Source organism: Streptomyces sp. NPDC055239 (assembly GCF_053606205.1).
Map to the genome: position 1 here is coordinate 363,588 of NZ_JBSGRD010000008.1, position 49,563 is coordinate 413,150.

A 49,563-nucleotide genomic window follows, 5' to 3' on the forward strand; every position below is an offset into this window, starting at 1 on the left:
GCCCCGGGGGGGCCGGGGGGGGGGCGGGGGGGGGGCCGGGGGGTGGTGCGGGGGGGGTGTGTAACCCAGGGGGGGGGGGGGTTTTTTGGGGCTCCGCGCACGCGGGGGGGGGGGGTTCACAACCCCCCCCGCCCGACGTCATACAGGAACCCCGCGGCTAGAACCCGTGCCGCGCCCCGCCGTCCACCGGCAGCATGACCCCCGTCAGATACGAAGCCGCAGGCGAGAGGAAGAACGCCGCCGTACGCCCGAACTCCTCCGGAGTCCCGTACCGCCGCAGCGGAATCCGCGACTCGTGCCCCGCCCGAGTCGCCTCGGGGTCCGCCGAAAGCCCGTCCAGCTGCCGCACCCGGTCCGTGTCGATCCGGGACGGCAGCAGCCCGACGACGCGGATGCCCCGGGGGCCGAGCTCGTCGGAGAGCGACTTCGCGAAGCCCGCGAGTCCGGGCCGCAGCCCGTTGGAGATGGTCAGACCCGGAATCGGCTCGTGCACGGAGGCGGAGAGTACGAAGCCGATGACGCCCCCCTCACCGAGCTCCGCCGCGGCGCCGCGGGCAAGGCGCACCGCCCCGAGGAAGACGGACTCGAAGGCCGACTCCCACTGCTCGTCCGTGTTGTCGGCGGCGAAACCCGGCGCGGGCCCGCCGACGCTGATCAGCACACCGTCGAAGCTCCCGAAGTGCTCACGCGCGGCGGCGATGAGGCGGCCCGCGACGGCCGGATCGGCGTTGTCCGCCGCGAGGCCGCGGGCGTTGTCGCCGAGCTCGGCCGCCGCATCGGCGACCGTCTTCTCGTCCCGGCCGGTGATCAGTACCTTCGCGCCGTCCGCGACCAGCGCACGCGCGGCGGCGTTGCCCAGGCCCCGGGTGGCGCCGGTGATGACGTAGACGCGGTCTTTCAGTCCAAGATCCATGGCCCTATCCTGCCGCCTCGCGGCAACCGAACGCGAGGGCGGTGGCCTACACCTCGGCGGGCGTGGCCTCCGGCGCCGGTGCCTCGGTGGCAGCCGCCTCGCGGCGGTCCTTGAGCTCCCTGCGCACCAGGACCACCCAGCCGATGGGTACGCCCGCGCAGAACAGCCACCACTGGACGGCGTACGCCATGTGCGGGCCGATGTCGCCGTGCTCGGGCTCGCCGATCAGCTGGGGGGAGTCCCCGACGGGCTCCGGCGAGGTCAGCTCGACATAGCCGCCGAGCACCTCCTTGCCGAGGCTGTGCGCCTGCTGCCCGCTGCTGATCAGCATGATCTGACGGTCCGGCAGCCCCTGGATGTTCTTGATGCCGCTCTGCGCGGACGTCTCGTCGGCCATCATGCGGCCGGTGACGGTGATCTCGCCCTTGGGCGGCGCGGGGACCTTCGGGAAGGCGGTCTGCGGTCCGTTCGCCGGGATCCAGCCGCGGTTGACGAGGAGGACCTTGCCGTCGTCGAGGACGAACGGGGTCAGGACGTGGAAGCCGATCTCCTCGTCGGAGTTCGTGCGACGCCGCACGACGACCTCGTCCTTCGTGTCGTACGTCCCGTGCGCGCTCACCCTGCGGTAGCGCTCGGAGTCCGCCACGGAGTGGCCGGGCGACGTCAGCTGCTCGGCCGGTACCGGCCTCGCGTCGAGCGCCTTGGAGATCTCCGCGTTCTGCGCGACGCGGTGCTCATGGCGGTGCAACTGCCAGAAGCCCAGCTCGATCATCGTGGGGATGAGAACGAGGCCGATGAGGGTAAGGATCACCCACTGCCGGGTCAACAGGAAGCGGTACACCCCACGACGGTACAACTCGGTCGTGGGGTGCATGGGAGTGGGGTACTCCGGGCAATGGTGAAGGCCCGTAGGAGCCCGTGAGGGAGAGGCCGGGTCACACCCTGTCGACGATGCCCACCTGCCCGTCCGCGCGCGAGCAGTGCGCACCGCAGTACCACTTCTCCTGCACCTCCACGCCCTGGCCGATGATCCGGCACCGGCAGTGCTCACAGATGGGCGCCATGCGGTGAATGGCGCAGGAGAAGCAGTCGAAGACGTGCACAGCGCCTTGCGCGTGCACCTCGAAGGACATGCCGTAGTCGTTTCCGCAGACCTCGCAACGTGCCATGCGCCACAGGGTGGGACGCGCGGCGCCCGCATGCGAGCAAGCAGGCGGGCGCCGGGCCGATAATCACCCGTCTGACGTCCGCGGGCGGCTCAGGCCCCCGTCGCGGGAGCCGCCGGAGCGACATCCTGGAGGAGCTGGCCGAACGCGGCCTCGTCGATGACGGGCGTGCCGAAGGACCGCGCCTTCACGGTCTTGGACGTGCCCGAATCGGGGTCGTTCGTGACGAGCAGGCTGGTCAGCCGTGACACGCTCGTCGCGATGTGCAGACCGGCCTCGACCGCGCGGTCCTCGAGCAGGTCGCGCTCGATGGAGGTGTCGCCGGAGAAAGCGACACGCATGCCTTGTTGGAGCGGTTTGCCCGTTTCGTACCGCCCCGGGTTGGGGTAGGGGCAGGCGGGCCGCTTGCGCGAGGGGCGCCAACTCCCCGGACCGAACGAGGAGTACGAGGACGATCCGGAGCCCGGTCCCGTCGGCTGGCGGACGATCCTGGGCGCCCCGTCGGACCACTCGGTGAGCGGACGGCACTCCAGGAGCGGCAGCCGCACCCCACCGCTCGCGGCGGCCTTGAGGCTGGGCCTGAACGCCTCGGCGAGCACGCGCGCGTCGTCGAGCGCGTTGTGCGCGTGGCGCTGTTCGACGCCGAAGTGCGCGGCGAGCGACTCCAGCTTGTGGTTGGGCAGCGGGAGCTGCAGCTCCTTGGAGAGGGCGATGGTGCACAGACGTTGGCGCACGGGGGCGGTGAGCTCCGCGCGTGCGTACTCCCTGGCGATCATCGACCAGTCGAAGACGGCGTTGTGCGCGACCAGGACGCGGTCGGCGAGGCGCGCGGCGAACTCCTCGGCGATGTCCTTGAAGAGGGGCGCGTCCGCGAGGAGGTCGCTGGTGAGGCCGTGGATCCAGACGGGTCCGGGGTCGCGCTGGGGGTTGACCAGCGTGTACCAGTGGTCCTCCACCTCGCCCTGGGCGTCCACCCGGTAGACGGCGGCCGACACTATGCGGTCGTCGCGGGCGAGACCTGTGGTCTCGACGTCGACGACCGCGTACCCCGTTGGGTACGCGGCCGGCCAGGTGGCTGCGGACGCTGCGGTCGTCTGGTCTTCGAGCATGGTCCCTGAGGATACGGGCCGCGACTGACAGTCAGGTCCCCGGTCCGGTACGCGGGTCCGTCGCGTGGCCGATTCCGTCGCCGGGAGGTGTGCTCGAGGCGGTCGCCCCGTCGAGAAGTCCGTACACCAGTGCCCTTGTCGACACGGTGAACAGCGCCTCGGGGTCGGCGGGCCTGGCGAGCGCGCGGGCGAGTGCCGGGTCGTGTTCGGCCGTCCGCGCGCCCCACAGTTCTTCCTCGCCGGGCCGCTGCACGGGCGCGCGTTCGCGGTTGCGCTCGACGAGGACGTGGCCGACGACGTGGACCTGGACGGCGCGTACGGCGTCGGCTGCGCGGGCGCCGCGCAGGCCCGCCGCGTGTACTTCGTGGACGAGGACCTGCTGGGCGGGCAGGAACATCCGCTCGGTGAGGCCGCGTTCGTGCACCATCGCGACGAGGTGCGGGTGGTCGCGCAGCTGGCGGCGCAGGGCACGCGCCACGGAGACGACGCGCCGTTCGGGGGTGCGTCCCGCGGGGTGGATCGCGCCGAGGTCGGCGAGGGTGCGCTCGACGAGGGCGTCCAGGAGCGACTCGCGGTTGCCGACGTGCCAGTAGATCGAGGTGACGGCGGTGCCGAGCTCGGCGGCGAGCTTGCGCATCGTCAGGGCCTCCGGGCCGTGCTGCTTCACGAGGGCCGTGGCGGCGGCGAGGACCTGTTCCCGGTCGAGACGGCCGCGTTCCCGGTCGGGATGGCCGCGTTCCGGGTCGGGATGGCCGCGTTCCTGGTCCGGATGTGCACGCGTCTCTTCACTCTTCACGCCTCCTGTTGTAACTGTGTTACAGAACCGCCCGCAAGACCTCTGGTAGTCCTGACGAAGGGTGGTACGACATGGCACGCGTACGTTATGGAGCGCGCACCGAGGCGGAGATCGCCGCTGCGCGCACCGCGAGTTCGAAGCTGCCCGACATCTGGTCCACCGGTGTGGTGGCCGTCTGGGAGAGCGATCCGGACGCGGTTGCGGCGGTCCTGCCGCCCCCGCTGAAGCCCACGCACCGGCCTCTGGTGCGGGCCAACATCAGCAAGGTCGACCTGCCCGGGTATCCGCTCGGCGCGGGCTCGGTGGCCGTCGCCGCCGAGCACGACGGGGTGCAGGGCTGGTATCCCCTTGTGATGCCGATGACCCACGAGCGGGCGCTGATCGGCGGGCGCGAGGTCTTCGGGGAGCCGAAGAAACTGGGCGAGGTCGAGGTGGAGCGCGACGGCCTGGTCGTCCGGGCCTCGCTGGCCCGGCACGGCATCGCCTTCGTGGAGGTGCGCGGCGCGGTCAGCGGCCCCCTGCCGCTTCCCGAGCCGGTCCGGAAGACGGACTTCTACTTCAAGTTCCTTCCCGCGGTGGACGGTTCGGGCTTCGACGCCGATCCGGTGCTCGTGCACTGCGTGCGCAACGAGAAGGTCCGCAAGCTGGAGGGCATCACCGGGGACGTCGTGCTGCGCGAGTCGATGTACGACCCGGTCGCGGACCTCCCCGTACGCGCGGTCGTCGAGATCACCATCGGCGAGAAGACCACCGACCAGAAGGGCCGGGTGGCCGAGCGGGTCAGCGCGCAGGCGCTCCTTCCCTACATCCACCAGCGCTACGACGACCCGCAGCAGATCCTCGACGGCCCGCCCGAGGGGAGTCTCTGAGATGGAGCTGCGGGAAGGGCAGGCCGCCGTCGTCACGGGCGCGGCGAGCGGCATCGGGCTCGCCATGGCGCGGCGGTTCGCGGCGCAAGGACTGAAGGTGGTCCTCGCGGACGTCGAGGAGGGAGCCCTGGAGAAGGCGGCGGCCGGTCTTCGCGAGGACGGGGCGAGCGTGCACGCGCGTGTGGTCGACGTCGGCTCGCGCGAGCAGGTCTTCGCCCTCGCCGAAGCGGCGTACGAGAAGTTCGGCGCCGTCCATGTGCTGTGCAACAACGCGGGTGTCGGCTCGGGCGCCGAGGGCCGCATGTGGGAGCACGAGCCGAACGACTGGAAGTGGGCCTTCGAGGTCAATGTGTGGGGTGTCTTCCACGGCATCCAGGCCTTCGTGCCCCGGATGATCGCGGGTGGCGAGCCGGGGCATGTCGTCAACACGTCCTCCGGTGACGGCGGCATCGCACCGCTGCCGACGGCGTCCGTGTACGCGGTCACCAAGGCCGCCGTCGTGACGATGACGGAGTCCCTGTACGCGCACCTGAAGGCGGAGCACGCGCGCGTGGGCGCCTCCGTGCTCTTCCCCGGGCCGCACATGCTGCGCACGGGGCTGTGGGAGTCGCACCGCAACCGGCCCGACCGGTATGCCAAGTCCCGCCCCCGCAAGACCCCTTACCGCAGCCTCGACCAGTGGGAGTCCGCGATGAAGGACGCGGGCCAGGAGGTGGAGTTCACGCCGGTCGAGCAGGTCGCGGACTTCGTGGCGCAGGGGATCGCGGCCGACCGTTTCTGGCTGCTCCCGGAGAGCGAGCACAGCGACCGGCAGATCAAGGCCAGGTCGCACTCGATGCTGGACCGCGCCAACCCGGCGTACCTGGAAAGCTTCATCCTCGACTGACTGAGGGACGTGTGATGACGGCTCAGCAGAGCGCTCAGCAGAACGACCCGTACCTGATCATCTCCTCCGACTGCCACGCCGGGCTTCCCACCGAGGAGTATCGGCCCTATCTCGACAGCCGCTTCCACCGGGACTTCGACCGGTTCCTGGGGGAACGCGACGCCCGCCGTGCGGAGGCGACCCGGCTCGGCATCCGCAACGACGCGTTCGCCGCCAAGTGGTTCCAGGACAACGAGGAGGGCCTGCGCGGCGGCTGGGAGACCGCGCAGCGCCTCAAGGAGCTCGACGGCGACGGGGTGGCCGCCGAGGTCGTCTTCCCCGACGCGGACGCCGTCGACAGCCAGACGGCCGCGCCCTTCGGGGTGGGCCTGGGCCTCTCGGGCGACCAGGACCCGGAGCTCGGCATGGCGGGCGCGCAGGCGCACAACCGCTGGCTCGCCGATTTCGTGTCCGAGCACCCCGAACGGCACTGCGGTGTGGCCCTGTTGCCCATCACCGGCGAGGTCGACCGTGTCGTCGCCGAGGTCCACCGGGCCAAGGAGTCCGGGCTCGGGGCGCTGATGATCCCCTCCATGTGGGTCGACAAGGCGCCTTACCACGACCGCCGTTACGACCCCGTGTGGGCGGCGGCGGCCGAGTGCGCGATGCCGGTGGTGACCCACTCCGGGGCGGCGCCCCGCCACGAGTACGGCGATCACCTGGGGATCTACGTCTCCGAAGTGACCTGGTGGCCCGCGAGGCCCCTGTGGTTCATGCTCTGGTCGGGCGTCTTCGAACGTCATCCGGGACTGAAGTTCGGCGTCGCGGAGTCCGGCTGCTGGTGGCTGCCGAACCTCCTGTGGTTCATGGACCGCCTCTACCTGGGCGCGCACGGCGGCAAGAAGCTCTCGCCTTTCGCGGAGCTCAAGCGGCCCCCGCACGAGTACCTGGACCGGCAGCTCTTCGTCTGCGCCACCAACACCAAGCGCCGTGAGCTCGCCCAGCGCTACGAGATCGGCGTCGACAACATCCTCTGGGGCAGCGATTTCCCGCACCCCGAAGGGACCTGGCCCGACACGCGCGCGTGGCTGAAGAAGACCTTCCACGACATCCCGGTGGGTGAGACCCGCCGGATGCTGGGTCTCGCGGCGGCGGAGGTGTTCGGCTTCGACACCGAGAAGCTGGCGCCGCTGGCCCGCAGGATCGGCCCGACACCCGCCGAGCTCGGACAGGACGCCGATCAGACTGCGGTGGAGGCGTCCTGGGCGCGCTCGCGCGACGTGGGGCGCCACTGGCTCACGGACCACGACTTCCCGGTACTGGGGGCCCAGACATGACCGAGGAGACGAGCGAAGCCATGAGTGAGAACACGGCCGGGAACACGACCGAAGAGCGCTACACCGTCATCTCGGCCGACTGCCACGCGGGCGCCGATCTCATGGACTACAAGCCCTACTTGGAGTCCCGCTTCCACGACGCGTTCGACGCCTGGGCGGCCACCTACGTCAATCCGTACGAGGACCTGCTCGCCGACACCGCCGACCGCAACTGGAACTCGGACCGCCGCCTCGCCGAGCTGGAGAAGGACGGCATCGTCGCCGAGGTCGTCTTCCCGAACACCATCCCGCCATTCTTCCCGACCGCGTCCCTGATGGCGCCGGCGCCCACGCGCGGGGAGTTCGAGCAGCGCTGGGCGGGCCTGCGCGCCCACAATCGCTGGCTCGCCGAATTCTGCGCGGCGGCGCCGGGCCGCAGGGCGGGCGTCTTCCAGATCCTCCTGAACGACGTGGACGAGGCCGTCAAGGAGATCCACCGCTCGGCCGACGCGGGCCTGACCGGCGGCCTGCTGCTGCCCGGCACACCGCCGGGCAGCGGACTCCCTGAGCTCTACTCGGCGACGTACGACCCGATCTGGACGGCCTGTGCCGAGCGCGGCGTGCCGGTCAACCACCACGCGGGATCGGCCTCGCCGCCGCTGGGCGACGAACCGGCCGCGCGGGCCGTCTTCATGGTGGAGACCACGTGGTTCTCGCACCGGGCGCTGTGGCACCTGGTGTTCGGCGGCGCCTTCCGCCGCCACCCCGAGCTGCGGCTCGTGCTCACCGAGCAGGGCTCGGGATGGATCCCGGGCGTGCTCGACATGCTGGACTACTACCACGGGCGCCTGGTCGCGGCGGCATCGAAGGCGGACACCGGGACCGCCGAGGCGAAGTTCGGTGCGGGGCTCGCCGATTCGATGGGCAAGGGGCCGTCCGAGGTCTGGCGCGAGAACTGCTTCGTCGGTGCGAGCTTCATGCGCCCGCACGAAGCGCTGATGAGGGACCGGATCGGCCTGGACAAGATCATGTGGGGCAGCGACTACCCGCACGACGAAGGCACGCACCCGTACTCGCGCGAAGGCCTCCGCATCGCCTACGCGGGCCTCCCGAAGGACGAGATAGCGGCCATGGTCGGCGGCAACGCGGCCGGTGTCTACGGCTTCGACCTGGAGCGGCTCGGGGCGGTCGCCGCGCGCGTGGGACCGACGGTCCAGGAACTGGACGAGCCCCTCAAGGAGACACCGGCAGGAGCGACGAGCCCGGTGTTCGCCAAGGGAGGGTCGGCGCGCGTCTGGTGACGGCGTGCCGCTGACGGATCCCGTGACGGCGTGCCCTTGCCGAACTCGCTCACCCGGGGGTGAGACCCTCCCCGGGTGAGCGATCAGGCAGCTGGACATGACGAACCGCACGGCGGCGCTCTCGCATCGCGCCTCAACTGGCTGCGTGCGGCGGTGCTCGGGGCCAACGACGGCATCGTCTCCACGGCGGGTCTCGTCGTCGGCGTGGCGGGCGCCACGGGCGAGCGCAGCACGCTGCTCACGGCCGGTCTCGCCGGGCTGCTCGCCGGGTCGATGTCGATGGCCGCGGGCGAGTACGTCTCCGTGTCCACCCAGCGCGACTCCGAGAAGGCAGCCCTCGCCAAGGAGAAGCGCGAGCTGCGGGAGCAGCCCGAGGCCGAACTGGTCGAGCTGACGGATCTCCTCGCGGACCGGGGGCTGAGCCGCGAGGTGGCCAGGGAGGCGGCCGAGCAGCTCACCGAGCGGGACGCGCTGCGGGCGCACGCGCGCGTGGAGCTCGGTATCGACCCCGACGAACTCACCAACCCCTGGCACGCTGCCTGGGCCAGCTTCGTGGCCTTCACCGTGGGCGCGCTCCTCCCGCTCCTCGCGATCGTCCTGCCGCCGGCCGACTGGCGTCTCTGGGTCACCGTCGTCTCGGTCCTCGGCGCGCTCGCCCTCACGGGCTGGAGCAGCGCGCGGCTCGGCTCGGCGAAGGTGCGGCCCGCCGTGGTGCGCAACATAGGGGGAGGGGCGCTCGCGATGGCGGTGACGTACGGGGCGGGGGTGCTGCTCGGGGCGGTGGGTGTCTGAGCGCCCCCGTTTATCCGAGCGCCCGCGTTTGTTTGAGCGTCCGCATTTGGTGGAGATCACCAACGTTCGCCGCCTTACCGCTGGTAATACTTGTCGGTAACTACGTCTAGCGGCGGCCGACAACGGGCCCTTACGGTGCACGCATGCCGCCGAACCTGCCCGATGTCGTGCTGTGGTCCATCCCCGCCTTCGTGCTGCTCACCGTGGTGGAGATCGTGAGCCACCGGATCCATCCCGACGAGGACGAAGCCGGGTACGAGACGAAGGACGCCGCCACCTCCATCACCATGGGGCTCGGCAGCCTCGCCTTCGACTTCTTGTGGAAGATCCCCATCGTCGCGATCTACACGGCGGTGTACGCGCTGACGCCGCTGCACATCCCCGTCCTGTGGTGGACGATCCCGCTGATGCTGCTCGGGCAGGACTTCTTCTACTACTGGTCGCACCGCGGACACCACGTCATCCGCATCCTGTGGGCCTGCCACGTAGTGCACCACTCGAGCCGCAAGTTCAACCTCACGACCGCGCTGCGCCAGCCCTGGACCAGCCTGACGGTCTGGCCGTTCTACATCCCGCTGATCGCCCTCGGCGTGCACCCGGCGGCGCTCGCGTTCTGCTCGTCGGCGAACCTCGTCTACCAGTTCTGGATCCACACCGAGCGCATCGGCAAGCTGCCCCGGCCCTTCGAGTTCGTCTTCAACACACCCTCCCACCACCGCGTCCACCACGCGTCGCAGGGCGGCTACCTGGACCGCAACTTCGGCGGCATCCTGATCATCTGGGACCGCGTGTTCGGCTCCTGGGTCGCGGAGACGGACCGACCGGTCTACGGCCTCACGAAGAACATCGCCACGCACAACCCGCTGCGGGTGGCCACGCACGAGTACGCGGCGATAGCCAAGGACCTGAGGAAGGCGACCAGCTGGCGCGAGCGGGGCGGACGGCTGTTCCGGGGCCCGGGCTGGCAACCACAGGCGCAGACGGCGCCACAGACGGCGCCAGAGCCTGTGGCGGAGGGTGCGGCATGAGCCCTGTCCCTGTTGTGGGCAGGCGTTCCGCAGGGCGGAACGGGTGGGCACAACCCACAACGCCGGGTGCCGAACCAGAGGCGTCCACTGGAGCACGGCTGCTCCTCGCGGCGTTCGGCCTCGCCGCAGTCGGCGACCTGGCGGCGCTGCTGGCAGGCTCAGACGCAGCCCACACTGTCTTCAAGCCGCTGCTGATGCCGCTCCTCGCGGGATACGTGGTCACGGTCAAAGGCCCGCGCCTACTGGCCGTCGCGCTCCTCTTCGGCTGGGGAGGCGACACCCTCCTCCTCTTCGACGCCGACCCCGCGTTCCTGGCAGGAATGGGCTCCTTCGCGGCGGGCCACGTCTGCTACCTCGTCCTCTTCAAGCGCCACGGGTTCAAGGGCGATGGCTTCAAGCGAGACGGCACGTCACGCGCGCGTGCCGCCTGGCTGGTGGCCGCGTACGCCACCGCCCTCATCGTCACGGTCGCCCTCCTCTGGCCGGACCTCCCCGCGGACATGCGCGGCCCGGTGGCGGGCTACAGCCTGCTGCTCACCGCGATGGCGTGCGCCGCCGCGAGGCTGGGTCTCACCGCGGCGGCGGGCGGCGCGCTGTTCCTCCTGTCGGACACCCTCATCGCGACCGGCGTCGCCGAGTGGCCACAGGCCCCGCGCCCCGACTTCTGGATCATGCTCACTTATATAGCCGCCCAGTTCCTGCTGGTCAGAGGCGTACAAGGGGCACGCCCCGCGCAGCTCACCAGCGAATCGGCAGCGGCAACGCGGTCAGCAGCGCCGACACCGCCACGACCAGACCGAGCGCGATGACCTCTCCGCGTGCGGGGGAGTACGCGGAGACCGGGTCGGTGGCCCTGCGCAGCCGTCGGCGCGCGAGCAGCGCGAGGGCGACCACGACCACCACGAGGAGCACCTTGGCGAGCAGCGTGCGCCCGTAGGCCGTGTCCGTGAGCTGGCCGACGACCGTGCTCGCCGGCATCCGGCGCAGGGTGCTGCACACCCCCGTCACCGTGATCGCGGCGAACAGAACGGCCGCCACGCGCGCGTAGAGCCCCAGTACCGCCGCGCCCGCCTCCGGGGCGAACGTCCGCCACAGCCGCAGCATGCGCATCACCTGCAACAGGCCGCCCGCCCACAGCACCCCGCACGTCAGATGCACCAGCGTCAGACCGGTGCCGATGAGCGGGGTGTCCTCCACCGGAGAGTGGGCCCGCAGCGCCTCCGCCACGATCACCGCGGCCAGCGGAAGCGCGGCGGTGGAAGGCCGCCGTGAGCGCGAGCACAGCAGCGCCACGATGAAGGCGTTGACCTCCAGGAGCGCCAGCCTGCCGTCCCGCGACGCGTAGAGGCCGCCGATGTCCATGTCGGAGAGCTGGTGAGGCACCAGGTTGCCGGTGGCCACCACTGAGGCGAGGCCGAGCGCGGCGACGATGCCCGCGCCCGCCGCGTACGCCGCCCAGCTCCGCGGCTCACGGTCGAGCGGCGCCCCCGGCACCCTGCGGGCCAGCCGGATCGCGTAGATCTCGCCCAACTGCACGCAGAGCGCGGCGAACATGACCGTCCGCAGGAACGTGATCCCGGCCGTGCCGGGCGCCTCGGCCTCCCCGGTGCCGTTCAGCGCCGCCGACGGGCCGAGCAGGGGGATGAGGGCGGCGACGAGCACCAGGACGAGCACGGCGACCGCACGGGCCGTGGAGGGGCGTCGGCGCGGCGCGCTGTGCGAGGCGTGGGGCGTGGCGGCGACCGCGTCCGCCGAGGCCTCGCCGCCGGAGTCGGCGGACGGCTGTATGGAGCTCACCACATGATCTTCACCAGGTGCACCCTTAACGGGCAAGTCCTGGCAAACAACTGGCGGAATCCCATTCCGCCCGACAGACCGCTTAGGCCGCCGTGCCCGTTTCTGCCTCGGCCCGCGTGGCCGCCGACCACCACAGCCTGACCGACTCCTGCGGATCCGACGGCCGCAGCTCCCACCCCTGGGCGGTCGCGGTCTCGACCACGTAATGGCCGCCCACACCGCGGTAGTTGCGCCACGTGATCTCGCACTCGACGGGCGGGGCCGACTTCTTCGGCTTCTTGGGGGCGGATGCCTGGGCCGTCCAACGGCCGACGACCTTGTCGACCCGCGCGCGGTAGTACGCCGTGTCTCCTTCGTGGCGCAGCTCCGGCCAGGTCACGCACCAGTCCGGCAGCCTGAGGGTCTCCACCATGCGGTCCGCCCGGGCCTCCAGCTTCCGCCCGCCGGAGTCGCTGACCGACTGGACGATCTCCGCCAGGAACAGGGTCACTATGAACCCGGCTATCACCAGCGCCGCGAGCGCGCACCACAACGGCACGTACGCGATCATGCCGACGAAGCCGAGCACCACTTCCCACCGGGGCCGCAGGCGCGCCGCCACCCAGTGTTCCGTGTCGGCGTGGACGAACCGGGAGTCCTTGTACTCATACATGGAACGAGATCCTCTCGCGAAGGGCCGGACGGCATACAGCCGCCCGGCCCCCGCTCGTCTCACGAACCCGCGGATTACCCCGGGTTCGCTACTTCCGCACGGCGTCGAGCGCGTCGATCATGCCCACGCCGTAGAAGCCGTTCTTGTTCTTGCCGCCCGCACAGACCGCGTCGACCTTGCCGTCACCGTCGATGTCGTACGGATCGGTGCACTTCATGGCGTCGGCCTCGCCGTAGAGCAGCGCCTTCACCTTCGCCGATGACGCGTGCGGGTGGGCCGACTTGATGAGTGCGGCGACGCCCGCGGCGTGCGGTGACGCCATCGACGTACCCGCCTTGTAGCCGAACTTGTTGCCAGGAAGCGTCGACAGGATGCGGCCGTCCGTGGCCGGCGCGTCCGGCGTCTGGAACTTCGTGGAGTCGCCGCCCGGGGCCGCGATGTCGACGACGCCCTTGCCGTAGTTCGAGTACGAGGACTTGATGCCCTTCGCGCCCGTGGCCGAGACGGTCACGACACCCGGAAGCTGCGACGGCAGGTCGAAGCAGTCCGCGGTCTTGATCGTCCGCTCCGTGGGCGTCGTGTCGTCCGGGCTCGAGTCGTCGACGATCTCGTCCTGCGCGAGGTCCGTCTCGGCGTTACCGGCCGCCGCGACGTTCACCGCGCCCTTGCGCTCCGCGTACCGGGTGGCCCGCCCGACGGCGTCGACCAGGGCCTTCTGGTCGTCGTCCGTCTTGCAGTTGAAGAGCCACGGGTCGGTGTAGTAGCTGGAGTTGGTGACGTCCACTCCGTGATCGGCCGCCCACATGAAGCCGCAGACCACGGCCTCCGTGTAGTACATGCCGGTCTCGGGCTCGGCCACCTTCAGGCTCGCCACCTTCACGCCCGGAGCGACACCGGTGACGCCGGTGCCGTTCTTCGCGGCGGCGATCGTGCCCGCCACGTGCATGCCGTGGTCGCTCTCGCCGGCCACCGGACGCCACGCGTCGCCCTTCTGCACGGGCACGCCGCCCAGGCAGCTCGCGGACGCCTTCGCGTCGAAGTTCGGCGCGATGTCCGGGTGCGTGTCGTCCACACCGGAGTCCAGGACGCCGACGGTGACCTTGGAGCTGCCCAGGGACTCCTTGTGGGCCTTGTCCGCCTTGATGGCGGGCAGGTCCCACTGGAGCGGCTCAAGATCGTCCTGACCCGGGGCCGCCTGCCCTGCCGCCTGCTTCGCCTCGGCGGCACTCAGCGGCCTGTCGGCCTCAAGGGCGTCGTCGGACTGCGCGGACAGCGGAGCCGTACGGGTGGCGCCCGCCGAAGCGACGCCCTTCGCCCCGCGGATCTTCTCGGCGAAGTCCGCGTCCGACGAGTGGACGACGATCACGCCGATCCTGTCGTACGCGATGACGACCTTGCCGCCCGCCTTGGCGATGGCCTTCTTCACGTACGCCGATGTCTTGCCGGACGGCGAACCGCCGTGCCCGGCGCGGACATTGACGACGTAGCTCATCGACGTGCCGTCCGCGAGCGAGGCGCCCAGGGCGGACGTGACGGACGACACCGGGCCGCCGGGGCGGGACGCGGCATCGGGCTGAGCCGACGCCGTGCCCGGCAGGAACGCGACGGCCGATGCCACCGCCATGCCGAGCGGGAGTGCGAGCACGCGCCGGGAGCGCGTGAGGGGGGTGGTCATGGTGTGCGAGCCCCTCACTTCTTCACGGCGTCGAGCGCGTCGACGATCCCGCTGCCGTAGAAGCCGTTCTTGTTCTTGCCGCCCTCGCAGACGGCGTCGACCTTGCCGTCACCGTCCGGGTCGTACGGCGTCGTCGGGCAGCCCGGGTTGTCGGCCTGCTTCTTAAGAAGCCGCTGGATCTCGGCGGGGCTCGCCTTGGGGTGCGTCGACTTCAGGAGCGCGGCCACGCCCGCTGCGTGCGGCGAGGCCATCGAGGTGCCCTGCAGCCAGCCGTACTGGTTGCCCGGCATCGTGGAGAGGATGCGGCCGTTCTTCGACGGGGTGTCGGCCGGGATCTGGCGGGCGTCGCCACCGGGCGCTGCGATGTCGATGACGCCCTTGCCGTACGTGGAGTAGTACGACTTGAGGTTCTGCACGCCCGTCGCGCTGACCGTGACCACGCCGGGAAGCTGCGTCGGGATGTCGAAGCACTCGGACGGGTCGATGGTGCGCGGCACCGGCGTCGAGTCGTCGGGGCTCGAGTCGTCAAGGATCTCGTCGGCGGCGAGGTCGTGGTTGGAGTTGCCCGCGGACGCGAGGTTGAGGGTGCCCTTCTTCTGGGCGTACAGCTGGGCCCGGTTGACCGCGTCGACGATGGCCCGCTGGTCCGGGTCGTCCATGCAGTTGTAGAGCCACGGGTCCACGTAGTAGCTGTTGTTCGTGACCTCGATGCCCTTGTCGGCGGCGAACACGAAGGCGCAGACGACGCTCTCCGGGTAGAACAGCTCGCTGACCGGGTCGGCCACCTTGATGCCGGCGACCTTGACGCCGGGCGCGACGCCCGCGACGCCCACGCCGTTGCGCGCGGCGGCTATCTCGCCGGCCACGTGCGTGCCGTGGTAGTGGTCCGGCTTCTCCGGGCGCCAGGCGCCGGGGGACGTGTCCGCCTTGCCGCCGACACAGCTCGCCGACTGCGAGGCCGAGAAGTTGGGCGCGAGGTCGGGGTGGGTGTCGTCGACTCCGGTGTCGATGACGCCGACGGTGACCTTCTTGCTGCCCGGGTTTATCTTCGCTGCCTTGTCGGCGCCTATCGCGCGCAGATCCCACTGGTCGGCCTCGAGCGGCTCGGCGCCCGCATCGGCCTTGGCCTTGAGCGACTTGGCCTCGGACTTCGACAGGAGGGTCGGTGCGCCCTCCTCCGTCGTGCCCGCCGCCGTCAGGGGCGAGGTGCGGGTCGCGCCCGCGGAGTGGACGCCCTTGACCTTGCGCAGCTGCTTGCCGAAGTCGGGGTTGGCCGAGTGCGCGACGATGACGCCGATCTTCGGGTACGCGACGACGACGGAACCGTCCGCCTTGGCTATCGCCCTTTTGACGTACGCGATCGTCTTGGAGTCCGTACGGGTGTTGACGACGTACGCGAGCTTCGGGGCCTCTGCCGTGGCCGACGCGGTGGCGGGGGCGTCGGGGGCCGCGGTCGCGATGCCCGGGGCGAAACCGACCGACGCGGCGAGCGCTATGCCGAGGGGCACGGTGAGCGCGATTCGGCGTCTGGAACGCAGATGAGCCATGGGGTCTCCACATCATCCGGATACGTGAACTGCCCGAACACATCCAGTGATCGGGCAGGTACATGACGGGGCGTGCAGGGTGAAGCTATCCCCAGAACTCCCAGGCCAGCAATGGATTCCGGAAGAAAGCAGCGCACCGTGCCGCGCCGGACGTGCCGTTATGACGTTGAACCGTTAACAGAAGCAACATCAACCCCCCTGTCGGATCACGCCCTGTGGCCTTAGCATCGCCATCCGTGGCTCACGTGATCCGCATCACTGCCGGACCAGAGAGAGCCAATGGATCAGCTGTCCGTCCCCACCGCACCCGCACCACGAGGAGACTCCGTGGCCCCCGAAGCATCCCCACCGTCCAAGGACGGAGAAGCCCCCGCTCCGTACGCGCCGACCACGGCAGAATTCCTCGAGGAGCAAGCCAGCCCCGAGTTCGGTGAACTCCGCAAGGCGCACCGCTCGTTCGCCTTCCCGCTCACCGTCGCCTTCATCGTCTGGTACCTGGCGTACGTGCTGCTCTCGAACTACGCGGGTGACTTCATGGGCACCAAGCTGTTCGGCAACATCAACGTCGCCCTGGTCCTCGGTCTCGCGCAGTTCCTGACCACGTTCCTCATCGCCTGGTTCTACTCGCGCCACGCGGCCACCAAGCTCGACCCCAAGGCCGAGGCGATCAAGTCCCGTATGGAGGGCGGCGCATGAGCCCCGCGCTGAACACCACTGTCCTGGCAGCGACGTCCGACGCCTCCGAGCACCGGGTGCTGATCATCAGCCTCTTCGCGGCCTTCGTCGTCGCGACCCTCGTCATCACCGTCTGGGCGGGACGCCAGACCAAGAGCGCCGCCGACTTCTACGCGGGCGGCCGCCAGTTCACCGGCTTCCAGAACGGCCTGGCGATTTCCGGCGACTACATGTCCGCCGCGTCCTTCCTCGGCATCGCGGGCGCCATCGCGCTCTTCGGGTACGACGGCTTCCTCTACTCCATCGGCTTCCTGGTCGCCTGGCTGGTGGCGCTCCTCCTGGTCGCCGAGCCGCTGCGCAACTCCGGCCGTTACACGATGGGCGACGTGCTGGCCTATCGCATGCGCCAGCGTCCGGTGCGCACCGCTGCGGGCACCTCCACGATCGTCGTCTCGATCTTCTACCTGCTTGCGCAGATGGCGGGCGCCGGCGTCCTGGTCTCGCTGCTGCTCGGCATCACCAGCGACGCGGGCAAGATCCTGATCGTCGCCCTCGTCGGCGTCCTGATGATCGTCTACGTCACCATCGGCGGCATGAAGGGCACCACCTGGGTGCAGATGGTCAAGGCCGTGCTGCTCATCGCGGGCACCATCCTGATCACCTTCCTGATCCTGCTGAAGTTCAACTTCAACGTCTCCGACCTGCTCGGCACCGCCGCCTCCAACAGCGGCAAGGGCTCGGCCTTCCTTGAGCCCGGTCTCAAGTACGGCGCGAGCGGCACATCGAAGCTTGACTTCCTCTCGCTCGGCATCGCCCTGGTGCTCGGCACGGCGGGACTGCCGCACATCCTGATCCGCTTCTACACGGTGCCGACCGCCAAGGCCGCGCGTAAGTCCGTGAACTGGGCGATCGGCATCATCGGCGCCTTCTACCTGATGACGATCGTCCTCGGCTTCGGCGCCGCCGCCCTGCTCAAGCCCGGCGACATCATCGCCTCGAACAAGGCGGGCAACACCGCTGCGCCGCTCGCAGCCCTGGAGATCGGCGGCGGTGGCGACTCCACCGGGGGCGCGCTCCTGCTCGCCGTGATCTCCGCGGTCGCCTTCGCCACGATCCTCGCGGTCGTCGCCGGTCTGACCCTCGCCTCGTCCTCGTCGTTCGCGCACGACATCTACGCCAACGTCATCAAGAAGGGCAAGGCCACCGAGAAGCAGGAGATGAAGGCCGCTCGCTGGTCGACCGTCTTCATCGGCATCGTCTCCATCGCCCTCGGCGCCCTGGCCCGCGACCTCAACGTGGCGGGCCTTGTCGCCCTCGCCTTCGCCGTCGCGGCCTCCGCGAACCTGCCGACGATCCTCTACAGCCTCTTCTGGAAGCGGTTCACCACGCAGGGCGCGCTCTGGTCCATCTACGGCGGACTCGTGGCCGCGGTCGGCCTTGTGCTGTTCTCGCCGGTCGTCTCGGGCAAGCCCACCTCGATGTTCCCCGACGCCAACTTCGACTTCTTCCCGCTGGAGAACCCGGGCCTGATCTCCATCCCGCTGGGCTTCCTGCTCGGCTGGCTCGGCACGCTCCTGTCGAAGGAGGAGCCCGACAAGGGCAAGTACGCGGAACTGGAGGTGCGGTCCCTCACGGGAACCGGAGCCCACTGAGCCCACTCGGTTCCTCTGAAACACGCACGTCAGCGGCCGCGTCGTAGATCATTGGTAGATCTCTACGACGCGGCCGTGCCGCTCCTCGTGGGATCGGGCCCGGGTCGGTGTCAGTCCCGTCACGTAGGCTCGTGGTATCTGAACCGAACTGCCTCGACCAGGATCAGGGAGGGGGCCCACGTGCTCATCGACACTTACGGCCGAGTGGCCACCGATCTGCGGGTTTCGCTGACCGACAAGTGCAATCTGCGGTGCACGTACTGCATGCCCGAAGAGGGCCTGCAGTGGCTGTCCAAGTCCGAACTCCTCAGCGATGACGAGATCGTCCGTCTGGTCCGGATCGCCGTGACGCAGCTCGGCATCACCGAGGTCCGCTTCACCGGCGGCGAGCCGCTCCTGCGCCCCGGCCTCGTCGGCATCGTCGAGCGCTGCGCCCAGCTGGAGCCGCGCCCCAAGATGTCCCTGACGACGAACGGCATCGGACTCAAGCGCACCGCCAAGGCCCTCAAGGCCGCGGGTCTCGACCGGGTGAACGTCTCCCTGGACACGCTGCGCCCGGACGTCTTCAAGACCCTCACCCGCCGCGACCGCCACAAGGACGTCCTGGAGGGCCTCGAGGCCGCCCGCGACGCCGGCCTGACCCCGGTCAAGGTCAATACGGTCCTGATGCCGGGCCTGAACGACGACGAGGCCCCGGACCTGCTCGCGTGGGCCGTCGAGAACGACTACGAACTGCGCTTCATCGAACAGATGCCCCTTGACGCCCAGCACGGCTGGAAGCGCGAGGGCATGATCACCGCCGGTGACATCCTGGAGTCGCTGCGTACGCGCTTCGCGCTCACGGAAGAGGGCTCCGGCGAGCGCGGCTCCGCCCCGGCCGAGCGCTGGATCGTGGACGGCGGCCCGCATCGCGTCGGCGTCATCGCCTCCGTGACCCGCCCGTTCTGCTCGGCCTGCGACCGCACCCGGCTCACAGCCGACGGCCAGGTCCGCACATGCCTGTTCGCCTCCGAGGAGACCGACCTGCGGGCGGCCCTGCGGGCGAACGAAGAGGACAGCGAGTCTGGTTCGGACGGGGCGATCGCGCGCATATGGAAGCTCGCGATGTGGGGCAAGAAGGCGGGCTCGGGCCTGGACGACCCGACGTTCCTGCAGCCCGAGCGCCCGATGTCGGCGATCGGCGGCTGACCTGCTCGGAGCAGGGGGCAATGACGCTTATGACTTAACCTCGAGGTGCCGCGCCCTGTACTATTTCCACCGTCGTGAACGGTCGTCTCCGGGCACGACGAAGGGCCCCAGCTCCTGCCAGAGCGAGGCCCTCCGCGCAGTAGTTCACGAGCCCGGTCGCCTAACACTCGACCGGGCTCGCTGCGTGTAGCAGCAGTGCCGGCCGCGACCGTCTCTCATGGGTGGGCGCCCTACTGGACGAACTGCCCCACACATCCGGTGATCGTGACGAGTAAGCCGAGCAGTCCGATCAAGACCTGCCACTTCTCAGGGCCGGTCCAGCGCTTGCGCGGCTTCCACTGACGATCATCCATTTTTCCACCCCCCTTCACCACGGAAATGGCCGCACGAGACCACACGCAGGGAAGGCCTGGTGTTGGTCCGTCGCTCCGACGGGGGACGCGGAGCGCGATCGAAGTATCCCATGGGGGGCCCGTCGACCGGCACTGGAACCTCACGATTGATCTGAGCTTTTCTTGAGCTTTCCAGATCAGGTAAGGCCCCCAACGGGCCCTGCGGGGTGCGTAGTTGCCCGGCCCGCTCAGTTCTCCGCAGGGCCTGCGTCGCGCGCTTCCCACTCGGCCAGCGGCACGACGTCCTTCAACATGCTGCGTACGCCCAGGAATTGAGAGAGGTGCTCGCGGTGTTCCTCACATGCGAGCCACGTCTTGCGGCGCTCCGGAGTGTGGATCTTCGGGTTGTTCCACGCGAGCACCCACACCGCGGCGGCGCGGCAGCCCTTGGCGGAACAGATCGGTGTCTCGTCGCTCACAGGTAACGTCCAAGTGCGTTCAAAACAAGGCGACGCCGAGCAGCCACGGGGGGAGCTGCCCGGCGTCGGTCTGTCGCTCCGACGGGGGATGCGGAGCGCGTACGAAGTATGTCATGGGGGACCCAGTGCCTGGCACCTGAACTACATGATTGATCTGAGGTTTTCTTGAGCTTGGCGCAACGTCGACGGTCAGTTCTGTTGACCTGACGGGGTGTTGGGCTCGCCCGGCGCGGGGCCGGTTCCGGCTTCCGGGACGGGTTCCGCGGACTCGTCGTGCGCCGTCGGCGGCGGGAGGCTCGGCCGGGACGGTGCCGGTACGAAGGTCGACGGCAGCGAAGGAATGTTCTCCCGGCCCGCGTTGGCGATCACGACGGAGATGTACGGGAGGAGGATGCCGAGCACCAGAGCGACGAGGGCGACATGCCGCTCGACGTTCCACAGCACCGCCGCGGCAATGACCGAAAGCGTACGGATCGACATCGAGATCACGTACCGGCGCTGTCTGCCGCGCACATCGTCCGCGAGTGACTGCCGGGCCCCTGTGATCCGGAAGACCTGGGCGCCGCTCTGCTTCCGCATCACATTCCACCGCCTGCTCACAAGAAGCCGGGCGCTCCCCGGCCCGGACCTGCTCCACGTTACGCCGGGGCTGCGCAGGCTTCGAGACCGGGGCAGGTCCCTTCTCGGTGTCCTGCCTGCGCCATGCCACGTATGGGCTCGCCCGACATGCGCCGTATGGAGGATCGGTCGACACTGACCGTAATGCTCATGTTGAGCCGGATGAGGAGGCAGCTATGAGCTGGTTGTGGGCCATCGTCGTCGGATTCGTGCTGGGGCTTATCGCCAAGGCGATCCTGCCCGGAAAGCAGCACAGTCCGCTCTGGCTGACCACGATCTTCGGCATCATCGGCGCGATCATCGGCAACTCGCTTGCCTCTGGGTTCGGCATCGATGACACCAGGGGCATCGACTGGGGCCGGCACGCCCTGCAGCTCGTGGCGGCTCTCGTCGTCGTGGGCGTCGGAGACATGCTGTACAAGATGATCAGAGGCAACAAGCAGCAGGCCTGACCTGCGGGTACGCGGCATGCGAAGGGGGTCGGCCCGCACGGGCCGACCCCCTTCGCACATGTACGGGACCGCGGGTCAGCCCGCGGTGACCTCAGTGACCTCGACAGCCGCCAGGTTCTTCTTGCCCCGGCGCAGCACGAGCCAGCGCCCGTGCAGAAGCTCCTCGCGGGAGGGCACAGCGTCCTCGGACGCGACCTTCGCGTTGTTCACGTAGGCCCCGCCCTCCTTGACCGTGCGCCGCGCCGCGGACTTGCTCGCCACCAGGCCGACCTCCGCGAGGAGGTCCACCACCGGGCCGAGCTCGCCGACCTGGACGCGCGGCAGCTCGGAGAGGGCCGCGCTCAGCGTCGCCTCGTCGAGGTCGCCGAGCTCACCCTGGCCGAACAGCGCCTTGGACGCGGCGATGACCGCGGCGCACTGATCGGCGCCGTGCACCAGCGTCGTCAGCTCTTCGGCGAGCGCGCGCTGGGCCGCACGGGCCTGCGGGCGCTCCTCGGTGAGCTTCTCGAGCTCTTCGAGCTCCTCGCGGGACTTGAAGCTGAGGATGCGCGAGTACGTCGAGACGTCGCGGTCGTCCACGTTCAGCCAGAACTGGTAGAACGCGTACGGCGTGGTCATCTCCGGGTCGAGCCAGACGGCGCCGTTCTCGGACTTGCCGAACTTGGTGCCGTCCGCCTTGACCATCAGGGGCGTCGCGATCGCGTGGACGGTCGCGTCCGGCTCCAGGCGGTGGATCAGGTCGATGCCCGCCGTGAGGTTGCCCCACTGGTCGGATCCGCCCTGCTGGAGCGTGCAGCCGTAGCGCCGGTAGAGCTCCAGGAAGTCCATGCCCTGGAGGAGCTGGTAGCTGAATTCCGTGTACGAGATGCCTTCCTGGGACTCCAGGCGGCGGGCCACGGAGTCCTTGGTCAGCATCTTGTTGACACGGAAGTGCTTGCCGATGTCCCGCAGGAACTCGATCGCGGACATCCCCGCGGTCCAGTCCAGGTTGTTGACCATCAGCGCGGCGTTCTCGCCCTCGAAGGACAGGAACGGCTCGATCTGCGAGCGCAGCCTGGCCACCCAGTTCTTGATCGTCTCCGGGTCGTTCAGGGTGCGCTCGGCGGTCGGCCGCGGGTCACCGATCTGACCCGTGGCGCCGCCCACCAGGGCGAGCGGCCGGTGCCCCGCGTGCTGGAGGCGGCGGACCGTGAGGACCTGCACCAGGTGCCCGACGTGCAGGCTGGCCGCGGTCGGGTCGAAGCCGCAATAGAACGTGACGGGACCGTCCGCGAGCGCCTTGCGCAGTGCATCTTCGTCAGTGGACAGGGAGAAGAGACCCCGCCACTTCAGCTCGTCGACGATGTCCGTCACGGTCTTGTGTCTCCTTGAAAGGTTTCCGGGAAAGGCTTCTGGCCGGTACCAACCGGTACCGGCCAGTCTATGGGCGTCACACGCCTTGGCTGACCGAGCTCATGTTGAAGTCGGGGATGCGCAGGGCGGGCATCGCGGCCCTGGTGAACCAGTCGCCCCACTCCCGGGGCAGCGTCTTTTCCGTGCGTCCGGCCTCGGCGGCCCGCGAGAGCAGGTCGACCGGCGACTCGTTGAAGCGGAAGTTGTTCACCTCGCCGACGACCTCGCCGTTCTCCACGAGGTAGACGCCGTCCCGGGTGAGCCCGGTGAGCAGCAGGGTGGCCGGGTCGACCTCTCGGATGTACCAGAGGCAGGTCAGGAGCAGCCCCCGCTCCGTGCTCGCGACCATCTCCTCAAGGGAGCGGTCGGTGCCGCCGTCCAGGATGAGGTTGTCGATGGCGGGGGCGACCGGAAGGCCGGTCAGGGACGCACTGTGCCGGGTGCTCGTCAGATGCGCGAGCTCACCCGCGCGCACCCAGTCGGTGGCGGCCAGCGGAAGCCCGTTGTCGAAGACGGACGAGTCGCCGCCCGAGGCGTGCGCGAGCACGAACGGCGCGGACTCCAAGCCGGGCTCGTTCGGATCGCTGCGCAGGTTCAGGGGCAGCTTCGCGAGCCGGTCGCCGACGCGGGTGCCGCCGCCCGGCTTGGAGAACACGGTCCGGCCCTCGGCCGCGTCCCGCGCGGAGGCCGACCACAGCTGGTAGATCAGCAGGTCGGCGACGGCGGTCGGCGGCAGGATCGTCTCGTACCGGCCCGCGGGCAGGTCGATGCGCCGCTGTGCCCACCCCAGACGCTTGGCGAGCTCCGCGTCGAGCGCCGCCGGGTCCACGTCTGTGAAGTCCCGGGTCGCGCGCCCCGCCCACGCCGACTTCGTGCGGTCGGGGGACTTGGCGTTGAGCTCGAGGGTGCCGTTGGGCTGGTCGTGCCGCAGGCGGAGCCCCGTGGACGTACCGAGGTAGCTCGATACGAGTTCGTGGTTCGCGAAGCCGTACAGCTCACGCCCGCCGGCGCGGGCCGTGGCGAACGCCTCGCCGAGCGCGGGGGCGAAGTCCGAGAAGACCGCCGATGACGTCTCGGCGGGCGCGGCCCTGAAGCCTGCGGACTCCTCGCCGCCGGTCACCAGCGGCTGTGCGTCCTCGGCGGGCCCCGCCCCGCGCGCCGCGTGCTCGGCGGCGCGGACCAGGGGCTCGAGATCGGCGGCGGTCACGGCCGAGCGCGAGATGACGCCGGACGCGGTGCCTTCCTTGCCGTCGACGGTCGCGATGACGGTGAGGGTGCGGCCGCGGGTCACGCCGTTCGTGGTCAGGGCATTGCCCGCCCAGCGCAGGTTCGCGGTCGAGTGCTCGTCGGCGATGACGACGCAGCCGTCGGCGGTGGAAAGGTCCAGGGCGCGCTCGACGATCTCGTGCGGCTTGTTCGTACCGGTCCTGCCGTTCGTACGAGAGGTCATCGCCCTGCCTCCTGCGTCGTGTTGAGGATGTTCACGCCTCGGAACAGGGCCGAGGGGCAGCCGTGCGAGACGGAGGCGACCTGGCCCGGCTGGGCCTTGCCGCAGTTGAAGGCCCCTCCCAGTACGTAGGTCTGAGGGCCGCCCACCTTCTCCATGGAGCCCCAGAACTCGGGGGTGATGCCCTGATAGGCGACGTTGCGGAGCTGACCGACAAGACGCCCGTCGCGGATCTCGTACGCCCTCTGCTGCGTGAACTGGAAGTTGTACCTCTGCATGTCGATCGACCAGGACCGGTCGCCCACCACGTAGATGCCGCGGTCGACGCCGCCGATCAGGTCCTCGGTCGAGAGGCCGCCGGGGTCCGGTTGGAGCGACACGTTCGCCATGCGCTGCACCGGCACATGGCCGGGGGAGTCCGCGTACGCGCAGCCGTTGGAGCGCTCGAAGCCGGTGAGTTTCGCGATGCGACGGTCCAGCTGGTAGCCGACCAGCGTGCCGTCCTTCACCAGGTCCCAGGACTGCGCGGCCACGCCCTCGTCGTCGTACCCGATGGTCGCGAGCCCGTGCTCGGCCGTCCTGTCACCCGTCACATTCATGATCGACGAGCCGTACGCGAGCTTGCCGAGCTGATCGAAGGTGGCGAACGACGTCCCCGCGTACGCCGCTTCGTAGCCCAGGGCGCGGTCGAGCTCGGTGGCGTGGCCGATGGACTCGTGGATGGTCAGCCAGAGGTTCGAAGGGTCGACGACCAGGTCGTACGAACCGGCCTCCACGCTCGGCGCCCGCATCTTCTCGGCGAGGTGCTCGGGGATGCGGTCCAGCTCGGCGTCCCAGTCCCAGCCGGTGCCTGTGAGGTACTCCCAGCCACGTCCGGCCGGCGGCGCGATGGTCCGCATCGACTCGAACTCGCCGCTCGCCTCGTCGACCGCGACGGCGGTGAGCTGCGGGTGCAGCCTGACCCGCTGCTGCGTGGTCACCGTCCCCGCCGTGTCCGCGTAGAACTTGTTCTCGTGCACGGTGAGCAGCGAGGCGTCGACGTGCGAGACGCCGTCGGCGGCCAGGAGGCGGGCGCTCCACTCGGCGAGCAGCCCGCTCTTCTCCTCGTCCGGCACGGAGAAGGGGTCGATCTCGTACGACGACACCCAGGTCTTCTCCGCGTGCACCGGCTCGTCGGCCAGCTCGACCCTCTCGTCGGACCCGGCCGACTTGATGACCTTCGCCGAGAGCTTCGCCATCGCCACGGCCTGGGACGCGATCTTCGCCGCCGCGTCCATCGTCAGATCGACGCCCGACGCGAACCCCCAGGTCCCGCCGTGCACGACACGGACCGCGTAGCCCAGGTCCGTGGTGTCCGACGTCCCGGACGGCTTGGCGTCCCGCAGCCGCCAGGACGCGCTGCGCACCCGCTCGAAGCGGAAGTCCGCGTGGTCCGCGCCCAGGGCACGCGCGCGGGCGAGCGCGGCGTCGGCGAGAGCCCGCAGCGGCAGCGCCGTGAAGGCTTCATCGATGGAATGAGGCACGGATGTCTCCCTGCTGTCGGCACCGGTCGGTCAGAATCATGTCGCGCACGGGGGCCCGGCGCCCAGAGTTTTCTGTAGGGACCCGACAGCGAGTCCGGTACGCCACTGTCGGTGGTCGATTCTCCGTATGGAGCACCGTACCGATAGGTTTTCGAGGAACCAGACCGCTATCGAAAGGGTGATCCGTTGAGCCGCTCGGTTCTCGTCACCGGAGGAAACCGGGGCATCGGCCTCGCCATCGCCCGCGTCTTCGCCGACGCCGGCGACAAGGTCGCGATCACCTACCGCTCGGGTGAACCGCCTCAGGCCCTCACGGAGCTCGGAGTCCTCGCCGTCAGGTGCGACATCACTGACACCGAGCAGGTGGAGCAGGCGTACAAGGAGATCGAGGAGAAGCACGGTCCGGTGGAGGTCCTGGTGGCGAACGCCGGGGTCACCAAGGACCAGCTCCTCATGCGGATGTCCGAGGAGGACTTCACGTCCGTCCTCGACACCAACCTCACCGGCACCTTCCGTGTCGTGAAGCGCGCCAACCGCGGCATGCTGCGCGCCAAGAAGGGCCGCGTCGTACTGATCTCCTCCGTCGTCGGCCTGATGGGCGGCCCGGGGCAGGCGAACTACGCCGCCTCCAAGGCCGGCCTGGTCGGCTTCGCGCGCTCGCTCGCCCGTGAGCTCGGGTCGCGCAACCTCACGTTCAACGTCGTCGCGCCCGGTTTTGTCGACACCGACATGACCAGGGCGCTCACGGACGAGCAGCGCACGAACATCGTGAAGCAGGTGCCGCTCGGCCGTTACGCGGAGCCCGAGGAGATCGCCGCCGCGGTGAAGTTCCTCGCCTCGGAGGACGCGTCGTACATCACTGGAGCCGTCATCCCCGTTGACGGCGGATTGGGCATGGGTCACTGATCACCATGAGCGGAATTCTCGAAGGCAAGAAGATCCTTGTCACAGGTGTGCTGACGGAGGCCTCTATCGCCTTCCACGCGGCCAAGGTCGCTCAGGAGCAGGGCGCCGAGGTCATCCTGACCGCTTTCCCGCGGCCCACGCTCACCGAGCGCATCGCCAAGAAGCTCCCGAAGCCTGCCAAGGTCATCGAGCTGGACGTCACCAACCAGGAGCACCTGGACCGCCTCGCGGGTGTGGTGAAGGACGAGCTCGGCGGCCTCGACGGCATCGTGCACTCCATCGGCTTCGCCCCGCAGGGCGCCTTCAACTTCCTCGAGGCGACCTTCGAGGACGTCGCGACGGCGATGCACGTCTCGGCGTTCTCCCTGAAGTCGCTCACCATGGCCTGCCGCCCGCTGTTCGAGGACGGCGCCTCGGTCGTCGGTCTCACCTTCGACGCGCAGTTCGCCTGGCCCAAGTACGACTGGATGGGCCCGGCCAAGGCCGCCCTGGAGGCCACGAGCCGCTACCTCGCCCGCGACCTGGGCAAGGAGGACATCCGCTGCAACCTCATCTCGGCGGGTCCGCTCGGCTCCATGGCCGCCAAGTCCATCCCGGGCTTCGGCGAGCTCGCGGACGTCTGGAACACCCGGTCGCCGCTGAACTGGGACATGGCCGACCCGGAGCCCGCGGGCCGCGGCATCGTCGCGCTGCTCTCGGACTTCTTCCCGAAGACCACCGGCGAGATCATCCACGTCGACGGCGGCGTGCACATGATGGGTGCCTGACCAGGCCTTCTGTACGTTCCTGACGCCCCGTCCCCCGCGCTGTGCGGGAGGCGGGGCGTCACCCGTTCGGCCCACCGGCCAGGCGCGGTCGGGGCAGAACCGCGCACCCTGAGGTGTGCGCCCGTCATCTCCCGCGGTGCTCGCCGCTCTCACCCTGCTGACCGCCCTGCCGTACGGCGCCGCTTCGCATGCCGTCACAGAGGCGAAGCCTCCACGCGCGCGCGTGGAGGCGGTCGAACCCCGGCCATTCGGTTCGGAGTGCCGCATCAGCGTCGCGGGCTCGGACGCGGTCGCGTCCTGCCACAACCCGTACCCCGAGACCGACCGGGTCCGGCTGCACGTGGAGTGCGAGCAGTGGTGGGACATCGACAGCGACGGCGTGCAGGTCGAGGCGGGGCCCGCCTCGACGGTGCGGCTCACCGGGCGGTGCTGGAAAGAGATCCGGTCCGTCTGGGTCAGCCACGCGAAGTGAACAGCTCCGGGCGGCACATGAACGGGTAGGCGGCAGCCTCCTTGGCCGCCGCCTCCTCGTCGTTCTCCCGGATCGCGTCGACGAGCCGGGCGTGGTCCATGTGGCTCTCGGGGGTCAGCTTCTCGCCGACGTCCTCACGCAGCCAGTCCCGCATGACCTCGCCGAGGTCCGCGTACATCGCCGTCATCACGTCGTTGTGGGACGCGGCCACGACGGCCAGGTGGAAGGTCGCGTCGGCCGTCACGAAGGCCTCGGCGTCGCCCGAAGCCCAGGCCTCCTCGCGGCGCTCAAGGAGGGCGTCGAGCTGTTTGAGGTCACGCTCCGTGCGGCGCTGCGCGGCCAGTTTCGCCGCGCTCGACTCCAGCGTGCTGCGCAGCTCGGCGATGTGCCGCGGCTCCGCGTCGGCGAACCTGCGCTGCATCACGCCGGCCAGTTCGCTGGTCGCGACCACATAGGTGCCGGAGCCCTGGCGGATGTCGAGCAGGCCGTTGTGCGCGAGGGCGCGGACCGCCTCTCGGACGGTGTTGCGTGCCACGCCCAGCTGCTCGACCAGCTCGGGCTCGGTGGGGATGCGGGAGCCGACCGGCCACTCTCCCGACGAGATCTGGTTACGCAGCTCGGCGATGACCTGCTCGGAGAGCGCAGAGCGGTGAGGGGTGGTCAGCGGCATGACGATCCTTCGTGCGCGGTGTGACGGAAACGGAGGCAGTGGAGTGACGGATGGAAAGACAACGGATTGGACAGCCAATCATCCCATGATTCTATGATGGCCCCATGGCTAGTGAGGAAACCAGGACGATGACACCGACACCCGCACCGACGACAACACCGACACGTACCGACGCGGCGGACGGGGCAGCGGAGAAACAGCCCGCCACGCGCGCGTGGGCCACGCGTCTCGTCATCGTCGGCATCGTCCTTGCCGCCCTCAACCTCCGTCCGGGCATCACCAGCCTCGGCTCCCTCCTCGAAGAGGTACGTGACGGGCTCGGCATGAGCGGCACGCTCGCCGGTCTCCTCACCTCCGTCCCGCCGCTCTGTTTCGCGGTCTTCGGAGTGATGGCCCCGCGGCTCGCCCGCCGATTCGGCCCCAGCGCCGTGGTCTGCGCGGGCATGGTCGCGATCGCCACGGGCCTGGCGATCCGCCCCTTCCTGGGCGGCACCGTCGGCTTCCTCGCCGCGAGCGCGCTCGCCCTCATGGGCATCGCGGTCAGCAACGTCCTGATGCCGGTGATCGTCAAGCGCTGGTTCCCCGACCGGGTCGGCTCGATGACCGGGCTCTACTCGATGGCGCTCGCGCTCGGCACGTCGCTGGCCGCGGCCATCACGGTGCCCATGACCGATGCGATGGGCGGCAGTTGGCAGACCGGCCTCGCGGTGTGGGCGTCGCTCGCCGTCGTCGCCGTCGTGCCGTGGCTGCCGCTCGTACGGGACCGCAGTGCCGCGTCGGCCGCCCCGGAGCACATCAGCTCCACCGTGCGCCAGGAGGACGCCGACCTGCGCATCACGCGCAGCCGTACGGCATGGGCCCTTGCCTGCTTCTTCGGGCTCCAGGCCACCGCCGCGTACATCACGATGGGCTGGATGCCGCAGATCTTCCGTGACGCGGGGGTCCCGGCGGGGCAGGCCGGTGTGCTCCTCGCCGTCATCATGGCGATGGGCGTGCCGCTGGCCTTCGTCATCCCCCGGGTCGCCACACGTCTGACGAACCAGGGCCCCGTGGTGGTCGTGCTCGGCGTCTGCGGTCTCGCCGGATACGCGGGCCTCTACCTCGCCCCCCAGGGCGGCGCCTGGGTGTGGGCCCTGCTGCTCGGCGTCTCCAACTGCGCCTTCCCGCTCGCCCTCACCATGGTCGGCATGCGGGCCAAGAGCAGTGTGGGCGTCGCCAAGCTCTCGGCCTTCGCGCAGAGCACGGGCTACCTGATCTCGATTCCCGGGCCGCTCCTGGTGGGCGTGCTCTACCAGCACAGCGGCGGCTGGGGGCTGCCGATCGCGCTGATGGCGGGCCTGATGGTGCCGCAGATCGTGGTGGGCATCCTGGCGGGCCGCAACCGCACGGTCGAGGACGAGGTCGCGGCGGCCTCGGCTTCCTGACCCCGGCTGCCCGACGGCGGCTTCCCGACCCCGGCGGAGCCGCCCCGGACAAAGGGTGCGAGACTCTCCCCATGCCAGTGCTCGACCCGAACCCCCAGAACGGCCAGAAGAAGCTGCTCCTCGTACTCGGAGCCATGCTGGCCATCACCGTGATCATCGGGATCATCGCCTCCATCGCCTCGCCGTGAACTGACCCCGGCGGGGCCGATGGTGGGGTTAGCACCACCATCCCCTAGGGGGTCAGTGTCAGGGTCAAGTGGGTGGATCACCGGATGTGCTGAGGGTCGCCGGATCCGTACCTTCGAGATGTGGCCGCGAAGACGCGGCACGAAGGACTCGAAGACCACGGAGGCGGCATGTCGGCCCGTTCGCACACACGGCGCGACCCGGGAGCCACCAGGGACTCCGCGAGCGTCGAGATCCAGCTTCCGTGGTGGGCGATCGCCCTCCCCGCCATCGCCTTCGCGGCCCTGCTCCTGCTGATGCTGAACCCCGCCGACGCACATGCGGCGGGCAGCGGACAGGTGGTCACGCACGTGCTCGAGCGTATACAGGAGACGGTCTTCCGTACGACCTCGTGACCTGCCCCGGGTGGACGCCGTCACCCGTGCCGGGGGAGCAGTCCAACTCCCTGCGCCCGCTGGCGGGTTTCATGCGAAGCTGGGACGCATGAGCGTCGCAGAACCCCGCAGGATTGTCCTTTTCCGGCATGCGAAGGCCGACTGGCCCCAGGTGTCCGACCACGAGCGGCCGCTCGCGGAGCGCGGACGCAAGGATGCCCCGGTCGCCGGGCGCAAGCTGGCCGACAGCGGCATCCCTTTCGACCTGGCCCTCTGCTCGACCGCCGCCAGGACCCGCGAGACATGGAAGCTCGCCGTCCATGAGCTGCCGGACCGGCCCAAGACCGTCTACGAGGATCGGCTGTACGAGGCCTCTCCCGGCGAGCTGATCGCCGTGCTCAACGAAACCCCGGACGATGTGCGGAACGTCGTGCTGATCGGCCACAACCCCGGAGTGCAGGGGCTCGCCGACGTCCTCGCCGGTGATTCCGAGGGCGACGCCCGCACGCGGATGGACCGCCGCGGCTTTCCCACATCCGCCTTCGCCGTCCTGACGTACTCCGGCTCGTGGAAGGCCCTGGAGCCCGGGGTCGGCACACTCGTCGACTACTGGGCACCTTCCGAGTAGGTCTTTGGCACAAGCAGACCCTTGACGCGAGCAGGTCCTTGACGCACGTACGCCGATGGGCCCCGGTACCACTGCGGTACCGGGGCCCATCGGCGTACGACCTGACGATGAAGCCGCTCGCCCGGCGTCAGTCGGCGTGCGTGTCCGCCGCCTCGACCTCTTCGCGGGTGACGCCGAGGAGGTAGAGGACGGTGTCGAGGAAGGGGACGTTCACCGCGGTGTGCGCGGCCTCGCGGACGACGGGCTTGGCGTTGAAGGCGACACCGAGACCGGCCGCGTTCAGCATGTCGAGGTCGTTGGCGCCGTCGCCGATCGCGACGGTCTGCTCGAGCGGGACCCCGGCTTCCTCGGCGAACCGGCGAAGGAGCCGCGCCTTGCCCGCGCGGTCCACGATCTCGCCGGTCACCTTCCCGGTGAGCTTGCCGTCGACGATCTCCAGGGTGTTGGCCTGGGCGAAGTCGAGGCCGAGACGTTCCTGCAGATCATCGGTGACCTGGGTGAACCCGCCCGAGACGACGCCCACTTGGTAGCCGAGGCGCTTGAGCGTGCGGATGAGGGTGCGGGCGCCGGGGGTGAGGCGGACCTCGGAGCGGACCTTGTCGACGACCGAGGCGTCGAGCCCGGCGAGGAGCTTCACGCGGGCGTGCAGCGACTGCTCGAAGTCCAGCTCGCCACGCATCGCGGCCGCGGTCACCTCGGCGACCTCGTCCTCGCATCCCGCGTGCGCCGCGAAGAGCTCGATCACCTCGTCCTGGATGAGGGTCGAGTCGACGTCCATCACGACGAGCCGCTGGGCACGGCGGTGCAGGCCCGCCGCGACGACGGCGACGTCCACGCCGAGCTTCGCCGCCTCAAGGGCGAGGGAGGTGCGCAGCGGCTCGGTCTCCGCGCCGGAGACGGCGAACTCCACTGCGGTGACGGGGTACTTGGCGAGCCGGAAGATACGGTCGATGTTGCCGCCGGTCACGGTGATGCTGGCGGCGATGGCAGCGGTCGACTCGGCGGTGAGGGGGTGGCCGAGCACGGTGACGTGGGAACGGCCGAGGCCGCGCGGGCGGTTGTCGCCGATACCCGAGATGATCTCGGCCTGCATCTTCAGGGACTCGGCCCAGCTGTGCACGGTGGACCGCAGGTCGCCCTCCAGACCGGCCGGGGGCTGGGTCACGAGCGCGCACAGCACTATGCGGCCACGGGTGACGACCTGCTCGATGTCCACGACATCGACGGAGTAGGCGGCGAGGGTGTCGAAGAGCCCCGCTGTGATTCCGGGGCGGTCCTTGCCGAAGATCTTGACGAGGAGCGTGGGGACGTCGGCGGGCTGCGGTGGCTGAGGAGCGCTCATGGTGAGGCCACCGTATCCGGGTGCCTTGCGCGGGCAGCGAAGTGGTCCGCGTGCCGGACACATCCGGGGCCGCGTCGCGTTCTTGCCCCGTTGCCCCGTTGCCCCGTTGCCCCGTTGCCCCGTTGCCCAGTAGCCCCGTCGCCGGTCTTTGGCTGCCGGCCAGTAGGGGGCGTTCCTGTCCCACCGCTTCGCGGCGGATTTCTCCCACCCGCCCACCCGTTTACCCGGCGATGCATCGCGTCGAGCCGTCGTGTCGCGGGGTGATCGGGTGGGTGGGAGGGAAAGATCCGCCGCGAAGCGGCGGCACGAAGACGGGGCGACGGGGCGACGACAAGCCGAACGCAAGCCGAGCACCGTACCTACCGGCCGCCCCCGCCCGGCGTAGGCGGCGGAGGCGGTGGGGGAGGAGGCGGCGGCCAGTCGCCGTTGCCCGAGGAACGGGGCCGCGGCTTCGGCTGCGGAGGTGGAGTGATCGGCCCCACCACCGTCGGCGCCCCGGAGACATCCCGGGGCGGCCGGAGGTAAGGATTGGTGTCGGGATTGGAGGGCCGGAAGGGCGCGCTGGGACTGTACGGACCAGCCTCCCCAGCCGCCCCCGCTGCCCCAGTCGCCCCAACCGCCCCGGCCCCCGCCTCAACCGGCGGCGCCACCTCAGGCGGTTCCCCGACACGGGCCAGCGCCGCCACCCGACCCCCCGCAGCCCCGCTCGCCACCGCCAGCAACGCCCCCACCGCACCCGCCCCCGCGCCCCACGCCGCGCCGAGCACGAACGCCATCCCAAGCCGCCCGTGCAGCTCGATGCCCGCCCCGAACGCGTCGAAGCTGAGCACCGAGAGGGAGGCGTCGGCGGACAACCCCGTCAGCCACACCATCAACGGAAGTCCGAGCGCCGTCACCGCACCGAGCCGCACCGCACACTGCCCCGCGAACCTCAGGGTGCCCGTCCTGCCACGTAAGTAGGGAGTGCGGACGGCGGTGAGCACCCCCGCGAACAGGATCATCAGCGCCGCCGCGACACCGAGGAGCCAGACCCGGCTGTCGAGCTCCGCGAGCCGCCCCAGTGTCACCGCCTCTTTCCCCGAGGAGCCCGACCCCGTCAGGAGGTCGTCCAGCGGATCCGGAAGCAGCTTCGCGAGCGCGCCCGTCGCCTCGCCGTCCCACGGCACGAAGAGCCCGATCGGCACCCCGAGCCACACCCCGTTCGGCGCCCCGAGCAGCGCGGCGCCCGCGATCCGCTTGGGATGGGCGTCGCCGATCATCGCGTACGCCGCCGCCGCGAGTCCGGCGAGCACCGCCACGAGCGCCACCGTGACAAGCGCGGACGAGGCGGGCCGCACCACGCGGTGCACGGCGTCCCACCCGCGCGGCAGCGGCGTACGACGTGACACGAGCAGCGCGATCAGCAGGACGACGAGCACCCACACCGCGCCCCCGAGCAGCGTCGGACCCGTGTCCACGGTGAAGCCGACCGACGCCTTCGCCTTGGTGAGATCGCCGAGCCGGTCGGGCAGCAGGCCGCCGATGTCACCGAGCCCGCCGGGCAGTTTGTCCTTGATGCCCCCCGGGAGCTGGTCGAGTCCTTTGTCGATGCCCTTGCCGATCCCCAGCTTGGAGCCGTCGATCGTGATGATGTCGTGACCCGCCCATGCGAGCCCTCCGAGCATCGCCAGAAAGAGGACGACCACGGCGCCCGCGCGCGCGGCGAGCTCGGCGGGTGCGATCACAACTCCCGCCCCACGCAGGGAGCGTAGGAAGAAATACGCAAGGAGCACCGCGCCCGCGAGCCCCACGCCCAAGGGCGCGACGTCGATCGCGGTGGCCGCCTCGGCCCCCTTGAGCCCGAACGCCGAGACGTCACCGGACGGGGTGACCGAGCCACCCGCACCGAGCGCCACCACAGCGGCGGTCATCGGCCCCAGTGACCCCACCGCGTCCGCGCCGAGCAGATGCAGGCCGAGCGCCGCCGTGCCGGCCATGCCGACAAGAGCCCAGCTCACGGCGGCGATCGCGGAGATCAGCACATCGCCCCACCGCACACCCCGGCCCTCGGCCCGTTTCCCGCCGGTCTTCATCAGGACCCCCCGACTCGCACCGCGTCGCCCTGTTCGTACGAGATATACGCAATGCGCATGATCCGTATGCACTCATGGGCGGTTACTACTCTCCGGGGCGTTTTCTGCCCCGTCAACGGGGCGGTCACGGAGGCCCGTACGCAGTCTTCACAAGGCCCGACTTTCGGTCAGAGGCCTCCGCCTGAAATAGTTCCTCCCGATGTTCGACATCCCTAGACTCCCCATATGGGGGCTAGCTCGGGGGACAACTCAGTGGGGCTGGAGTGCCGGAACTCGTACTGGAATTGAATGGAAGGACCTGGACGCTCGATCCGTCCAGGTCGTACACCCTCGGACGTGATCCGCAGGGGGATCTCGCGCTCGACGACGCCAGGGTGTCCTGGCGTCACGCCACGATCAGCTGGAGCGGCCGCAGTTGGGTCATCGAGGACCACGGCAGCACCAACGGCACCTTTGTGCAGGGCCAGCGGATCCACCAGATGGAAATCGGCCCCGGTTCGGCCGTGAACCTCGGCAACGCGACCGACGGTCCGCGCCTGAATGTGTCCGGCAATGCGTCGGGTGCCGCCGCCGTGTCCGCACCGCAGCAGGCCGCTCAGCAGGCACCGGCCCACCAGGCGCCGCAACACCAGGCACCGCAGCACCACGGGCAGCAGCAGGGCGGACCGGGCTGGGCTGCCCAGGCCCCCCAACAGCAGCAGGCACCTCAGCAGCAGCCGCAGTACCAGGCGCAGCAGCAGGCGCCCCAGCAGCAGGGCTGGCCGCAGCCCCAGCAGCAGGCTCATCACCAGCAGCCTCAGCAGCCTCAGCAGCCGCAGGTCCCGCAGCAGCAGGGTCCCGGTGCGGGTTCCGGCGGTGCCGCGGGGGCCCCGCCGGTCTACGGGGACCGCAGCCCGACGACGTTCCACCAGCTCTCGCTCGGCCGCAAGATGCGCATCGGCCGTGCCCTGGAGAACGAACTGGTCGTCTCCGACCTCCAGGTCTCGCGGCTGCACGCCGAGTTCACGGCCACTCCGGACGGCCGTTTCGAGATCCACGACCTCGGCTCGCACAACGGCACGTACATCAACGGCCAGCCGATCGCGAAGTCCGGCACGGCCCTCATCGGCCCGAACGACACCGTCAGCGTCGGTCACTCGACGTTCCGGCTCGTCGGCGACCGGCTCGAGGAGTTCGTCGACACCGGTGAGGTCTCCTTCTCCGCGCGCCACCTGACGGTGACGGTCGACGGCGGCAAGGACATCCTCAAGGACGTCTCCTTCGGCGTCCCGGAGAAGTCGCTCATCGCGGTCATCGGCCCCTCGGGCTCCGGAAAGTCCACCCTGCTCAAGGCGCTCACCGGCTACCGGCCCGCCAACCAGGGCGACGTCCTCTACGACAACCGGAACCTCTACAAGCAGTTCGCCGAGCTGCGCCAGCGCATCGGTCTGGTCCCGCAGGACGACATCCTGCACAAGGAACTGACCGTCAAGAAGGCCCTCAAGTACGCCGCCAAGCTGCGCTTCCCCTCGGACACCAGCGAGCAGGAGCGCCAGCAGCGCATCGACGAGGTCCTGCGCGAGCTCAAGCTGGACATCCACAAGGAGAAGAGGGTCACCTCCCTCTCCGGTGGCCAGCGCAAGCGAGTGTCGGTGGCCCTTGAGCTGCTCACCAAGCCGTCGCTGATCTTCCTGGACGAGCCGACCTCAGGCCTCGACCCGGGCATGGACCGCGACGTCATGCAGCTCCTGCGCGGCCTCGCGGACGACGGCCGTACGGTCCTTGTCGTCACGCACTCGGTCGCCGAGCTGGCGATCTGCGACAAGCTCCTCGTGATGGCGCCGGGCGGCTCGGTCGCGTACTTCGGTCCGCCGGAGGAAGCGCTCAACTTCTTCGGCTACTCGACGTGGGCGGACGTCTTCTCGGCGTTCGAGAACTACCGCGACTACGACTGGGCGGGCCGCTGGAAGGGCTCGCAGCACTACCAGATGTATGCCGCGGACATCGACGCCGTGGCCGCGCAGTCGGTCCACATGCCGCCGCCGCAGGCGATCAGGCCACCCAAGCCGCAGGGCTGGGGCTCGCAGCTGTGGACCCTGATCCGCCGCTACACCTCGGTGATCGCCTCCGACAAGGGCTTCCTCGGTCTGATGGTGATCCTGCCCGCGGTCCTCGGCATCGTCAGCGTCGTCATCCCGGCCGACTTCGGGCTCGGCCCGCCCAAGCCGCCGTCCAAGTTCAACGGCGACGCGGGCACGATCATGCTGATCCTCGCGGTCGGCATGTGCTTCTCCGGCGCGGCCAACTCCGTACGTGAGCTGATCAAGGAACGGGTCATCTACGAACGGGAACGGGCCACCGGCCTCTCCCGCTCGGCGTACCTGATGTCCAAGGTGATCGTCCTCGGCGTGATCACGGCCTTCCAGGGCGTCATCATCTGCGGCATCGGTTTCGCGACGCGAGACATGCCGGCGGAGGGCCTGATCATGCCTCCGGCCGTCGAGATCTGCCTGGTCATCATCGCCCTGGGCTTCACCTCGATGATGTTCGGTCTCGTCATCTCCTCGCTGGTGAAGACCTCCGAGAAGACCATGCCGCTCCTGGTGATGTTCGCGATCGTCCAGGTCGTCTTCACCGGCGTGCTCTTCCAGATCTACGGCTCGCCGGGCCTGGAGCAGTTCGCCTGGCTGATGCCGTCGCGCTGGGCCATCGCCGGTGCGGGCTCCACGCTGGACCTGGCGCACCTCATGCCGCCGTGGGACCCGAAGAAGCCGGGCGACCTCGACCCGCTGTGGGAGCACTCGGTCGGCCAGTGGGGTCTGAACATCACGGTCCTGCTCCTGCTCGGCGTCGCCTGCGGCTTCGCGGTCGCGCGACTGCTGCGCCGCCACGAGCCGGAGGTCATGCGCAAGTAAGCACGTCGGTCCGCCCACGGGCAGACGAGCTGTGGGCAGACGAGAAGGGCGGCACCCCTGTGGGGTGCCGCCCTTCGGCGTCTGCCGAGCCTCGGTGAAGAGGTCCGTCGATCCGGAGATCAGGCTCAGTAGGCGCTGTTCACGTTGTCCATCGAGCCGTACCGGTCGGCCGCGTAGTTGGCCGCGGCCGTGATGTTGGCGACCGGGTCGAGGATGTTCGTGGACGTGCCGTCGACGTGGTACGCGTCGAACGTCGGCTGGATGACCTGGAGCAGGCCGACGGACGGGGTGCCGTTGATGGCGTTGATGTCCCAGCCGTTCTTGGCGTTCGGGTCGCCCGCGGACTCGCGGATGATGTTGCGGTGCAGGCCGTCGTAGGAGCCGGGGATGCCCTTGGACTTCATGATGTCCAGGGACTGGCGGATCCAGCCGTCGAGGTTGTTGGCGTAGACCGGCTTGCGAGCGGCGGCACGGCTCGCGGCTTCCTCGGCCTTGCGCTCGTCCTCGGCCTTCTTCTTGGCCGCGGCCTCCTCGTCGGCCCGCTTCTTCGCGGCGGCGTCGGCCTCGGTCTTCGCCTTCGCGGCGGCTGCGTCCTTGGCGGCCTTGGCCTGCTTGTCGGCGGTGTTCTGCTGCTTGATGACACCGGCGTGGACGGCCTGCTGGGCGTCGACGTTCTGCTTGAAGGCCACCGGGGCGGCGGCGTCGAGGCTCTGCGTCTGGGTTCCGGCATCGGCGCTGCCCGGCACGAGGGAGAACGCGAGGGCGGCGGCACCGAGCGTGGCGACACCGGCGATCGAGAACTTCTGGGTCTTGGTCAGCGCGGGGCGACTATGACCAGGGGTGCTGTGCTGGGACATGCGGATGGACCTCTTCGAATAGCGGAGGTCGCTCCGGCCGGCGGGGACATTGCTTCTCCGGCACAAACGCCGCGGTGCGAGACCGCGGCGCCGAGCGACGGGAGCAATTCTTAGCGGCAGCAAAATTCCGTGGCAAAGGAGTGACATACGAAGCCGGGTAGTGGATCAGGGGGTGCGCCGTACGGTTTGACGGCATTGCACCCCCTGCGCATAAAGGGATTTCTTATCCACTAGGGGACTTCGTACGTGACGTGCGCCCTATGCGCGGGCTCACATCGAGCACGTAACAACCTCACCAACAGTTGCCGTCGCAATTCTCTGCGTGAGCAAACTCCTTCGGAAGGAGGAGATGTACGTCGCCGAACTCGTGCCAGAGGTAGAGACGGCGTACCGCCTGTGCGTAACCCCGGTCGACGGCGGCCCGGCCCGCGATCGCCTCCAGCATCAGCAGATGCGAGGCCTGCGGCTCGTGCAGCCCCGTGAGCAGCCCGTCCACCGCGCGCACGCCCCGCTCCGGCGTCACCACGAGCTCCGTACGGCCCGCTGCCGCCCGGACCACCCCGTCGGACCCCGCGGCGGACTCGACGGCGCGCACGGCCGTCGTACCGACCGCTATGACGCGCCCGCCGCCCGCCCTGGCGGCATTGATCAGCCGCGCCGACGTCCCGGGCACCTCGAAGAGCTCGGGATACGGCGGCTCGTGCGCCTCGGGTGACGCCACCCCCGTGTGCAGCGTGACCGGCGCGAACTGCACACCCCGGCTCACCAGGCGCGCCACGAGGCCCGCGGTGAACGGCCGGGCCGCGCTCGGCATCTCCGCGCTGCCCGTCCCGTCGGCAGACGGCAGGGCGAACACCGTCTGGTGGGCGGAGAGCGGCTGATCCCTCTCTGTATAGGAGTAACGGATGGGGCGCCCGTGCCTCCGCAGCAGGGAGGGCACGTCGGCCGACACCCGGGCCCACCACAACCGCCCGCTCCCCGGGGCCAGCGGCTCGTCGAGGACAAGGCGTACGTCTCCGGGGAGCCGCACGACTGAATCCGCGGGCCCGCCCGCGCGCGCCCGCGTGGTGCCCCGGCCATCCGGATCCCGCAACTCGACGGCCCACCGTCCGTCGTCCCCTCGCGTCGAGAAATGCACCACTACGCGCGCGTGCCCTGCGGTTTCAGGGGTTTCAGGGGTTCCAAGGGTTCCGACAGTTCCGTCGACTGCGGCGGCCAGCGTCGTCGAGGTGTTCACGATCAGCAGGTCCCCGGCCCGCAACAGCGCGGGCAGATCGGCGAACGCGTGGTGCGAGACGTCCGTCCCGCGCGAGACGAGCAGCCGCACCGCATCCCTGCCAAGACCCGGACCCCGCTGCTCGGCGGGCACACGGGCCGCCAGCTCCTCGGGCACCCGCACGGCGAGCGTCATCGGGCGTCCAGCAGAGAAGCGGCGGACAAAGAGCCGTCCAGCAGAGAAGGAGCGGAGTACCGCCCGCTCACGGGCCGCTCGTCGAGCAGCCGCAGGAAGGCGGGCACCACCGTCTCGGGCGACGGCCGCCCCGAGGCGTCGTCGTCCGGAACAGCCGCCTCGTAGAGATCGGTCCGCATGTCACCGGGGTCGACCGCCCACACCCTGATCCCCGGCTCCTCCACGGCGAGGACCGCCGACAGATGATCAAGAGCGGCCTTCGACGCTCCGTACCCTCCCCATGTCTCGTACGCCTCGACGGCCGCGTCGGAGCTGACATCGACCACGGCCCCCGTCCCGGAGGCCCGCAACAAGGGCAGCGCCTCCTGGATCAGCCCCAGAGCCGCCACCACATTGGTCTCAAGGGCCTGCCGCAGCCCGTCGTGCGTGAGGTGTTCAAGGCGCACGAGCGGCTCCGCGCCCAGCGCGCTCGCGTTGTTCACCAGCAGATCGAGACCGCCGAGATCGCGCGCCGCAGCCACCAGGTCCGCCCGGTGCCCGGCGTCCGTGACATCCCCGGCGACGGCCGCCACGCGCGCGCCGAGCCCCGTCAGATCCCGCGCGGACTCATCTAGCGCTGAGGCCGTCCTCGCGTCGAGCACCAGACCCCAGCCCCGCCCGGCGAGTGCCGCCGCCAGCGCACGCCCCAGTCCCTTCGAAGCCCCTGTGATGATCGCTACCGGCATGACATCCGTCCCCTCGGGTCGCCCTGGCATCCGCTTCTGCAGCGGATGACCCCACGCTACGAACGGACCCGCCCCCGGCGCCTCGTGCGCGGGCCGCAACAGCTCAGGGCCCTTGGGCCTACACCTGCGTGCCTACGTCCACGGCCCTAGGCGGTGGCCGCCACAGGTCCGATACGCACTGTCACACCCCGCCGGTACGGTGAGGCCATGAGTCAAGGTCACCGGTCCGGCCTGAACGCGGTGAGCTCCGCGCTTCTCGCCATGAGCAGGCAGCTCGAGGTGCGCGACGTCCTCAAGACGATCGTCGCCTCCGCCCGCGAACTGCTCGACGCGGAGTACGCGGCGCTCGGTGTCCCGGACGACCACGGCGGATTCGCCCAGTTCGTCGTCGACGGCGTCAGCGACGAGCAGTGGCGCGCCATCGGCCCGCTGCCCCGTCAGCACGGCATCCTCGCCGCGATGCTGCACAAGGCCGAGCCCGAGCGCCTCGCCGACGTGCGCGAGGACCCGCGCTTCGAGGGCTGGCCGTCCGCCCACCCGGACATGTCCGACTTCCTCGGCCTGCCGATCCGGTACGGGGACGAGACGCTCGGCGCGCTCTTCCTCGCCAACAAGAACTGCCCCAAGCCGGAAGGCGGTTGCGGCTTCACCGCCGACGACGAGGAGCTTCTCTCCATCCTCGCCCAGCACGCCGCGATCGCCCTCACGAACGCCCGGCTCTACGAACGCAGCCGCGAGCTGACCATCGCCGAGGAGCGCTCGCGCCTCGCCCACGAACTGCACGACGCCGTCAGCCAGAAGCTCTTCTCCCTGCGCCTGACGGCCCAGGCCGCGACCGCCCTGGTGGACCGCGATCCGGCGCGCGCCAAGGGTGAACTCCAGCAGGTGGCCGTGCTCGCGGCCGAGGCGGCGGACGAACTGCGCGCCGCCGTGGTGGAGTTGCGCCCCGCCGCCCTGGACGAGGACGGTCTGGTGGCCACCTTGCGCACGCACACGCAGGTCCTCGACCGCGCGCACTCCGCCGAAGTCACCTTCGAGAGCCACGCGGTGCGCGCCCTGCCCGCGGCCCAGGAGGAAGCGATGCTGCGCGTCGCCCAGGAAGCGCTGCACAATGCCTTGCGCCACTCCGGCGCGGAACGCGTCCGCGTCACCCTGGTGCGACGCGGAGCGGGAGCCGTGCTGCGCGTCACGGACGACGGCGGCGGCTTCGACCCCCGTGCGATCCGCCGCGCGGGGCGGCACTTGGGCCTGGTCTCGATGCGGGACCGGGCCGGCGGGGTCGGCGGACGGCTGACCGTGGAATCGGAGCCCGGAAAGGGCACGACGATCGAGATGGAGGTTCCCGGTGGCTGACGCTGTGTTCAATCCTAAGACGGGGATCCGGGTGCTGTTGGTCGACGACCACCAAGTGGTCCGCCGCGGTCTGCGTACGTTCCTCGAGGTGCAGGACGACATAGAGGTCGTGGGCGAGGCGTCGGACGGCGCCGAAGGGGTCGAGCAGGCCGAGAAGTTGAAACCGGACGTCGTCCTCATGGACGTCAAGATGCCGGGCATGGACGGGGTCGAGGCGCTGCGCAAGCTCCGCGAACTGGCCAACCCCGCGCGCGTGCTCATCGTCACCAGCTTCACCGAACAGCGCACGGTCGTCCCGGCCCTGCGCGCAGGCGCCGCCGGGTACGTCTACAAGGACGTCGACCCGGACGCCCTGGCGGGCGCCATCCGCTCCGTGCACGCGGGCCATGTGCTCCTTCAGCCCGAGGTGGCGGGGGCGCTGCTGTCCCAGGAGGAGAACAACAGCGGGCAGGGGAGGGGCGGTTCGCTCACCGAGCGGGAGCGCGAGGTCCTTGGGCTCATCGCCGACGGCCGCTCGAACCGCGAGATCGCTCGTGCCCTCGTGCTCTCCGAGAAGACCGTCAAGACCCACGTCTCGAACATCCTGATGAAGCTGGACCTCGCCGACCGCACCCAGGCCGCCCTGTGGGCCGTACGACACGGTGTGACCGGCTGATCAACGCTCCGGCGCACTCCGTCGACCGGCGGACCGGATGGTTGCGTTCCGGTCTGAGATTCATACCGTCGTGTCAATGTCCCTCGTTCGGCGCAACCTGTGAGCCGCCCGGCCGTTCTCCAGTGTGCTGCGGCGGCTGGCCGCAGCGATCGCTTAGGAGGACCCAAGAAGTGAAGAACCTGAAGAAGGCCGCTGCAGTCACGATGGTCGCGGGTGGCCTCATCGTCGCCGGTGCCGGTCTCGCCTCCGCCACGGACGGTGCGCACGCGGACGGCAAGGCCGTGAAGTCGCCGGGCGTCGGCTCGGGCAACCTCGTCCAGGCGCCGGTGCACATCCCCGTGAACGCCGTGGGCAACACCGTGTCCGTCATCGGCGCCCTCAACCCGGCCTTCGCGAACGCCGGCCTCAACGCCTGACCGACGCCCCAGGCGCAGCAGTGACCACCGGCCCCTCGGTCAACTCCCGAGGGGCCGGTCTTGTGTCCCACGGGGGCCCGGGGCCGTATCGATAGGCGGCTGCGCCGCGTGGGCGCGACAAGCCACGACGGCCCCGCCGGATGCCGCTCACGCGCCCCGAGGGCCTCAGCCCCGCTCCCGCTCCTCCACAAAGGCGTTGTACGCGGCCACCTGTGCCCGCCGAGCCGTCCGTTCCACCGGCCGGAGCGCCTCACCCCGTGCCGCCATCTCCGAGGCGCTCACAGCCCCGCCATGGCCGTTCTCGTACGCCACCGAGATCAGCAGGCCGACCCGCTGAGCCAGCTCCAACACCCGTACCGCACGTGGCGGATACCCCGGTGCGAGCGCCTCGCGCCCCCGCTCGGCCCGCGCCCGGTACGCGTCCACCGCCGCCTCGGCGACCGGCCCCGAGCCCGCGACGTCCAGCCGCGAGAGCACCTCCGTCGCATCCCGCAGCGCCTCGGCGAGCTCGCGCTCCGCCTCGCTCAGCGAGGGCACATCGGCGGGCGGCGCCTCCCGTACGGGCAGGCAGTGCCAGAGGACCTCCACATGCACGTCGCCGGCGGGCCCCGCCTCGGACACCTCGGGCACCAGGCCGTACGGCGCGCCGTAGGCGACGACCGCCTCCTGCGCATCGAGGGCCCGCGCGTTGAAAGCGGGCGGCCCGCTCAGACCGAGCGGGTGCCCCGGCGCGGGCAGCGCGACCCGAAGCCCGGTCACCCCGAGCGTGCGCAATCTTCCGAGGGCGAGCGTGAGACCGACGGGCCCCGCCTCGCCGGGAAGACCTTCGACCCGGTGCACGGCGTCGTCGCCGACCGTCGCGAGCACCGCGTCATCCGGTGAGACAAGTCCGGCAAGAAGGGCATTTCCCCATGCTGCCAAGCGTCCTGAGCGTGGTTCCGAGAGCATGCGTACAGCCTAAGGACCGGGCTAGGCACTGGAGCGCTCGACCGGTGGCGTAGGTTTTCTCCCAGGGGACTGCGTCCACAGACGCAAGCGACAGCCGAGACTGCAATGGGAGACAACGCGCTCATGAGCGATGTACTGGAGCTGGAGGACGTATCCGTTGTCCGCGAGGGCCGGGCTCTGGTGGACCAGGTCTCCTGGTCGGTCAAGGAGGGTGAGCGCTGGGTCATCCTCGGACCGAACGGCGCGGGCAAGACCACCCTCCTGAACCTCGCGTCAAGCTACCTCTACCCGAGCACCGGCACCGCCACCATCCTCGGCGAGACCCTCGGCAAGCCCGGCACGGACGTCTTCGAGCTGCGCCCGCGCATCGGTGTCGCCGGAATCGCGATGGCCGAGAAGCTGCCCAAGGGCCAGACCGTGCTCCAGACGGTGCTCACGGCCGCGTACGGCATGACCGCCGGCTGGCACGAGGACTACGAGGACATCGACGAGCAGCGCGCCCGCGCCTTCCTCGACCGCCTCGGCATGAGCGACTACCTGGACCGCAAGTTCGGCACTCTCTCCGAGGGAGAGCGCAAGCGCACCCTGATCGCGCGCGCCCTGATGACCGACCCCGAGCTGCTCCTCCTGGACGAGCCCGCCGCGGGCCTCGACCTCGGTGGCCGCGAAGACCTCGTACGCCGCCTCGGCCGCCTCGCCCGCGACCCGATCGCCCCCTCGATGATCATGGTCACGCACCACGTCGAGGAGATCGCCCCCGGCTTCACCCACGTCCTCATGATCCGGCAGGGCAAGATTCTGGCCGCGGGCCCGCTGGAGCTCGAACTGACCTCCCGCAACCTCTCCCTCTGCTTCGGACTGCCCCTGGTGGTCGAGGAGCGGGGCGAGCGCTGGAGCGCCCAGGGCCTCTCGCTCCGCTGACACCGGCGCGAACGGCCGGGCGCGCTCAGGCCGGGAGATCACGTGCCCTGTGCGGGAAGAGCTCGCCGTCCTACCATGACCATGTGGACATCGAAGCTTGGGTGTGGTGGCTGATCGGCGCCGCCGCGCTCGGAATCCCGCTCGTACTGACCGCCATGCCCGAGTTGGGCATGCTCTCCGTGGGCGCCGTCGCGGGCGCCGTGACCGCGGGCCTCGGTGGCGGCGCCGTGCTCCAAGTGGCTGTCTTCGCCGCGGTGTCGGTCGCGCTCATCGCGGTCGTACGCCCCATGGCGACGCGACAACGTTCCCAAGGACCCAGGCTGGCCACGGGAGTGGACGCGCTGAAGGGCAGGACGGCCGTTGTCCTTGAACGGGTCGACGGCTCCGGCGGCCGGATCAAGCTAGCCGGCGAGATCTGGTCGGCCCGCGCGCTCGACACCGACCAGGCCTTCGAGGCGGGACGCGAGGTCGATGTCGTCGAGATCGACGGAGCGACGGCGATCGTCATGTGATGCACCACGGTGAATGCACCACAGGGTGTGCGACGGTCTGACAGACTCGACCAGCAAGATCTTCGCCGGTCCACGTGCCGGCTCCGCGGATCTTTTGGGAACACCGAGCAAGAGGGGTACGGGGAACAACGATGCAACCAATCATCATCGTCCTGATCATTCTGGTGGTGCTGGTCTTCATCGCCCTGATCAAGACGATCCAGGTCATCCCGCAGGCCAGTGCGGCGATCGTCGAGCGATTCGGCCGCTACACACGGACCTTGAACGCGGGCCTGAACATCGTCGTCCCGTTCATCGACTCGATCCGCAACCGCATCGACCTCCGTGAACAGGTCGTGCCCTTCCCGCCCCAGCCGGTGATCACCCAGGACAACCTCGTGGTGAACATCGACACCGTCATCTACTACCAGGTGACCGACGCCCGCGCCGCGACGTACGAAGTCGCCAGCTACATCCAGGCGATCGAGCAGCTCACCGTCACCACACTGCGAAACATCATCGGTGGCATGGACCTCGAGCGGACCCTGACGTCCCGCGAGGAGATCAACGCGGCGCTGCGCGGCGTCCTCGACGAGGCCACCGGCAAGTGGGGCATCCGCGTCAACCGCGTCGAGCTCAAGGCGATCGAGCCGCCGACCTCCATCCAGGACTCGATGGAGAAGCAGATGCGCGCCGACCGCGACAAGCGCGCCGCGATCCTCCAGGCCGAAGGTGTACGGCAGTCGGAGATCCTGCGCGCCGAAGGTGAGAAGCAGTCCGCGATCCTGCGCGCCGAAGGTGAGGCCAAGGCCGCGGCCCTGCGCGCCGAGGGCGAGGCCCAAGCGATCCGTACGGTCTTCGAGTCCATCCACGCCGGCGACGCCGACCAGAAGCTCCTCGCGTACCAGTACCTCCAGATGCTTCCGAAGATCGCCGAAGGCGACGCGAACAAGCTCTGGATCGTTCCCAGCGAGATCGGCGACGCGCTCAAGGGGCTGAGTGGCGCCATGGGCAACTTCGGGCCGATGGGCGGCGGGGGCGGCGGGGGCGGCGAGCCCGCCAAGGAGCGCCGCGAACAGCCGCCGATCGACTGACGCGAGAAACCCGCTGACGCGAGAAGCCCGCGCCCCGAAAGGGGTGCGGGCTTTCTCGCGCACTCAGCACCGAGCAGCTACGCGGCAGGCGCCGCCAGCCAACCCGGAAGCGTCGCCAGTTCGTCCCTGCCGAGAGACAAGAGCATCGCACCCGCAGGCGTCGGCTCGAAGGGCTGCCGCAACAAGGGCATCCCCGCCTCCTCAGGCGTACGGTCCGCCTTGCGGTGATTGTCCATCGCGCACGAAGCGACCGTGTTCAGCCAGGTGTCCGCACCGCCCTGCGCCCGCGGCACCACGTGGTCCACGGTCGTCGCCCGCCTCCCGCAGTACGCGCACCTGTGCTGGTCCCGCACGAGAACACCGCGCCGCGACCACGGAGCCCGTCTTCGGAAAGGCACCCGTACGTACCTGCAGAGCCTGATCACCCGAGGCACCGGTATCTCGACCGCCGCGGCGCGCACACGGAGTCCGGGGTGGGCCTGCTCGACGACGGCCTTGTCGTTGAGGACCAGCACGACGGCACGGTTCAGCGTCACCGTCGACAGCGGCTCGAAGCTCGCGTTCAGCACCAGCGTGTCCCGCATTTCGCCCACCTCCCGTATGCACACCGACCCACCCCCTGGCGGGCTGGGATCAACTCTGGCCGGGCACGCCGAGATGGACAACGCAATAAAAAATGCCCGCCCCTGATCAATTCCATGACCAGGGGCGGGCAAACGTCCGGTGAACGCTGGACGCTGACTCTCAGCTGTCGGCGGGAGCCGCGTACTCGGCGAGCACCTGTGCGCGCCCGAGCGTGTGGAACCGGAGGTTGAAACCGATGGCGGCAGGCGAAGCGTCGGAGTCGGGTCCGAGCTTCTCCTGATCCACGGCGTACACGGTGAACACATAGCGGTGCGCCGGGTCACCGGGCGGCGGCGCCGCGCCACCGAATTCCTTCGTCCCGTAGTCGTTGCGCACCTGCACCGCGCCCTCGGGCAGCCCCTCGAACTTGCCGCTGCCCGCGCCGGTGGGCAGTTCCGTCACCGACACCGGGATGTCGATGACGGACCAGTGCCAGAACCCGCTGCCCGTGGGCGCGTCCGGGTCGAAGCACGTCACGGCGAAGCTCTTGGTCTCCGGCGGGAAGCCTTCCCACCGCAGGTGCGGCGAGGTGTTCCCGGCCGCATGGACCTGAGCGTCCTTAAGGACCGCCCCCGGCTCGAAGTCCTCGCTCACGACCGTGAACGACGGCACGGGCGGATGGAAGGCGTGGGGAAGCGGCGGCCTCTTGAGCTCGGTCACGTCGGCACCTCCTGGTTGGTTCTGCTGGTCGGTAGCTCTACTGCTCTTCCGTTACGAGCCTAGAACCCTTCGACCCTAGAACCCTTTGACCCTAGAACCAGTTGCGCTTGCTGCCGACCTGGGACAGCCATTCGTTGAGGTACGCCGCCCAGTCCGTCCCCTGGAAGTCGGCGAGACCGACCTGGAACGACCGGAACGAGTCGCTGCCCTCACTGAAGAGACCCGGCTTCTTGTCCATCTCCAGGATGACGTCCATCTCGCGGTCGTCGGCCACGAAGCTCAACTCGACCTGGTTCAGGCCGCGGTACTGCTGCGGCGGGTAGAACTCGATCTCCTGGTAGAACGGCAGCTTCTGCCGCGTGCCACGGATGTGACCGCGCTCCATGTCGGCGCTCTTGAAGCGGAAGCCCAGCTGGATGAAGGCGTCCAGGATGGCCTGCTGCGCCGGCAGCGGGTGCACGTTGATGGGGTCCAGGTCACCGGAGTCCACGGCCCGCGCGATCTCGAGCTCCGTGGTCACACCGATGTTCATCCCGCGCAGCTGCTGCCCGTCGATGGAGGTGACCGGCGTCTCCCAGGGGATCTCGAGCCCGAACGGCACCGCGTGCACCTGGCCCGCCTGGAGCGTGAAGGCCCCACCGAGCCGCACCTTGGTGAACTCGATGTCCTGCTTCGTCTCCTGGTCGTTGCCCTCGACCTCGACCCGCGCCTGCAGACCGACGGACAGACCCTCGATCTCCTGGTCCACGGAGCCGCCCTGGATCCGCACCTCACCCTGGACGACACCACCGGGTACGACGTTGACCTCGGTCAGCACCGTCTCCACCGAAGCACCACCGGCACCCAGGCTCGCAAGCAGCTTCTTGAACCCCATGACTCTCCATCCCCCCAGGCCCAGCCTGTGGTTCGACTCGACTCGACTTGAATCCTTGATCCATACAAACGCGGTGAACCCACGTCCGGTTCCGCGCCTCACCCTGGCAATCCGCTCAGCCGGTGACCACCCACCTGGCCAAACTGTCTCCAGTAGGCTCGGACGCCATGATCGAGGTCCCTGACCGTACGCCCCTGACCCCCGACTTCTTCGAGCGCCCCGTCCTCGATGTGGCCCCGGATCTCCTGGGCCGTGTCCTCGTACGCAGCTCACCGGGCGGCCCGATCGAACTGCGCCTGACAGAGGTGGAGGCGTACGCGGGCGAGGCCGATCCGGGATCACACGCCTATCGCGGTCCGACTGCCCGCAACAGCGTGATGTTCGGTCCGCCCGGACACGCGTACGTCTACTTCACCTACGGCATGTGGCACTGCCTCAACGTGGTGTGCGGTCCGGAAGGCAAGGCGAGCGGGGTCCTGCTCAGGGCAGGGGAGATCACGACCGGCGCCGAGATCGCCCGCAAGCGTCGGCTCTCGGCCCGCAACGACAGGGAACTGGCCAAAGGCCCGGCGCGCCTGGCCACGGCCCTTGACGTGGACCGGAGCCTGAACGGCGTCGACTTCTGCGCGGGCCCGGACGCCCCTCTCACCCTCCTTACGGGCACCCCCGTCCACCCCGACCAGGTCAGCAGCGGACCCCGTACGGGAGTCGGCGGTGAAGGCGCCGTCCACCCCTGGCGCTTCTGGATCCCCAACGACCCGACGGTCAGCCCCTATCGGGCCCATGCGCCCCGACGCCGCCGAACTTGACTCGGCCCTGGGCGGACCGTAATGTGGCCCGAGCCGCTTGACCCGGTTACGGCAATCTGCCAGCAGCTGGAAGCGGCCAACCACTACCTACGACTTCCCCTCAGCGGGGGCGCATTTCGCATGCTCGCATGCCGGAATTCGAACTCGCGGAACTCGATTATGAGTTGCAGAGGGAATCCGCTAACGTAGTGAACACGCCGAAAGGCAAAGGCCCCCAACGGCCACCGGAAATGAAATCCGAACCGGAAACGGAACGGAAAACGGATCTGGTAGAGTTGGGAACGCAAGAACGAAACACAGCAAGACAAAATAGAAACACCGAAGGGAAGCGCCCGGAGGAAAGCCCGAGAGGGTGAGTACAAAGGAAGCGTCCGTTCCTTGAGAACTCAACAGCGTGCCAAAAGTC

Annotated in this window: 51 protein-coding genes; 26 read left to right on the top strand and 25 right to left on the bottom strand. The window is 69.7% G+C overall.

The genetic code is table 11. The features are described 5' to 3' along the window. Positions 1-157: 157 nt before the first annotated feature. From ACWFRJ_RS26095 to ACWFRJ_RS26115, 5 genes are all read right to left on the bottom strand, one after another. A complete protein-coding gene (locus ACWFRJ_RS26095; protein ID WP_453535564.1) occupies positions 158-913 on the bottom strand; it encodes an SDR family oxidoreductase in 756 nt (251 codons plus the stop codon). 46 nt (positions 914-959) lie between these two features. Then, positions 960-1,754: an SURF1 family cytochrome oxidase biogenesis protein gene (locus ACWFRJ_RS26100; protein ID WP_453535751.1), complete on the bottom strand. Its 795-nt coding sequence runs from the start codon at positions 1,752-1,754 to the stop codon at positions 960-962. A gap of 94 nt (positions 1,755-1,848) precedes the next feature. Next, on the bottom strand, positions 1,849-2,082 hold the full coding sequence (locus ACWFRJ_RS26105; RefSeq protein WP_453535567.1) for a hypothetical protein: 234 nt from the start codon (positions 2,080-2,082) through the stop codon (positions 1,849-1,851). 89 nt (positions 2,083-2,171) lie between these two features. After that, positions 2,172-3,188 (bottom strand): DEDDh family exonuclease, encoded by a 1,017-nt coding sequence (locus ACWFRJ_RS26110; protein WP_453535570.1) that lies wholly within the window; start codon positions 3,186-3,188, stop codon positions 2,172-2,174. A 31-nt stretch (positions 3,189-3,219) separates the two neighbouring features. Beyond that, positions 3,220-3,855, bottom strand: a complete 636-nt coding sequence (locus tag ACWFRJ_RS26115) for a TetR/AcrR family transcriptional regulator (RefSeq protein ID WP_453535754.1) — start codon at positions 3,853-3,855, stop codon at positions 3,220-3,222. A 200-nt stretch (positions 3,856-4,055) separates the two neighbouring features. Between ACWFRJ_RS26115 and ACWFRJ_RS26120 the strand changes: the two genes are divergently transcribed. The 7 genes from ACWFRJ_RS26120 (at position 4,056) to ACWFRJ_RS26150 (ending at position 10,964) form a co-directional block, all read left to right on the top strand. Then, positions 4,056-4,853 carry an acetoacetate decarboxylase family protein gene (locus tag ACWFRJ_RS26120; RefSeq protein ID WP_453535573.1) on the top strand — a complete coding sequence of 266 codons (798 nt, stop codon included), beginning with the start codon at positions 4,056-4,058 and terminating at the stop codon, positions 4,851-4,853. 1 nt (position 4,854) lies between these two features. Beyond that, complete coding sequence (locus ACWFRJ_RS26125; RefSeq protein ID WP_453535576.1) at positions 4,855-5,739, top strand: SDR family NAD(P)-dependent oxidoreductase; 885 nt, start codon at positions 4,855-4,857, stop codon at positions 5,737-5,739. A gap of 14 nt (positions 5,740-5,753) precedes the next feature. Beyond that, positions 5,754-7,055 carry an amidohydrolase family protein gene (locus ACWFRJ_RS26130; protein ID WP_453535579.1) on the top strand — a complete coding sequence of 434 codons (1,302 nt, stop codon included), beginning with the start codon at positions 5,754-5,756 and terminating at the stop codon, positions 7,053-7,055. Between the two features lie 20 nt (positions 7,056-7,075). Then, complete coding sequence (locus tag ACWFRJ_RS26135) at positions 7,076-8,335, top strand: amidohydrolase family protein (RefSeq protein WP_453535582.1); 1,260 nt, start codon at positions 7,076-7,078, stop codon at positions 8,333-8,335. A gap of 75 nt (positions 8,336-8,410) precedes the next feature. Next, positions 8,411-9,127 (top strand): VIT1/CCC1 transporter family protein, encoded by a 717-nt coding sequence (locus ACWFRJ_RS26140; RefSeq protein ID WP_453535584.1) that lies wholly within the window; start codon positions 8,411-8,413, stop codon positions 9,125-9,127. A 143-nt stretch (positions 9,128-9,270) separates the two neighbouring features. Beyond that, the gene (locus ACWFRJ_RS26145) at positions 9,271-10,155 is read left to right on the top strand and encodes a sterol desaturase family protein (protein WP_453535587.1); all 885 of its coding nucleotides are present in this window, start codon (positions 9,271-9,273) and stop codon (positions 10,153-10,155) included. After that, a complete protein-coding gene (locus tag ACWFRJ_RS26150) occupies positions 10,152-10,964 on the top strand; it encodes a lysoplasmalogenase (RefSeq protein WP_453535590.1) in 813 nt (270 codons plus the stop codon). Before ACWFRJ_RS26145 ends, ACWFRJ_RS26150 begins: the two co-directional genes overlap by 4 nt. Here the strand turns inward: ACWFRJ_RS26150 and ACWFRJ_RS26155 are convergent. From ACWFRJ_RS26155 to ACWFRJ_RS26170, 4 genes are all read right to left on the bottom strand, one after another. Then, a complete protein-coding gene (locus ACWFRJ_RS26155) occupies positions 10,894-11,952 on the bottom strand; it encodes a CopD family protein (RefSeq protein ID WP_453535593.1) in 1,059 nt (352 codons plus the stop codon). The genes ACWFRJ_RS26150 and ACWFRJ_RS26155 overlap by 71 nt on opposite strands. Positions 11,953-12,034: 82 nt before the next feature. After that, positions 12,035-12,604, bottom strand: coding sequence for a hypothetical protein (locus ACWFRJ_RS26160; protein ID WP_453535596.1), 570 nt, complete (start codon positions 12,602-12,604; stop codon positions 12,035-12,037). Between the two features lie 88 nt (positions 12,605-12,692). After that, positions 12,693-14,279, bottom strand: coding sequence for a S8 family peptidase (locus ACWFRJ_RS26165; RefSeq protein ID WP_453535599.1), 1,587 nt, complete (start codon positions 14,277-14,279; stop codon positions 12,693-12,695). Between the two features lie 14 nt (positions 14,280-14,293). After that, positions 14,294-15,826, bottom strand: a complete 1,533-nt coding sequence (locus ACWFRJ_RS26170) for a S8 family serine peptidase (protein ID WP_453535602.1) — start codon at positions 15,824-15,826, stop codon at positions 14,294-14,296. A gap of 327 nt (positions 15,827-16,153) precedes the next feature. Between ACWFRJ_RS26170 and ACWFRJ_RS26175 the strand changes: the two genes are divergently transcribed. The 3 genes from ACWFRJ_RS26175 to moaA all read left to right on the top strand — a co-directional run bounded on the left by ACWFRJ_RS26175 (position 16,154) and on the right by moaA (position 19,341). After that, positions 16,154-16,522, top strand: coding sequence for a DUF485 domain-containing protein (locus tag ACWFRJ_RS26175; protein WP_453535605.1), 369 nt, complete (start codon positions 16,154-16,156; stop codon positions 16,520-16,522). Next, on the top strand, positions 16,519-18,153 hold the full coding sequence (locus ACWFRJ_RS26180; protein ID WP_453535608.1) for a solute symporter family protein: 1,635 nt from the start codon (positions 16,519-16,521) through the stop codon (positions 18,151-18,153). Before ACWFRJ_RS26175 ends, ACWFRJ_RS26180 begins: the two co-directional genes overlap by 4 nt. Before the next feature lie 180 nt (positions 18,154-18,333). After that, positions 18,334-19,341 carry a GTP 3',8-cyclase MoaA gene (moaA, locus tag ACWFRJ_RS26185; protein ID WP_453535611.1) on the top strand — a complete coding sequence of 336 codons (1,008 nt, stop codon included), beginning with the start codon at positions 18,334-18,336 and terminating at the stop codon, positions 19,339-19,341. A gap of 230 nt (positions 19,342-19,571) precedes the next feature. Here the strand turns inward: moaA and ACWFRJ_RS26190 are convergent, their stop codons facing one another. The 3 genes from ACWFRJ_RS26190 to ACWFRJ_RS26200 all read right to left on the bottom strand — a co-directional run bounded on the left by ACWFRJ_RS26190 (position 19,572) and on the right by ACWFRJ_RS26200 (position 20,731). Beyond that, positions 19,572-19,694: a hypothetical protein gene (locus tag ACWFRJ_RS26190; protein WP_453535614.1), complete on the bottom strand. Its 123-nt coding sequence runs from the start codon at positions 19,692-19,694 to the stop codon at positions 19,572-19,574. Between the two features lie 227 nt (positions 19,695-19,921). Beyond that, entirely contained in the window at positions 19,922-20,152 is a 231-nt protein-coding gene (locus tag ACWFRJ_RS26195) for a hypothetical protein (RefSeq protein ID WP_453535617.1), read from the bottom strand. 189 nt (positions 20,153-20,341) lie between these two features. Next, a complete protein-coding gene (locus ACWFRJ_RS26200; protein WP_453535620.1) occupies positions 20,342-20,731 on the bottom strand; it encodes a DUF3099 domain-containing protein in 390 nt (129 codons plus the stop codon). A gap of 215 nt (positions 20,732-20,946) precedes the next feature. On the opposite strand from ACWFRJ_RS26200, the gene ACWFRJ_RS26205 reads away from it, so the two are divergent. Then, positions 20,947-21,222 (top strand): GlsB/YeaQ/YmgE family stress response membrane protein, encoded by a 276-nt coding sequence (locus ACWFRJ_RS26205; RefSeq protein ID WP_453535623.1) that lies wholly within the window; start codon positions 20,947-20,949, stop codon positions 21,220-21,222. A 75-nt stretch (positions 21,223-21,297) separates the two neighbouring features. On the opposite strand, the gene tyrS is transcribed toward ACWFRJ_RS26205, so the two are convergent. From tyrS to ACWFRJ_RS26220, 3 genes are all read right to left on the bottom strand, one after another. After that, a complete protein-coding gene (gene tyrS, locus ACWFRJ_RS26210; RefSeq protein WP_453535626.1) occupies positions 21,298-22,575 on the bottom strand; it encodes a tyrosine--tRNA ligase in 1,278 nt (425 codons plus the stop codon). A 76-nt stretch (positions 22,576-22,651) separates the two neighbouring features. Continuing rightward, complete coding sequence (locus ACWFRJ_RS26215) at positions 22,652-24,064, bottom strand: metallopeptidase TldD-related protein (RefSeq protein WP_453535629.1); 1,413 nt, start codon at positions 24,062-24,064, stop codon at positions 22,652-22,654. Then, positions 24,061-25,584, bottom strand: coding sequence for a TldD/PmbA family protein (locus ACWFRJ_RS26220; protein WP_453535632.1), 1,524 nt, complete (start codon positions 25,582-25,584; stop codon positions 24,061-24,063). Before ACWFRJ_RS26220 ends, ACWFRJ_RS26215 begins: the two co-directional genes overlap by 4 nt. Before the next feature lie 186 nt (positions 25,585-25,770). Between ACWFRJ_RS26220 and fabG the strand changes: the two genes are divergently transcribed. From fabG to ACWFRJ_RS26235, 3 genes are all read left to right on the top strand, one after another. Next, positions 25,771-26,490, top strand: a complete 720-nt coding sequence (gene fabG, locus ACWFRJ_RS26225) for a 3-oxoacyl-[acyl-carrier-protein] reductase (RefSeq protein ID WP_453535635.1) — start codon at positions 25,771-25,773, stop codon at positions 26,488-26,490. 5 nt (positions 26,491-26,495) lie between these two features. Then, the gene (fabI, locus tag ACWFRJ_RS26230) at positions 26,496-27,257 is read left to right on the top strand and encodes an enoyl-ACP reductase FabI (protein ID WP_389910552.1); all 762 of its coding nucleotides are present in this window, start codon (positions 26,496-26,498) and stop codon (positions 27,255-27,257) included. 115 nt (positions 27,258-27,372) lie between these two features. Further along, the gene (locus ACWFRJ_RS26235; RefSeq protein ID WP_453535639.1) at positions 27,373-27,729 is read left to right on the top strand and encodes a hypothetical protein; all 357 of its coding nucleotides are present in this window, start codon (positions 27,373-27,375) and stop codon (positions 27,727-27,729) included. On the opposite strand, the gene ACWFRJ_RS26240 is transcribed toward ACWFRJ_RS26235, so the two are convergent. Next, the gene (locus tag ACWFRJ_RS26240; protein ID WP_453535642.1) at positions 27,713-28,399 is read right to left on the bottom strand and encodes a FadR/GntR family transcriptional regulator; all 687 of its coding nucleotides are present in this window, start codon (positions 28,397-28,399) and stop codon (positions 27,713-27,715) included. The two genes, ACWFRJ_RS26235 and ACWFRJ_RS26240, sit on opposite strands and share 17 nt — an antisense overlap. 104 nt (positions 28,400-28,503) lie before the next feature. Between ACWFRJ_RS26240 and ACWFRJ_RS26245 the strand changes: the two genes are divergently transcribed. The 4 genes from ACWFRJ_RS26245 to ACWFRJ_RS26260 all read left to right on the top strand — a co-directional run bounded on the left by ACWFRJ_RS26245 (position 28,504) and on the right by ACWFRJ_RS26260 (position 31,011). Next, entirely contained in the window at positions 28,504-29,823 is a 1,320-nt protein-coding gene (locus ACWFRJ_RS26245; RefSeq protein WP_453535645.1) for a CynX/NimT family MFS transporter, read from the top strand. Between the two features lie 71 nt (positions 29,824-29,894). Further along, positions 29,895-30,011, top strand: a complete 117-nt coding sequence (locus ACWFRJ_RS26250) for an SGM_5486 family transporter-associated protein (protein WP_263974370.1) — start codon at positions 29,895-29,897, stop codon at positions 30,009-30,011. 120 nt (positions 30,012-30,131) lie between these two features. Then, the gene (locus ACWFRJ_RS26255; RefSeq protein ID WP_453535648.1) at positions 30,132-30,404 is read left to right on the top strand and encodes a hypothetical protein; all 273 of its coding nucleotides are present in this window, start codon (positions 30,132-30,134) and stop codon (positions 30,402-30,404) included. Between the two features lie 88 nt (positions 30,405-30,492). Then, positions 30,493-31,011, top strand: coding sequence for a SixA phosphatase family protein (locus ACWFRJ_RS26260; RefSeq protein ID WP_453535651.1), 519 nt, complete (start codon positions 30,493-30,495; stop codon positions 31,009-31,011). 127 nt (positions 31,012-31,138) lie between these two features. Here ACWFRJ_RS26260 and serB read toward each other — a convergent pair whose 3' ends face one another. Both serB and ACWFRJ_RS26270 read right to left on the bottom strand, forming a co-directional pair. Next, on the bottom strand, positions 31,139-32,353 hold the full coding sequence (gene serB, locus ACWFRJ_RS26265; RefSeq protein ID WP_453535654.1) for a phosphoserine phosphatase SerB: 1,215 nt from the start codon (positions 32,351-32,353) through the stop codon (positions 31,139-31,141). Between the two features lie 359 nt (positions 32,354-32,712). Beyond that, entirely contained in the window at positions 32,713-34,425 is a 1,713-nt protein-coding gene (locus tag ACWFRJ_RS26270; RefSeq protein ID WP_453535657.1) for a streptophobe family protein, read from the bottom strand. A 263-nt stretch (positions 34,426-34,688) separates the two neighbouring features. On the opposite strand from ACWFRJ_RS26270, the gene ACWFRJ_RS26275 reads away from it, so the two are divergent. Beyond that, positions 34,689-37,319, top strand: a complete 2,631-nt coding sequence (locus ACWFRJ_RS26275; protein WP_453535660.1) for an FHA domain-containing protein — start codon at positions 34,689-34,691, stop codon at positions 37,317-37,319. 125 nt (positions 37,320-37,444) lie between these two features. On the opposite strand, the gene ACWFRJ_RS26280 is transcribed toward ACWFRJ_RS26275, so the two are convergent. The 3 genes from ACWFRJ_RS26280 to ACWFRJ_RS26290 form a co-directional block, all read right to left on the bottom strand. Next, complete coding sequence (locus tag ACWFRJ_RS26280; RefSeq protein ID WP_453535663.1) at positions 37,445-38,176, bottom strand: transglycosylase SLT domain-containing protein; 732 nt, start codon at positions 38,174-38,176, stop codon at positions 37,445-37,447. Positions 38,177-38,468: 292 nt separating this feature from the next. After that, positions 38,469-39,587, bottom strand: coding sequence for an S-adenosylmethionine:tRNA ribosyltransferase-isomerase (locus ACWFRJ_RS26285; RefSeq protein ID WP_453535665.1), 1,119 nt, complete (start codon positions 39,585-39,587; stop codon positions 38,469-38,471). After that, entirely contained in the window at positions 39,584-40,312 is a 729-nt protein-coding gene (locus ACWFRJ_RS26290; RefSeq protein WP_453535668.1) for an SDR family NAD(P)-dependent oxidoreductase, read from the bottom strand. The genes ACWFRJ_RS26285 and ACWFRJ_RS26290 overlap by 4 nt, the downstream gene beginning before the upstream one ends. A 207-nt stretch (positions 40,313-40,519) precedes the next feature. Here ACWFRJ_RS26290 and ACWFRJ_RS26295 point away from each other — a divergent pair, with 207 nt between their 5' ends. The 3 genes from ACWFRJ_RS26295 (at position 40,520) to ACWFRJ_RS26305 (ending at position 42,736) form a co-directional block, all read left to right on the top strand. After that, positions 40,520-41,665 (top strand): GAF domain-containing sensor histidine kinase, encoded by a 1,146-nt coding sequence (locus tag ACWFRJ_RS26295; protein WP_453535671.1) that lies wholly within the window; start codon positions 40,520-40,522, stop codon positions 41,663-41,665. After that, positions 41,658-42,320 (top strand): response regulator, encoded by a 663-nt coding sequence (locus ACWFRJ_RS26300; RefSeq protein ID WP_453535674.1) that lies wholly within the window; start codon positions 41,658-41,660, stop codon positions 42,318-42,320. The genes ACWFRJ_RS26295 and ACWFRJ_RS26300 overlap by 8 nt, the downstream gene beginning before the upstream one ends. A gap of 170 nt (positions 42,321-42,490) precedes the next feature. Then, positions 42,491-42,736: a chaplin gene (locus ACWFRJ_RS26305; RefSeq protein ID WP_453535677.1), complete on the top strand. Its 246-nt coding sequence runs from the start codon at positions 42,491-42,493 to the stop codon at positions 42,734-42,736. Positions 42,737-42,901: 165 nt separating this feature from the next. On the opposite strand, the gene ACWFRJ_RS26310 is transcribed toward ACWFRJ_RS26305, so the two are convergent. Next, positions 42,902-43,684 (bottom strand): hypothetical protein, encoded by a 783-nt coding sequence (locus ACWFRJ_RS26310; protein ID WP_453535680.1) that lies wholly within the window; start codon positions 43,682-43,684, stop codon positions 42,902-42,904. Between the two features lie 123 nt (positions 43,685-43,807). Here ACWFRJ_RS26310 and ACWFRJ_RS26315 point away from each other — a divergent pair, with 123 nt between their 5' ends. The 3 genes from ACWFRJ_RS26315 to ACWFRJ_RS26325 all read left to right on the top strand — a co-directional run bounded on the left by ACWFRJ_RS26315 (position 43,808) and on the right by ACWFRJ_RS26325 (position 46,190). Continuing rightward, positions 43,808-44,605, top strand: coding sequence for an ABC transporter ATP-binding protein (locus tag ACWFRJ_RS26315; protein WP_453535683.1), 798 nt, complete (start codon positions 43,808-43,810; stop codon positions 44,603-44,605). An 83-nt stretch (positions 44,606-44,688) separates the two neighbouring features. Next, complete coding sequence (locus ACWFRJ_RS26320; RefSeq protein ID WP_453535686.1) at positions 44,689-45,117, top strand: NfeD family protein; 429 nt, start codon at positions 44,689-44,691, stop codon at positions 45,115-45,117. A gap of 131 nt (positions 45,118-45,248) precedes the next feature. After that, on the top strand, positions 45,249-46,190 hold the full coding sequence (locus ACWFRJ_RS26325; RefSeq protein WP_383283789.1) for an SPFH domain-containing protein: 942 nt from the start codon (positions 45,249-45,251) through the stop codon (positions 46,188-46,190). Positions 46,191-46,267: 77 nt separating this feature from the next. On the opposite strand, the gene ACWFRJ_RS26330 is transcribed toward ACWFRJ_RS26325, so the two are convergent. The 3 genes from ACWFRJ_RS26330 to ACWFRJ_RS26340 all read right to left on the bottom strand — a co-directional run bounded on the left by ACWFRJ_RS26330 (position 46,268) and on the right by ACWFRJ_RS26340 (position 48,348). Then, positions 46,268-46,774: an HNH endonuclease gene (locus ACWFRJ_RS26330; protein WP_453535690.1), complete on the bottom strand. Its 507-nt coding sequence runs from the start codon at positions 46,772-46,774 to the stop codon at positions 46,268-46,270. 160 nt (positions 46,775-46,934) lie between these two features. After that, positions 46,935-47,474, bottom strand: a complete 540-nt coding sequence (locus ACWFRJ_RS26335; RefSeq protein WP_453535693.1) for a YbhB/YbcL family Raf kinase inhibitor-like protein — start codon at positions 47,472-47,474, stop codon at positions 46,935-46,937. A 91-nt stretch (positions 47,475-47,565) separates the two neighbouring features. Next, the gene (locus tag ACWFRJ_RS26340) at positions 47,566-48,348 is read right to left on the bottom strand and encodes a sporulation protein (RefSeq protein ID WP_389910607.1); all 783 of its coding nucleotides are present in this window, start codon (positions 48,346-48,348) and stop codon (positions 47,566-47,568) included. A 167-nt stretch (positions 48,349-48,515) separates the two neighbouring features. On the opposite strand from ACWFRJ_RS26340, the gene ACWFRJ_RS26345 reads away from it, so the two are divergent. Continuing rightward, the gene (locus tag ACWFRJ_RS26345) at positions 48,516-49,157 is read left to right on the top strand and encodes a DNA-3-methyladenine glycosylase (protein WP_453535696.1); all 642 of its coding nucleotides are present in this window, start codon (positions 48,516-48,518) and stop codon (positions 49,155-49,157) included. Positions 49,158-49,563 lie beyond the last annotated feature (406 nt).

Coding starts and splice junctions, on each gene's coding strand:
- ACWFRJ_RS26095 (WP_453535564.1), bottom strand. CDS start 913: ATGGATCTTGGACTGAAAGACCGCGTCTACGTCATCACCGGCGCCACC.
- ACWFRJ_RS26105 (WP_453535567.1), bottom strand. CDS start 2,082: ATGGCACGTTGCGAGGTCTGCGGAAACGACTACGGCATGTCCTTCGAG.
- ACWFRJ_RS26110 (WP_453535570.1), bottom strand. CDS start 3,188: ATGCTCGAAGACCAGACGACCGCAGCGTCCGCAGCCACCTGGCCGGCC.
- ACWFRJ_RS26120 (WP_453535573.1), top strand. CDS start 4,056: ATGGCACGCGTACGTTATGGAGCGCGCACCGAGGCGGAGATCGCCGCT.
- ACWFRJ_RS26125 (WP_453535576.1), top strand. CDS start 4,855: ATGGAGCTGCGGGAAGGGCAGGCCGCCGTCGTCACGGGCGCGGCGAGC.
- ACWFRJ_RS26130 (WP_453535579.1), top strand. CDS start 5,754: ATGACGGCTCAGCAGAGCGCTCAGCAGAACGACCCGTACCTGATCATC.
- ACWFRJ_RS26135 (WP_453535582.1), top strand. CDS start 7,076: ATGAGTGAGAACACGGCCGGGAACACGACCGAAGAGCGCTACACCGTC.
- ACWFRJ_RS26145 (WP_453535587.1), top strand. CDS start 9,271: ATGCCGCCGAACCTGCCCGATGTCGTGCTGTGGTCCATCCCCGCCTTC.
- ACWFRJ_RS26150 (WP_453535590.1), top strand. CDS start 10,152: ATGAGCCCTGTCCCTGTTGTGGGCAGGCGTTCCGCAGGGCGGAACGGG.
- ACWFRJ_RS26160 (WP_453535596.1), bottom strand. CDS start 12,604: ATGTATGAGTACAAGGACTCCCGGTTCGTCCACGCCGACACGGAACAC.
- ACWFRJ_RS26165 (WP_453535599.1), bottom strand. CDS start 14,279: ATGACCACCCCCCTCACGCGCTCCCGGCGCGTGCTCGCACTCCCGCTC.
- ACWFRJ_RS26170 (WP_453535602.1), bottom strand. CDS start 15,826: ATGGCTCATCTGCGTTCCAGACGCCGAATCGCGCTCACCGTGCCCCTC.
- ACWFRJ_RS26180 (WP_453535608.1), top strand. CDS start 16,519: ATGAGCCCCGCGCTGAACACCACTGTCCTGGCAGCGACGTCCGACGCC.
- ACWFRJ_RS26190 (WP_453535614.1), bottom strand. CDS start 19,694: ATGGATGATCGTCAGTGGAAGCCGCGCAAGCGCTGGACCGGCCCTGAG.
- ACWFRJ_RS26200 (WP_453535620.1), bottom strand. CDS start 20,731: ATGCGGAAGCAGAGCGGCGCCCAGGTCTTCCGGATCACAGGGGCCCGG.
- ACWFRJ_RS26205 (WP_453535623.1), top strand. CDS start 20,947: ATGAGCTGGTTGTGGGCCATCGTCGTCGGATTCGTGCTGGGGCTTATC.
- ACWFRJ_RS26215 (WP_453535629.1), bottom strand. CDS start 24,064: ATGACCTCTCGTACGAACGGCAGGACCGGTACGAACAAGCCGCACGAG.
- fabI (WP_389910552.1), top strand. CDS start 26,496: ATGAGCGGAATTCTCGAAGGCAAGAAGATCCTTGTCACAGGTGTGCTG.
- ACWFRJ_RS26240 (WP_453535642.1), bottom strand. CDS start 28,399: ATGCCGCTGACCACCCCTCACCGCTCTGCGCTCTCCGAGCAGGTCATC.
- ACWFRJ_RS26245 (WP_453535645.1), top strand. CDS start 28,504: ATGGCTAGTGAGGAAACCAGGACGATGACACCGACACCCGCACCGACG.
- ACWFRJ_RS26250 (WP_263974370.1), top strand. CDS start 29,895: ATGCCAGTGCTCGACCCGAACCCCCAGAACGGCCAGAAGAAGCTGCTC.
- ACWFRJ_RS26260 (WP_453535651.1), top strand. CDS start 30,493: ATGAGCGTCGCAGAACCCCGCAGGATTGTCCTTTTCCGGCATGCGAAG.
- serB (WP_453535654.1), bottom strand. CDS start 32,353: ATGAGCGCTCCTCAGCCACCGCAGCCCGCCGACGTCCCCACGCTCCTC.
- ACWFRJ_RS26270 (WP_453535657.1), bottom strand. CDS start 34,425: ATGAAGACCGGCGGGAAACGGGCCGAGGGCCGGGGTGTGCGGTGGGGC.
- ACWFRJ_RS26280 (WP_453535663.1), bottom strand. CDS start 38,176: ATGTCCCAGCACAGCACCCCTGGTCATAGTCGCCCCGCGCTGACCAAG.
- ACWFRJ_RS26285 (WP_453535665.1), bottom strand. CDS start 39,587: ATGACGCTCGCCGTGCGGGTGCCCGAGGAGCTGGCGGCCCGTGTGCCC.
- ACWFRJ_RS26290 (WP_453535668.1), bottom strand. CDS start 40,312: ATGCCGGTAGCGATCATCACAGGGGCTTCGAAGGGACTGGGGCGTGCG.
- ACWFRJ_RS26295 (WP_453535671.1), top strand. CDS start 40,520: ATGAGTCAAGGTCACCGGTCCGGCCTGAACGCGGTGAGCTCCGCGCTT.
- ACWFRJ_RS26310 (WP_453535680.1), bottom strand. CDS start 43,684: ATGCTCTCGGAACCACGCTCAGGACGCTTGGCAGCATGGGGAAATGCC.
- ACWFRJ_RS26315 (WP_453535683.1), top strand. CDS start 43,808: ATGAGCGATGTACTGGAGCTGGAGGACGTATCCGTTGTCCGCGAGGGC.
- ACWFRJ_RS26325 (WP_383283789.1), top strand. CDS start 45,249: ATGCAACCAATCATCATCGTCCTGATCATTCTGGTGGTGCTGGTCTTC.
- ACWFRJ_RS26330 (WP_453535690.1), bottom strand. CDS start 46,774: ATGCGGGACACGCTGGTGCTGAACGCGAGCTTCGAGCCGCTGTCGACG.
- ACWFRJ_RS26340 (WP_389910607.1), bottom strand. CDS start 48,348: ATGGGGTTCAAGAAGCTGCTTGCGAGCCTGGGTGCCGGTGGTGCTTCG.
- ACWFRJ_RS26345 (WP_453535696.1), top strand. CDS start 48,516: ATGATCGAGGTCCCTGACCGTACGCCCCTGACCCCCGACTTCTTCGAG.